A 43,508-nucleotide genomic window follows, 5' to 3' on the forward strand; every position below is an offset into this window, starting at 1 on the left:
CGCCCATACTAACAGGTCTTCATCCACGTTGTTGATGCTAGCGAACATGCTGGTTTGCAAGATGCTAAATTCGTTGGGATCAAGCAACTTTTGCATAAAGTTCGACCCGTAGCCAATCAACACGACAAGCCCGATCGCGAGTGCAATGCCAATAAGTTTTAAGGCGAAATATCCAACGATCGCACCGAGGATGCCGCCAACGATCGTTCCGGCCGTCGCGGTCGTGTAAACGATCCCACTCGACCACCCCTGGGCGACGGCAAACGAGTATGAGTATTCACCAGCAAAGAATGCAGCGATCAGAAACAACCCGGCGATCCAGCCGTTGTTGTCGTTCTCCGAATCTGAGGGCTTCTCCCCGCTTTTATGAATTAACCAAAGCGGTATCAAGTCCTTCATTGGGCGTCCTCTAGCGCCGGCGTCGCCGGCGCGCCCAATGTCTGACGACGATACTGCACATGCCGCATGAAGTGGCCGGTCTCGGTGTTCAATACCTTCGTATAGATCACCGTCGATTCAATATTCTTGTGGCCTAACCAGGCTTGCACAATATTGACCGGCACAAAGTGAAGGATCTGATTCACAGCAAAGGAATGTCGGAACGTATGGGGTGTCGGCCGAAAGGGAAGCTCCAGGTCGGCCGTCCATTTGTCGATACGGTTCTGCACGGTTTGTGGGGTGACTGGAAAAAGGCGATCTTTCTGCCCTGGCCGATGGGTGACGATGAAACGCTTAACGCGTTCGAGGAATTCAGGATCTGGTGTCGGGACAACTCGTTGCAGCGCCCGGGCGTTGACCTTTTTCGGTCGCCCTACTTTCTTCTGCTTCAACGTCTCAAGAGAGACTTCTTCGTATTGAAAATCGAAGTGTTCTGGCGTGAGCGCGAGCATTTCGCTTACGCGCGCACCGGTATGCCACAACACATCCAGCATTAAATAATGGCTGTCGTCGAGTGTTGCAGCGAGCACGCTTTCAATCTCCGGAAGCAACAGATACTTCGGTAATTCCGGATGCTGCTTGAGCGCAACCGGCCGTCGATCGATCAGCCGTTCCCAATTGATGTCAACGATCGCTTGCGCATCGAATAGGCGCGCAGCGTTCACCGGATGCAACACATCGGGTGAATTCACTGGCACAGTAGAATGCACTGGAACGACGGCGTTGCCGTCGACCAGGCTATTCATAGTATTGCTCGGCGTCGCGGTAATCGCCGCCACGAAGATTCGTATCGCTGTAGCGGGGACCGCCAGCGGAACGGAAGTAAGCGCCAAGTAGTCGCTTCGCGACGAGTCCGACCACGATCAGGCCAAGGCCGATGAGCGTATAGGTAACGAACTCGGTGAGATCCGCGTCGAAGCCAGGGAGCTTGCTGATCAGCAAGGCACCGACCAGGACGACGAGCATTGCAACATGCAATTTAATGATCAGTTTGAACATGAAGCACCTCCTTTGAGTCGGTTAGTAAAATCATCGTTATTCATTTGGCCTCCTAGCGTTGAATAACACATTCAACGGTTCAACCATCAATGGGTCCCGTTGAGTGTTACGAAACGCGGGTCATTTCAATTCCAAATACCCTTCCCTTTGCATCGTCTCCTGCATGTCCGCGTGGGTAGAGCACTCTACCCCGCCGACTGTCCATTCGTGGCGCGGCTCTGAACGCGCCTCGAGCATCAAAATACACAACTTCGTATCAGCAACATTGGCCGTCACGCGGTACTTGTTGCTGCTATCCAAATACTGAATATCGATGATTTGCGTTATCGACTCGCCGATGACTTGGAAAACAAAAGCGGGCCGTGGTTCATCGATCGGCACTGACCATTGCTGTTCAAGGGTATCGAGCGGCACGTCTCGATCGCCGCAGTCTTCGCCGGCGGCGAGCCAGGTGTGTTCACCGCTGGCTTGATCGGGAATCAGTGCAAAGGCGAATTTGCGATGGCCGACGTCTTCGATCGTCGCGAGCACTCGATAGCAATCACCGGCATCGCTGTCGGGCGCTTCGTCCACCAGCGCAACGCTCTGCCCGATGACTCGATAAATGAAATCGTAGTCCGGCTCGATCTCGTACCAAGCTGCTTCGGATACATATGGATTCCGAGCGGGTTGCTGTGCCTGTGCAAAGCAGGCAATCAACAACGTCGTCGAAAGCAGTAGCGATCGTGCAATCATGTCGGGTTTAGGCCATCGGCCTCCTCAAGCGTTTTTTCGGTTAATTCAGTCCAATATCGTCCAGTCCGCCAAAAATCTTAACATTATCTCTAGGATAATCCCAAATCAGGTGTCCAATAAATCCGCTCGAGCGGATCCCTGCAGGACGCCGGCGCCGGCGAGCTCGCGCGGATCCACCAGCTGACCCCGTGGCGAAGGCCTCCGTCACGAAACCCTGCAATTTACAGGGTAAAACGCAAATCCTGAACGCAGGATGACAAAGCTGGAAAATCCGAAAAGAGCGAGCAAAGTGGATTAGGGATTCTATAGAGTATTCCCTAAATGCGAGTAGAATAGGAAAAACGCGCCTACAGGAGACTTTCGATGAAATGGATCGCTCACCACGGAGCATCGCTCAAAGCATTTCACCAGACCCCGGCTCTGGTCGACGTCTACGTGTGCGAATCCGATTTGCACACCTACCTCGTCCTGGGTGAACGTTGGGACAATCCGGCCGCATCGATCACCAACAACTTCCAGCCCTACGCGACGCAGGTCATGGAATGGCTCGATATCGATCCTGGTCGAGTGATTCTACTCGAGCTGTATCGTCGGCCGGTCGATCATCCCCGTTACTTGAATCAGGACGAATACACACTCGATCTGTTCTGGCCTGATAACAAGCCCGTGTTCTCACAGCAGAAGTGGCGACCGCTTAATGACGAGCTGCGCGAGCGCATTTTGACGACGCTGTGTGAGCAACACCAGGTGACATTTTCATACGAGTACAAAGAACTCGATGTTGATCCCTGGGACATACCGGGAAACCAGTCGGGCCAATTCGACTGATTCGACGCGAATATCGCGCCGCACAGTGCTCTCAAATTAAAAAAGCAGCATCGTTCCCCCAACGAGAACACACCAGCGCTTCATTTGAAGCGTGTTTTACGCGTGAAATCGCGAATTCCGTCTCTAACGATTCTGAGTAAGATAGTCCACTGCGCCTACCAGGAAACAACATGCAAGAAACAATCGCGCTCAAGGATCGAATCGTCGCGGAGTACACAGCAAGACGCCAAGGTTGCCTATCGCCGTTTATGACAGTGAATGGCATTGGATGGGGAACAGGGTTCGGGATCGCCTATTCAGGCGAGGCCGATCGAGTCATGCACAACGCAGCAAAGTTGCTGCTGCACATGGCGAGGCTTCGCATCGAGTCAGAAAGCACAGCGGATGAATTCGAGGCCGCAATTGAGGCAATAGTCGATGGTGACGACAGCGACTTGAAAGCCGATGCGCGTGTGCTCGTCTCTTGCATTGCTGGATAGATCGTTCAGGCTAGTCCGATGAGCATTGCAATCGAAAACAACACGGGGTTTGCAGAAGCAAAGCCTGTTGTATACGCCCTACTCTTACCCATCACGTTGCTGGTCGTGGCATCGTTTATGCCCTTTATTTTCAACATCCATACCGGCGTCATCGTCGCCGGCTTGAGTTTCCTAGCAACGTTTTTTTGCTTGAACGCAGTTCAAGAGCGAATCGTATCGATGCCGCACGACGTGGGGCTTCGGTGGATTCGCACACCGCTTTTGATCTTCGTTGGGGTATGGTCGATCGCTCTTTTGGTGGCCGACAAGACGCAGAGTTTTATCGCGATCATGCCTGCATTTGCGCTATCCGTTATCCCAGGATTGTGGCCACTCTTAAACCGATCCGAAGAAGGTACGCCAAAGCCAAGACGCTTGAGCTACCTATCGACGTTCTGGATTGGTTTTCTGGCCTACATGATTTTGGTCGCGTCCGGCGTACCGTCCTGGTAGAGCCTCACCTATTCGCCGAATAGATCACCGATCGGGGGATTGTCCGGATCGTCGTAGCAAACGTGGCAATAGTAGTTATTGTCACGCTTCATGCGAGAAAACATCAGACCGTTTGGAAGCGTGGCCCACTGGCCGCTGCCTACAACGTTAGGATCGTTGGTGCAGACGTGGAGGATGCACCGAGGGTTAGAGCAGAATTTGGAGTCTTCATAAAACATGGTCGCCAGTCAGCTTGCATGTTTTTGAAGGCGACTGCGGCAACCGGCCGCACACTTCTCACTTAGCGGTTTCGATCCAGCGTTTGCGAAAAACGTGTTGAAAGTGATTTAGCTCCATGAAGACAGCAATCAGGAACGCGCCGATGTAGAGCGGTACGGCCCAACTGGTTGCACCGAACAGCGCGAGTAGCGACGCGACAAAGATAACGTCCATGCCAATCATGGCGGTTTTCTTCATTGGGCCAATGATTGCTTTGGTGCCCATGACTATGAACATCACTAACATTGCGAACACAAATAGAATCATGTCTCTTTATCCTCATCGTTTTCTGTATCGTCGGGTTCGCTCAGTTCTTCAAACACGCAGTCTGCTTCCTGCCCTTTCGGAGTGACTTTTGCACACTCGAAGTCACTTGCAGTGAAGCCGTCCATTCGCCGACCAATAAATAAAAGTATAGGCACGCCTCGCGCATCCAGCTTTTTGTATTCACGCTTTCCACGCGTCGAGGTTGTGATGTCGAGCACCTTATGGGCGATTCGAGCATCAACCAGGTGCGCAACAGCTTCGTCACACGGGGCACATAGCGGCCCCGTATACACCGTAACGATGCCCTTCTTCGCATAGAATGGCGGCCTGTAAATACTGTGCTGAACACTGTCCAGCACCGGCACCATGCCATTCTCAAGCGCACCCCGAACTTCGTTTCCCGCGTCTGTTACCTCTTTCAATCCTTCGTTAACTGCTTTGAGTGTATCGAGCAGCGTTCGTTTCTTTTCTTCTTGCGCAATCGCGAGCTCGTTGACACCGAACACGATGCTAATCACTACAAAGGCCATCGGCAGAATGCGGGAAATCCTTAGACCGATGCTCTTAAACACGGGCACGACGCAACGTAAGTATCCTTTGTGCAGTGCGTACCATGCGCCCGTTATGACCAGCGTCGCCAGCCACCAGGCCGGCGCGCCCGGGCGCAACCAGGTCAGCTCGAGACTCGAGAGCGACAGCGTTGAAATGCCAATCGCGGTGATGAAACCAAGCGCTGCGATTGACAACAAAGTTAAGGCGATCGTCCGAAAAGAATACGTCATTGCCGTGTCTCTACTGAGGCGCATTGGCAACAAGCGAATCGGTAGTCATACCGAAACGGCGTGATGTTGCGAAGCGAATAGCGATCGTTGCGATTGGAATCGACACAACGAAGGCAGCTAAGTTAAGCCAGCGTTGAGCGTAAAGCTCTATCAAAATCCGGTTGTCTTCGGCAACACCGGGGAACGCCAATGCCGCGTAGGTTTTGTCGATCGGAACCCAAGAGACAGCAAAGTACATCAATGCAACGATGCCCATAATGCCGAGTGCCCCGCCTAGGAACATGACGATTTGATGCACACCGCGAAGCGGTTGCTGAGTTGTGTAGACGAACCAGGCCAGCGAGCCAAGAGCAGCAGCGAGGATCACTGTACCGAGAAGGACGAAGATTGCTGACACCATGCGAACGCTCACTTGTAGGCGCAAGAGCAGTCAGTTTAAGAGCAATACCACAATATTGCAATTACGCAACGGAATAATCGGGAGTGGTTTGTCGGCGGGACCTGCGGTCCTCAAACCACGACATTTATTGCTGCCAAAAAGAAAGACAATCCGAGGATTGCCTTTCTGAAAAAACCTGGTGCTAAAAAGCGTTAGGTGTTTTCGGGGTGTTGATCGGCGAACTCATCGTCATCGTCTTTGTGAGACAGAGAAAAGAGATAGCCGATCAATCCAACAACGGCGCATAAGCCTAAGCCTAGTGCGATGTACGCTGGAATATTCACATAACTACCCTACCTTTTACTCTGTTTTGTCTTACGTGTTCTTCGTGGCCGAGTTAAACCAACGAACAACAAGACGATACCGACTAGCACAGGTATAACGCCGATCCAGTCTCCTTTTAGCATGATGGCTAAGAGTCCAGATCCGACGAGTACCAGGCCCAACTTTCGACTATCTTCCCGCAAGGTTTTTACGGAAATCAGTCGGCGCTTTCGCAACGCTACAAAGAGTCGACCAAGTTTAGAATCTAGCATGATGTTTCCGATCTTTTGCGTAGAACAGAAACCCATCCGAGAATGCCTGAAGGCATCCGTAAACGAATGGCCTTCAAGTCCTACTAGGTTCTTTGAGCACTATTGCTCACTGACCATTATACGCCCGATTTACGGGGTAGTCGAAGTGCTCTGAGGGGCCGGAACGGTCGCCACAGACGCCTCATAGACCGCGTATGCGCCCTCTGGCGTCAGACAGCCGTGTACGTGCCGATCGGCCGGTAGATCGCTCCAGGAGACGCTTACAGCGCCCTCCTCCCCGATCCGGCTTATGTCGACCAAACGCACCGGCCTCGCCCCTGGGAGCGTGCGTGCGTGCTCTCGGTTGATGAAGCCGAGCCAGCGGACAAAACGGCGCTCTCCATCGGGCAACAGGTATCCAACGGTCTCCGAGCGAGTCTCGTCGGTGAGCTGGATATTTCGCTTGTTCTGCTGTCGATTCAATACGAGGCCAATCATAGGCCGGGTACTGTATACGCATACAGCTTCAATCGTCCACGATTGCGAGCTAATGGCGGGCCTGGGTTCGAGGCTCACAGCGTCCTATCGACGGTGTGAACCTGGCCGTGGGTAGGCGGGATTTGATGCGATCCGTCTTTCACCATGCCGGACACATGCCAGTCTTACTTCGCCGTTTCGATACATCGCCGCGAGGTCATGCGGGTTCGCCGCGTGCCCCGTGGGGTTGAATAAATGGATGGGGATCAAAGAGCGACGTGCTTGCAGTCAATCAGGCCGTGTCCTCGCTACGCTGCGGGCCGCACCAACCTGGTGACAGCTTCGCTTATCCGGCGCTCTGCAAAAGACCCCACATTCAACCAACCACGGAGCAAGACTCATGGCTAACAAAAAACCAGACCTTTACGCTTACACGATCATCGAGACTGCCGGCGAAGAAACCAAAGACTTTTGGCAACGTGTCGGGTCAGCATGGAGAAACCAAGACGGTTCGATCAACGTTTCACTGAACGCCCTACCCGTCAACGGCCGGTTGCACATCCGCGAGCCGAAGGCGGACGATGAGAGCTAACCACTCTCACCAAGTGCCCCCCGCTCTTTAGCAATCGGGCACTTTGAATCGGATGGTCAGGGCATAGCCCTACCATTCGATTCCACGTATTCACACAGCTTCTTAAACACGCGCTTACCTTTTGGCGTGATCCGAATCGAGCGATCCCGCGCGTTACCATGTTTGGTCACTGTCTCGACCAGCCCAGGTCCCTTCGCTTCTTTGTCAGCGCGACCTTTACCAACGTGGAGCATGGCCTGAACCACGCGCGCGTATTCCTGGTTGCGCGAGCCTCCGGCAACTTCGGCCATTGTTTTACCTTCGTGCTCGACGAAAAACATAAAATCGCGCAACTGAGAAATTTTGATAATGCCTGACCGCTCTAGGCTATCGAGTAACTTGTGAAGGTCCGTGAATTCACGATTTCCATTCATTGCTTTTATTCCTTTTCCATGGAAGTCGTCGTTGGCTGATCCGGCCAAGGGCCTAACACTGCATCGATAACTTGGAGCCAGTTTAACCGCCTAAACGCGGGATTCGTATGTGTCGCGAGTGACCGCCAGAAAAGGAATATCAGTTGATCTTCTTGTTTCCGTCCTCTACACCATAGGTGCCACTCACCTTTCAGCGCCATGCGCTGTTGTGGCGCTAGAGGCGTCTGCGTCTCTAGCCACCACGTAATAACATTGCACCCGATCACGCGACCGCCTCAAATAAAGAGCCTTGCTCGCCCGTGCAATCTCTGTCGCGAAAATCAACACAAGCCAGCTCAACAACGGGCTTAACGCCCTTCCAAGACTCGGCGCAAAAGCTGGTATCAATTCCCATGCCAATGTCTAAGGCCAAACCTGTTTGCTCACAAAACGCCTTGTACTTATCCGACTCTCGCCGCTCAAAGCATTGGACACCGGAATATTGAAAACCGCTTGATTGCTGCGGGATGATAAAAACGCCTTCGTCTGCGATCTCGCTCGCAACGTCAATCACTTTGAATTCGGCTTCGCCGCCGTGATAACGCACGCCTTCACTGCCTCGAAAGGTTCTGACGCGTCCGAACGGTGGGTTACTGATCGCGCTATGAAACCGGCCTAGCTTGCGCAACGCCTCGACGTCCGTAACGTCCATGCAAATCCAGGTCGCTTCGGGAACCAGCTTCTTTCCAATCCGCACATACTCGGGATTGATCTCGACGCACGTCACGTCCGCGCCTCGATGCCTCAGCAGCGTTGTATAGGCCAGTACGCCAATACCCGCGCAAAGGTCGATGATCCGCCGCCCTGTGTTGTCTGGTGCCGTACCAAGCTCTAAAGCAGCTTCCCACGCCAAATCCAACGGCGTAAAAAACGCACCGGCGTCGCCGTTGATGGTGTTCGCACCTTCATGGTAATTCGCAAAAACAAACTCTTTCTCGTCGTCTGTCAGTACGTCCTTGTCCAGCAGTTCCATTGCCGCCTGATGATTCCGTGATTCTTGCTTAGTAAGTTTAGCCATTGCTGTTCCCCTCGGTTTCGTGTGTTGAGCGTGAGCGCCATGCGCCATCGCTCCTGCACGACTGGCGAAGTCTGGGGTAGCAAATGGAAAGGGAATGGTGCGGGATGGAGGCCGCTGGTGCGGCCCGCAGCGCAGCGAGGACACGGGCAACGACTGACCCGGTTGACCTTGAAATGCGCGAGTGGCGAAGCCCTTAGCAATTCTTGAGAGCGCGTGAATACGCGCGTAAAACAGGTAGGCGAAAACAACATCGCTTTCGCGTTGTTGGCCTAGCCCTATGGCTTTATTCCTTGACGGTAGACTGCTTAAAGCAGACTGCTTACCGCCGTTTGTAGGCGCGGGATCAAAGATCCCCAAACGGCTGTGCATGACACTCCTATTTGTTGTGGCGATCGCCGGGAGCCGCTCGCTGCTCTCGGTTCACGCGATCTCGAATTTCCTCTCGATCGACACGCATATCGCGTGGTGCTTTCGTTCCAAGTCGTACTTGGTTTCCTTTGACGCCGAGTACCGTGAGTTCTACTTCGTCACCTATGCAAATCGTCTCCCCGATTCGTCTGGTAAGAATGAGCATAAAGCCTCCATTAGAAGCTCGAACTGTCGATGGAGGCACGGGTATCGCTGTCGCGATAAATCATGCGGTAGTCGTCGACGTCTGAGCTGCGACATTCATAAAGTTCAGCCTCTACAGGAACGAATGGGCGCGACAACTGCGTTGTCGTGCATCCTGAGAAAGCGGCTCTGATGGTGTTATCGAAACCACGCCTGAACCGCGTGATCTCGTCTTTAGGCATGATGATGTTGACTAACACCGTGCCATTTTCAGTAAGTCGTGACTTGACCAACTGAAAATACTCGAGCGTGAGCAAGTGGGATGGAATCGAGGTTTCGTGGCTGAATGTGTCTAACACAATCAGGTCGTACGAAACGTCACTTGCAAGCAAGAACGCTCGCGCATCGGATACGGTCAGATCGAAGTCTGGCGAATCGATGCCAAGAAACTCTGCGCCAATCTCGTTGAGCGCAGAATCAACATCAACGAACTTTATCGTTGTGTCGGTAGTATCGCGGCCGCGGCCGAAGGTGAAACCGCCAGCTCCTAAAACCAGTACAGATTTTGGCTTGAGCGCATCGCGGCCTTTGAAGGCGCGATCTTCAAAATACTCGATGTACTGATGGCCTTGGTCATTCGCGTTAGTACGGCTTGCAGAACTATCGTTAATGTCTAACACAAGCGCCCCGTCAGCCATGTCGACGGTGCGGTAATTGGCGAACGGAGTCGTTCGCATAAATGTCGAATTCTCAAACGCAACGTTGAGAAAAACGACAATCGCACTGACACAAAGTGCGATGACAAACTTGTACTCGGTGCGCGTGCTTGGGATCAATAAGTAGGCGATCAACAAGAGCGCCGAATCAATGGCGATGGCCCAACCAACGCCGAGGTAATACATGATGACCAATGTCGTCAGCAGCCCACCGACGACGTTGCCCCAGGTGCTTAGATTCAGGGCATTACCGGCTTGCTCTGAGGCGTGCTCTCCCCGCGTGTAGTTAATCAAAATAACGACCGTCTCAGCCAGCAAGTAGACGATCGGCGCGAGGATGATAAGGACATAGAAAGCGACCGCGACCAGTTGCGGTAATACCTTCAAGGTGTATTCAAAAAAGAATCCAGCCGCGACATAGGAAAGCCCGACGCCGGCGAGCAGCGCGACCGCGCCCAGGTTGCGTTGCAGTCGAGCAGCGTGTCCGTCTTTCAGCAACCCACCACGCCAGTAGCCGGTTGCCAGCGCAGCAAGAAAACCCGTAACAACAAGGCTGGTGATAATAGTATTCGAGCCAACGAAGGGAACCAGTTGGCGCAATGCAATCATTTGCAGAGACACGCTCACGAAGCCTTCCACGATCAATATGCCGATCGTGAGTTCGCGAGTTAAGGCACGTTCGGTATTCATAAGAACGGCCAGTCCGGATGCAACGCTTTGAGGATTTGCGGATGAAGCGGGAACGTTTTTGGCGATCGATGCTCTTGGGATTTAGATCGGTTCTTATGCGAAAGGCGCTGAACAAAGAGATAGGTATCGTCACGCTTGACCAGCTCGCCCGATCGGATCTCGCCTAACGAAGAAAGCGCGGCGCGCTGCTTTGCCGCGTAGTCGTTGTAGATCGATTTATCGATGTCGGTAGGCACGGCCATGCTTACCAGCTTCACGACTTGTCCGTTTCTAATCGCGGCCCAATGTTGTCCTAAACTCTCATCGCTCAAGTAGTGCCTCCACGCTGAAAAATATGAGAAAGGATCACCCGAAGGTGATCCTTTCACAAAACGCCAAATCCACGGTCGCTCTAAAAAGAGTTCGGTGGAACGCCGTAATGGTTTCAGCCGGAGCCTAACCACAGTCCAAAACCTCGCCGCGCGAGGGCTAATGACTGTGTGCGCGATCATGCGACGTCTGTCTTGCGAACGGTTTGTTCGATCTCACCGCCATTCATAAGAAAGCGATGAGCAAGAGACGCAGCCGCAGCAGCACGAAAAAAATAACGCTCGTCGTTCTCGAGTGCGGACATCCAAGATTGCAGATAGGACGCGTGATCGTCGTACCGCCCTTGAATGCCAATCTCAGCACAGCCAAAGGCAGCACCGAGTTCCGCAACAAGTTCTTCAAACGCTATGGCTTTCTTATCGCTTTCAGCTCCGGTAATTCGCGGTCTCGCCAGTCGGCTTTTGTGACCAGTCGAATGTATCAATTCGTGGATTAGAACCCCTGCATACGCGGGGCCATCTACGAATTGCCGAACCAGGTGTACTTCGTCCGTCGAGGGCCTATAGAAACATCTATTCCCTCCGCGCACGATGCACAAGCCAGTGGCTTTGCAGTACACAGAAGCGATTTGGTCTACTGCGTTAACGATCTCCGTTTCTTCATACTCGCGAATCTCCGGCTGTTGAGGTAAGTCCTCGAGGCCGTCAATCTGCGCGATGTTGAAAACAGTGAAACGCTTCAACATTGGAAAGGATTGTTCTTCCGTTCCGCCGTTGGGTGTATCTACTTCACGCGTGAGCGTTTTGTAGTACACGCAGCCGACACCTTTTTCGCCTTTTCTAACTCGCCCACCGAGCGCTTGCGCTTGCTTGAAAGTAAGCCACGCGTTGTGCTCGTAGCCGAAATCATCCATCGCCATCCAGAGAATGACGATGTTGATGCCTGTATAGCCGTCTTTCGTCGACCAATTGAACGGCATCGTTGCTACGCCGGTATGCTCCCATTGTTTCCGCCAAGGCAGATCACCAGATTGCATACGTTCGAGCAGTTTGCGAGTTAAATCTCGCTGCACATTAGTAGTCATGTTGTCTTCTCCAACCCCTGAAAAGCCGAGGTGCGCGCGACGCCGGTAGGCATCTACAAATGAAGGGTACGATGCGCCCCTCAAGTGTTCAGTTGTCTAAACTGGTCACCTCCTGATCCGAGTCGTGTCGAAGAAGGCACGAAGTTCGAGTGCGTATCTCATCATCCGTTGGGCGTTCGTCAATAAATGCGTAGGTTCCGTTGTCATAAAACTGCAAAAATCCCCATTCAATTTCTGCATCGGTTTGGTTTAACTTCGGTGGATGTTTCCACCACACCAAACGTTCTGTGACAACAAGTTGATCCTGATCGCCCATTTATAAACTTCGTCGATAATATTAGTTCCAGATCGTTAGCAATCAGTGTTCATCAATTCGTCCGACAGGTATAAACTCGTCAGCAGCCCTTAGCTGTGCTCGCACAGCTTCGGGTTAGGAGGTCTCGACCCTGTAGGCGCAGGTAGAGGCCTCCGCCTTTCCCTGCCCAGGGGCGTTGTGGTGAGAAAGGACCCGGTTGAAATGGGCTTGCGCTTGCTCAAGCACCTGATTTCGGTCGGGTCCTGTGAAAGTAATTTCATCGCCACGTACAGTCCTGCTTACTGACCAAAGCCCATCTCTCGTAGGCTTTACATCATTGATTTTCAGACGAATCCCGACCATCAATTGTTGCCTGCTAGTACGTCCTCGCAAAGCTGCGGGTTGTCTTCACAGATCGGGTGAACGAAATCGGGCGCATCCCCTTCGTCCTCGTCCGAAGTATCGTCCTCGGCCAGCGCGTCATCGCACAATCCGGGGTTATCGGCGCAGATCGGCGGTAGATCGTCGTCAATGGGGCCTGGCTCAAGCTCTGAGCAGTCCGCTTCGGGGTTTTCAAGGCAAGCCTCTAGCTCGGCCTGGGCGAGCGCAGCGGCTTCCTCAGCGGCTTCATACGCCGCCTCGTCTTCCTCTGTGGGGCACAGATAGGGAGCGTCGATACAAATCTGAGGGGTCAAGCTGAATTCCGCTGGTTGAGGGCCAGCCGAGTACGCAACCGCCTCCGGCGAGTTTGCTTCGGCATAGGCCAAAGCGTCGTTCACAGCACCGTCGGACGTGTCCCAAGACGGCAGTCGTGTGCAGTAGGACCGAACATGGAAATGGCTTCGGTGACGCTTGAGGTAAATCAGCGGCGGTTGCCAGCATTTGACGAATACCGATGGGCACTCACCTAGAACGAATCCAGTTGTCGCGCACATCAAGAATGCGCTGGCCATGTCCTTCTTGTTGTCGTCGTCGAAGTCGTATGGCCCTGCAACAGCAGGCGGCGCAGAGAGGGCAAAACACAGTCCTAAGACTGTGAGTAGTCCGGCAAATCTACGTGCCGGTCGATGCGAGTTGAGGTTGTTCATACTCGGCCTCCTTATCAAAGTCGAATGGGGTTAGAGATAGAAGATAACGACCGTTGTGCTCACCGGTCACATAAACCAAAACGCCCTTGGGCGGCGCCAACGAATCACGATGGCTGCCCCATGAAGCGGTTTGATGAATTACAGTCTTATCGATGCCCTGGCCGATCATCCAGTTGGTGACGGCCTCGGCGCGTTGCTGTGCGAGTTTCGCCGTTCCGACAAAACTCTGTCCATGCGAGTGACCCATCACCACGTAGTGATTACCGTCTTTGTGGTGCTTCACGATGTCACGTAGCACCGGCAGTCGTTCACTCGGCAGCACGGACGATTCGTTGTAGAACGGAATGTAGAACGGGTCTGTGACGTGGGGTACTGACACAATGGCTGCTGGCTTCGCATCAGCTAAAGCAGGTTGCGCTTCGCTAACCTGGGTTTGAGTCGGGACGCGATCACCGGCGCGCATGTCGCGGGTAATGGCGGCAAGCTCTGCTTCTCGAGACGAAGGCGCTGCAGACGATTGCGCACCGGACTTCGGCACGGTCAAATCGCGATAAATGATTCGCTCATTTTGCTGCGACTTATAGTCTCGGGATTTGTAGTCAATCGGATCTCGCTCAACGTTCGTGGCACACGACGCAAGCAAAAAAGTGGTAAGAACAAGAGCAAAATATTTCACTGTGCGCCTCCTAGGAAAAGCTCAAAAGAGACGAGCTTGTGTTCGTTGTCGATTACTACTGCTTGATCGTCCAGCGTAATAGCGAGAAGTGCATCTTCAATAGTCATTACGCGGCCGTTCGGAAGTGCAGCGGGTAGCGATTGCAAAGCGATCGCACTGGCCTCGCGCGGCGCATTACCGCCTAACGCAAGTCGGTAGCCATGTGGTTCTAAGAACCAGTCCGCGGCCTGGGCGACAGTGGTGATATGGCTTGGCAGCTCAAAGCGCACTTGAGCTTTTAATCCAGCGGAAGACGCGAACGCACTCGATGAGATAAGCCAAGTTGACGCTAGAGCGATAATCAGAAAATTCTTCATTACGACAATACTCCAGCAATAATTAGGGTTAGATAGACACCAGTCGCGATAACTGCGCTGGTCACGTATTCCATTCGACGCTTGATGATTTCGTTCTCGCGGGATTTGCGAAAGATCGGCCAAAGGCCGGTCAGCATGGCAAGCAAATAACCGGGCAGAATTTTTCCGATGCTAGTGAGGTCATCGAACGTAACTAAAGCGATTAGCCAGGTAAGGGTAAGCGCCGTGAACGGGAAACTCACACAAACCTGTGCGGGTCCGTATGGCATTTCCTCGATGTTCTGTTGAACACGATTTAGGAAAAAGAAAGTTGCGGCGCAAGCGAGCACCGCAACAGGTACGCCAGTGTGGATACCCCACACTGTTGGGAGGAATGAAGCAAGCACAAACAACGTCATCGGTGGCAGTGCCGCGAGGACAACAGGCCGTGCGATGTCGAAGTAAGATTTCACCTCAGCGGTTGCTAGCATAATCCTGTCCCACGGTTGCCCAAGGCGTGATGTATAGTTCCTCGGCTATGTAGACGCGGATGGGTGTACCAGGTCGCAACGTAATCGTTGGCACCAGACGCAAATACTTTTGCGCAAGCGGGGCAAACTCACGTCGCGCCGACTCGCCTATATCACCGGCAAACGTATCATCGCTATTGAAACCAGTACCGGAACGGCTGGTTTCTGAGCTCAAGACAGCGTAAGCAGCAACACCCAGGAATTGCGCAAGGAAATGTCGGTTAACCTTGTCCTTGACGGCCGCAACGCCTTCTCGATCCAAAGCGTATTGACGTGAAAAGTTCAACTTGTGGCCGTTGGGCAGTACCACCCAATTCACGGTCAAAGCCATACGCGCCTGGATCGGCTCGTTGACGTTACTGATTCGCAGCGATCGACCATCGATCGTCGAACCTTTCGGAATCAGAATATAACGATTGCTCACGTCGTAAACGTCTTCAATGATGCGAGCACGAAATGGACCCACGTAATCACTAATGATTTTCTGGTCGAGAACACCTCGAATGACCGTCGTTACCGGCAAAAGTTTCTGGCCTTCTTGTGGCAGACCGTCAACGGAGTTGGAACGGGTATGGCCTAGCTCAAGTGGTATTTGCGGTGCAGCCGCAGTCGAGCCAGCAGCAGGAATAGCGCGAGCGCCGCCCTGCTCTATCTGCGCCTTGTAAGCGTTCGCGCGAGCGATTTCACGACGGACATTGGCAATCGTGTCGTTGACACTGGCCTGCCGGTTCGGGGTCAAATCGGCCGTTGAAGCCGTCTGTATTTGCGGTCGTGTCGAAGGGGACTCGAAGCCTAAATCAAGATCGTAGTCATCGTATCTAGCGAGCCGGACGCGCTCTAATTCCTTTTGCTGCCACTCGTCAACTTGCGGCTGTGCAACCGGTGCGGGGTTGTTTTGCTCGTCGCGCTGACCGCGCAGGCTTTCAATCAAACTCTCGCGGGGATCTTCATCGCGGGTTTGCTGATTGCGTTCCGCTCGATTAAGGCGATTAAGAAAGTCCTCATCTTCTTGTTCTGGCGACTGGCGAGTATCAACGGGTCCTCGCTCTGTTTGTTGCGTCGTTACCTGTGTGCCGCCGCCGACCAAACGCATGATCGTGCCAATACACAACACAATCAGGAGCGCAGCAAGGATGAAAATACCAGTTCGTTGAGCCTTACGATTGTACGTTGAGGGTTCTTCCTCAATCGTTTCGTCTCTGTCATTGATAGCCATAGTTGCGCCTCAAATTAGTAAGCGCCGCTAGTAGCGGAATCTTCGCGAGTGACAGTGATCTTCGCTTTGTTGTAGCGAAGGACGAATTCAGGGTAAAGGCCAGCGAGTTGATAAACGAGTTGATCTGAATCGTAGTCGTACTCGATCAGTTCTTCCTTGTCCTGAACGATCGCGGTGATCTGCATCAGACCTTTGTTATCGGTGTTAATCCGAACATAGGTCCAGCGACCGTCGTCCCATACGTCTGTGACATTCGATTCGTTGAAGAAAGATTTGCCGCCCTTCCAACTGTATCGGGTATAGATTTGCGTGCGATAGGCGTGTAGCGCGTCGAGCGTCGCTTGCTCGCCGGCTTGCCGAGCTGCTTGCACTTGCTTTCGTTGAAATGAGAGCTGGTTGCGGAGCTGCCCGTTCTCACGTTCAACCTTCGATTCCCAACCCATCAGTTCGCCGCCGTCGATACCCTGTTCAGCGACAATGCGGACGCAAATATCTGCGCCGGATTTCACGCGCTTAACGAGGAAGTCATAGGACGTATTGGATTTGCTAACGGCCGTGACGGTTGTTGTCCCACCTTCGTTGTTGCCGAAATTCTTGGGCTTGATAAACAGGTGAATGTTCTCCCCGTCTACGTCCCAAAGCTGCGGACTACCAGGCACAGGTTTGCCCTGAATAGGCTCGGGCAAAATGATGTGCGTGCGTTGATGCAACGAAGCGGTCACCGTATAGAGCTGGTACGGTTGCCACTGAATTTCACGACAAGGCTGAACGTCAGCCGCATGTGCGCTACCTACTACCAACAAGGTTAACGCGCCGAACAACCCCTGTAAGGCCGAGGTGCGCGAGGTTAATTGAGCGAGTCTACGTTTCATGTATGGGCCTCCCATTACTGATTGTCCGAAAAGTCTTCGTTCTCTTGATAACTCACGATCTCAAGACCGATAGGGTTTTCTCGCAACCATGCAATGCCCCCATCTTTGTTTGTTATCAGGTTGATTTCGCGATCGGTCATCAATCGCCATTCGATAGTGATGAATTTCTTATCTGGTGCGCCCCGCTCTGCGCCGGTTGGCAAGAACTCTTTGCGTTGCACATAGATATTCGTTCGGTAAACAGTCGACTGAATGCCGCCAGCGAAAAGGGCGTTGTTGTCCTGGTCGAAGTGGTCGATCACACCGACCTCATAAATGACGGAACCGTGTGAACGGTTGCTACGAATATCAGCGGCGCGCTGCGCCGCGTTAAAGCCTGTCTCGCTAGTGAAGTCCGCCTTTAGGCGTGGCGACAAGAATTCCATTACATAGCCAAAATCGGAGCGGATCGTTTCTGGCTGTTCGGAGAATCTACGACGCACCCATTTGCTAAGGATCGATTCGACAGTCGCACCAAGATAGGTGCGCTTTTCCTGGGTCTCAGAGAGGTCGATATTCCACGTACCGGAAGGGTCCATCTTCACCCAAGCGACTTTGTAGTTAGAAGCGAGGTCAGAAGACATCTGCGTGAGCTTGAACGCCATGACGAGTACAACAACGATCAGGCCAAGGCAAATGAGAAACCAACGATTCCGATCGGCCGACAACTCGGCCGCTCGAAGAACGTCCTTGGCTCTGCCAACATCTTTGGCAGTACGAGGCTTTACGGAATTCTCGTAAGCCTCGTCTTGGTCTACTTGTGGATTCAATTTAGTCACGGTTGCCCTTTGTTGTGTTGCCACTTTGATTCACCTCTTAGCGGGATGTCGCAGCAGCTCGCCTCGCTGCACCGCCAAAGCCTAGGGCTGCGGTACGCGCAATAGTTCCAACGGCCTGACCAAAGCCACCCACCCCACCAGCTAACGCGGTTGCGAAGCGGCCAGTAGAAATCAGGGAGAGGATTGCAATAATCAGGAGCGATAAAAGACCGCCGATTTCATCGACGTTAGGAATCGGGAAAGCCCGATCCGGTCCAACTGGCGAATCTAACGGAAGTCCGAAATAACTCGCGAAAAGCACCAGAACCAGAACAAGATTCACACGCGCTATCACGGCATAAAGTAAAAAGCCGACCATGAAACGAAGCCAGCCATCGAACAAGAAAGCAGTTCGCTCAAAGAGCAAAAACGGAATGAACATCCAGCCGATGAGTTTCGATAGTGCGAAACCCCATACCGCCCAGGCGACCGCGAAAAACGCCAAAATGCTAAGAATCAGCAGCGTTCCAGAAAGCAACATCGTCGCGAACGCAATCTTAATGCCGTCCCAAATACTGGTGTCTTCGTGGGTAATCGCAGCAATGATATTTTGAATGTACTCGGTGACAAAAAAGACATCACCAGTCCCAACGATAGGCTCTTGAATGGCGGACGCAAAGTCCCCCGACCAACTGAATAGAGCCGATGTAACCGGCCCGTAGAAATCAAGTAAGGCACGGACAATGGCGATCAGAATGATCGCCTGGAAAACATCGATCAGTTCACCGGCAAGTAACATGTACTTGGCGATGACGGTAACAAGTTTGTAGATAACCCCGAATAGAAAGAACGCCTCGATGAAGGCAGCAGCATTAGAGCCAGGTGCAAGAACGGCATCCAGTAAATCCTCAACAGAGTCCAAGAACGTACCGAATGCTGTGTGCGCATCGCCGTAGTCTGAGTAGTCACCAGCAAACGCAGTCGGAATGAAGAACACCAAGTACGTGATGACGGCGGCCGAAATAACCGCGAAGCGGTTTATGCGCAGTTCGATGGCGCGTTGCTGTATAGGGTTCAAGGGAGTTTGCATCGTGAATGCCCCTCCCCGAATATTTCTTCGCAAGCGGATACCAACTCACGTTTGTTGGTTATAGCGATGATGTTCTTAACTTCTATGATCTCTACGTTTAAGCCCTGACGCGAAATGACACCAGCCGGTTTGTCACCGGCAAAGTAGTCGCGTGACGCTTTGTACGCGCTCTCTAGCTCAGTCAATAAAGCGGTCAGCGCTTTACGGTCGAGTGGCAGGTAGTTGAGTCGCACGAAGTCAATCGTTCCACGCAACCGACCAGCTCTTGTGAATTGCTTGCTAACGTCTCCTACACATTCCGTTTTCTTGAAAAAGTTTTTGACCTCACCACATACAGCGTCAATCACCGCTTGCTTGGCGTCTTCTTCTTGTTTGAAATTGGGATCAAAAGGCTCTCCATCGTCATTTCGCTCGAGACTGTAAGAGACAGTCGAGGCTAGATTGAACTCGCCTAGCATAAGCGGCTCGTCGTTAGCTTTCGGATCGTCGCCGGTATCCGCGAATGCGGATACCGACATCAGAAAAGCGATTAAATAGAGAGCGGGTTTCATTACAGGCCGTACTCGTCTGCAAAATTGTCGTAGCCAACGCCATCATTGGCTTGGCCGATGGCACCTTGTACACGCAATCGCTCTCGTTCGACCGACCGGGCGCGTTGTTGGTTTATCAACAAGCTCGTTGGCTCATAAAGTTGCAGCTCTTGGTTTCTCTGTTGCATCGCAAGGCTCTGTTGCTTCATCTGTAGCAACTGAATCTGTGCGATCATTTGCAACGTGGCCAAGTCAGATTGTTCGCCTAGTGAAGCGGCAGCCGCTTGGACAGACGTAATCTGATCGTCTAGCTCGACCATGCGAGTAGTGTTTCTTGCAACGTTTTCGTGTTGTGCTGCGTAACGACGATATTCGAGGTCCATACGCTCCAAACGCTGGTTCATTGCATCCAACTCACCAGCGGGAACGTTAAGATCATCCTCGTAAAAATCCGTGACGTCGGCGGGTATAGGTGAAGCTAACCCTTGGTTTTCGAGAATTTCACGTAGGTCAGCCTCGTAGTCGCCATCGTCGGGATCGAGAATTTGAGTTAGAGAAATATCGGACACCTCCGCCAACTCGCGTTCAACTGTAGCGATCAACTCGTTCCAATCGTCACCGGAAATAACGTCTTGCAATTGCCGTATCTGATCCAGGTAATGCTCGTACTCCTGCAGAACCTGGGTGTAGTCAGTAATCATCTGCGTTAGCTGGCTGGTCGAAAGCGCGGTCTGTTGTATAGCCTCAACATAGTCCGCAAGTTCTTGAACGTAGCCGACAATGCTTTGAGCAATGTGGGCGATGTCGACGACCGGAAAGCCGGACGCCTGTGCTCTTTGAACCGGGATGACTGGCGTGATAACCATCATCGCAATCATCATCGTGCATATAAATTTGCGCATGGTTAGGCAACCTCCTCAATGTCGTCGTCAGTGGGTTTAACGTAGTCTTCGTCCTCAAGTCCGAGATCGATAATCGTTCGGTGAATACCTTCCTCGAAGCCGTAAGCATCGATGTTCTGGCGTCTGATAACTGCATCAGACGGTTTGGAAGTCGAGATCACGTATTGCTGTGGTTCGACTTCGAGAATCACTTTCTTTGCGATACCGAGATCGCGCTGAATGATGAACGCTTCGCGTTTAGGCGTAAGCGTTCTTATAGCGTCGCACTCACCATCGGTGAGCTGGAATGTTTCTTTGTATAGCTCGACGTCCATTTGTGGATCGGCCATGAAGAAAAATGTCGAAGCGGCCGAACGAACGGCAGGCCAGTGCTTGAGGTCTTTGAACTCCTGGGGACTCTGACTCCAAAGACCAACGCCGGCGAGGTATTTACCCCACGTCCGAACCGCGTTGCGAATGATGTATTCCTGCACATACGGGATCTGCAACAACACATGCGCTTCGTCGACATCAAGGTACTTCGCCAAATGGCGATACTTCGGATTTTCAAATAGGCGAGTTACGCGGAAGAAAATCTCGGCCATAACCAGCGGCAACAAAATTGGATCGTCTTTGATTGCTTTGAGGTTGTAGGCAACGGCCCGCTGGTTGATGCTGCCTATAGTGTCGCGAGGCGAATCGAAGTATTGAGCGTACATGCCGTGGTGTTCGTCGCTCTCGCCGTGAATCCAGCGCGACAACTTCATGCGCAAAGATTCAGGGCAATGCTGAACAACAGTTGAGAGGCGACGGTAATGCGGCTCAAGATTGATGACCGCGCGAATCGCGCGGTCCAGCGACTTTTGTTCTTCGGGCGTGACCCGCTTCATTTCATCGTTATCGTTAGTCGCGAGCATCATCATAATTTGCGACTTGTAGTGCTGAATAAACCCGGTGTCGCCCTCCCCTCTGCACACAGCAAAAGAGTTAAAGCCCACGCCATCGCCCTGCTCGAGCTCGAATACGCTGCCGTCCTGACCGAAGGACTGCGCGACTGGCGTCATGCCTTCGTCAACATCGATGCCGTGTATTGACCCACCGTACTTTGTGAAGTGTGAGCCAACAGTATTTTTCAGGAATGACTTTCCGCTTCGGATCGGACCGATCCCGATCACGACAGCGCGACCGTTCACAAAAGGTGAGTAATAGAATGGCGTGCCATCGTCACCGACAAAGATATAAAGCGCTTCTTCTGGTTTATCCGGCGATCCCAAATCGGGGACGGCCTGTTGGCCGTCGCAAGGCTTGTAGAACAGCGAAGATGCTGCGTATTGCGTCGTTGTAAATACAACGTCTCGCAAAGAATGTTCTCGGCCCGCCGGTTGCAGGGTTTTGAATGCGCGCGATAACCCGGCATTCTCCCAACAGGTATTTAGCGAAGCGCGATCGGCGCTTCGCTTGAGCGTCACTGACATATCGGAAAGGGTCTTGGCATCGTCGGACCAGGTGACGATGTACGAATGCACATTCGCCCATCCGTCATCGATCATTTCCGCTTCGCCCAGGTCTTCGAGTGCCTTCTTGATCGCGGGCTTCATAAGCTCGCGGCGTTCCAACTCTGTTGGCGTCTCACCTTTCATCAACGAACGAAAATCAAGCGCGCGTCGATTAAGTTCCCGTTCTCGCGCACCGAACATCATTGACGCTTGCAGTCGGCTCATGCCGTGCATTCGCGTCATCAACAAGTAGTTACCCTGTAAGCGCACAGGTGCGCCTTTACGGTCGGCCCAAAAGCCCCAGGGCACGTTATTCGCACCAAACCGATTCACCGCTAAGAAGCGTGCATAGGTCGGCGTTGTGTTGTGCAACTTGACGGTATCCATGTTGCGTACCGTCATAAGACTTATGTCGCCGTCTGGTAACGCGACATCCCAACTGCCTTCTGGTGCCTCAGCCTTGTATTCGTCGCTGAGATAATAGGGTTCAAGATTAGAGACAAATTTCATGTGCGCCCAAATCTCGTCTTTCGACATGATTCGCGGCGACAGTGTTGTATCCCAACGCTTTTGAACGTCGGAAAGAATGTTAGTTAGCACTTGTGTTTGTCGTTCCAACTCCTCGAAGTAGCAAACGACGCTTTCGACATTAGAAAAATGTCGTTTCACGATGTCCCGAGAATCCGCCGAGACGATGGCCTTTGCCAAGTGCATAAACAAAGACCCTTTGTCGAGCTGCGACAAAGACTCGTCCGGCAACACCTCGAAGTAGTGAACAAGGGAGCTTGAAGACAAGCTCTGCTTGTTCACGAAGGCTTCGCGGCTTTTAGACAGGCGGTGGGAAATCGTGTGGTCGCGATCTCTGAGGGCGACAGTCGCGCCGTCATAGTGCGCGTAATACTGAGTCGCAATGACCCCTTCATCTAGCTCTTGATAAAGAGCGCGGCCGATGTAAGCAAGCCCCTGTAGATCTTCCGCAATCAAACCGTCAGGGTCACGACCCTGTAGTTCGATTGCACCGATCAGCGATCCCTTCTTGGTGAGCACGAAATCGCCGTACACGGCGAGTTCGTTATGCACCTCAGAAATTGCACCAATTTCTTTCGCTTGAAGGGGCTTCTTACTTCTAGCCACTACACACCACCACTAAATGCCCTGGATTGCGATAATCATTGCCGGAATGTTGACGATGATTAGCGCGCCGATCACAACGCGGCCGATCCAGCCAAGAGATTCGCCGCCGCGTGTACCGAGCATCCAGACGCCGACAGCCAGTGCGAGACCGATGATGGGTACGACCAGGCCGAACGGACCTTCAAGGAAGTCTACGAACTGTTGCAGGAACGTACCGATAAACGCGAACAGACCATCGTCCGGTGCGCCAATATCAGTTGCGAAGGCAGATGGAGCAGCGACCAACAAGGCCAGCGTTGCCATCACGCCCATTCTTCGATTTTGAGTATTCACTTGTATTACTCCTCCACGATTTAAGGTTGTAGTGCTGGCTCCCACCATCACCGTTGCTTCTCCCGAACGACAATGTGAATGGGTTTGCGCCGCGCGCTCTCCCATAGGTTCACGTTGTCATTCCAGACGGATAACCAAATCTTGAGACCGCGCACGTCATCCTTGTGGATGGCGTACATCGGTATGAAATAAGCAGGGGCGAGAATTAGAATTGCGAAGAAGGTTCGCGTCGCGGCATACATGCCAACACACAAAACGACACCTAACAGGAACAAGCCGGTCGGCATACCTGCCATCGTCGAGACGTCGTTAAAGACAGCTCGATTCTTAGTAGCGCTATCTACTTGGTGTTGGTCATTCTGTTGTTGTTGGTCCACGACATAAAGTCCCCTCAAACATTTACAGCGCACGTTCCAAACTGTGCGTTGTTGTCTGATGCTCTATGCGTGTTTCTAGCGCGTTGAAACGATCAAGTTAGGCGCAGGGTGCATAGAACACCTCTGATCGATCGCGTATCAAGCAAGATAGTAATATTGTTATTTTGTTCTGACAAGCATTTTCGTAGCTTGTGCTTAACCTTGCCGTCAGTTCGTTCTACCCCGATCAAATATTAGTCACGATTTATCACAGAGTTATCACGGTTTGCCGGCCAATATTTTATTTCCGTTTTTTTAGCTTCCTCGATCAAATCCATAACGCTTTGCAAGTCCTAAGACTAAAGAACCCTCAAAGCTATCGGGGTTTTTCGTGTGAACGCCTTGCACGTAATCAAAGCCCCACAACTCAAACGTCTCATTACCCCGAACTTCTGTAATCGAAACAATCACGCGTCCGACGTTTGGAACCTTCTCAGCTTGAATTAGCAAATGCAAGTTGCTTCTAACCTGCGATTCAACATAAGAAACCTCGAGTCCTGTAGCGCCTAGAAAGTTTTGCAAACGCAGTAACGCATCGAAGCAACTGTTTGCGTGAAGCGTCGAGGCACAACCGTTATGTCCAGTGTTGATCGCTTGTAAAAAAGCAGACGCCGCGTTCATGTCTCGAATCTCACCGACAATAATCCGATCAGGATTTTGTCTCAGCGCAGTCTTGATGAATGCGGGCATCGACGTGTCCTGGGCATCGCCCTCGTCTTTCTTCCGATTGGCAGAAACTAACTGCACACAGTTAGGCACGCCGATTTTCAATTCCTCGGTATCTTCGACGGTCACTACGCGCTCTTCTTCTGGAATGAAGCTGCTTAACACGTTAAGCAGCGTCGTCTTACCGGAGCCGGTTGAGCCGGATACCAAAATGTTCGAGCGAACTTTTACGGCGAGTTTTAGAAACTCGAACATCTCGTCAGTAAACGAGCCGCCCTGTCGAAGATCGCTCGCAGTCAGAACGCTTTTCGGGAAAATGCGTATGCTCAATGAGCTTCCGCCTGCCGACCAAGGCTTGAGAACACCGCAAACCCTCGACCCATCTGGAAGCCGTGCATCAACAATCGGGTGATTGAGCGGATCGCTCGATTGACCCGTGTTAGTCGCGATCATATGAATCAGCGTTTGCACGGCTTCTTCATTTTTGAAGGTCGCATCGACCTTCTCTATCTGCCCTCGCCGCTCGATGTAGATCTGGTCGAATGAGTTGACCATGATTTCTGTCACCTGCGGGTCAGAGAAATATTCAAAGACCGGCGCCAGATACATTTCGACCAGCGACGCGGACGATGTGCTCATAACGTCGGTTTCACCGCCGATATGCTCGATGTCCTTCGGATTGAATTTGTCGTTGCTCATGGGTTTAGCGCCTCAAGGTAGTCAAAGCGGAACCGCGAGCGGATAGCTTCGCTATCCGCCTTCGCCATGACCTGGCTATCGCCATCCATCTGCGCGCGAATCTTTCCGTACTTATCGCGAAAGTGTACGGGCCATTGGGGTTGATCGAAGCGACGCTTATACCCATCACAGAGGGATTGCGTCGGAAAGACGTATAAGACGCGCTCGTAGAGCTGCGCCTTCATGTTCTCGATGTGATCCATGAAGCCGAGATAAATCCGACTACGGCTTTTCTGAGTGAGTTCGACTTCCAGTGCCAGTACGTCCTGATCGTCCGTCACAAGCGCGTCAGGCCGTTTCTGCTGTTCGATAGTGGTAATCATGCGTTCCGACTGGAAGTCGAACGGAAGCGCGATCCCTGCCCCCTTGATGTCGATAATGGCTCGCTGAACGCTCAAGGTGTGGACGGTCGTGGAATTCACGACGCGCGATGGCGTGGCGTGATAACGCTCTGCCTTCTCAGACAATCGAGCCGCGTATTGCTTGCCTTGGAAGTTCAGCATCCAAAGTTGCTCTTTGAGCAACGGATGCCGGACGATTTCAAACAGGCCGGATTTCTTTAACGATAGGAAAAAGCTGTTCTGATTTTTACTGTTGATGCCAAGGGCACCACACAAAATGCTGCGGGTCGCCACATGAAATTCGAGCATCCAGTGAATGACAAAATCACGCTTTTCGTCGAATCGTGCTCGCTTATTCATGCCGCCCCGCCCATCCAAAATTGACCAGTTGTAGAACTACAACTTGGGTCAATTGAAGCGCCGTAGGCGCGAATTTTTTCGGCGGTTGTAGAACTACAACGCGAGCGTGGAACATTCCTGAAAATCCAAATTCGTGAAACATGAGCGGCCAGTTGTAGTTCTACAACCGCAGCCCGAACGATTGTTCGGGCGCCCGCTTGTGTGCTTTCGATGAACCCCGATTCAGCAAAATGCCGAGTCCATTTTGCAGGGTTCATGCTCTGCTGAAAAATCCGCGAAGCGAGATTTTTGCACGCGGCGTCGAGACCACTTTGGGGCGGTAGACAGCTACGACGAGCCGCGCGTGAGCACGTCCAGTGCGAGCGAAAGGAGCCGCGTCCAGCGGCGGGGCCAATCCTCAAATTGGCCCTCTCGGGCAAGATCGAGCGGCTTCGCCGCCGAAGGAAATGGAGTCGCCCCAGCGACGGAATGACCGGTCTTGTCTGCGCCTCCTGGCGCAGATGCGAGGCCCTAGCCGAGCACCCAGGAGTACGTGAGCGCCCTAGCGCGAACGAGTGATCGGAGGCCCCCCGGCCGGAGAGAGCGGTGCTCCGCACCCGCGTCAGATGGGAGCGCCAGCGAGCAGCCTGACCACCCGTTTTGAGGGTCGACCGTCCAGGGAGATCGCGAAGCGACAAGGCGCAAAAACCAAGGAGGAACGACGCGGTGCGCCGCAGCCCGCAAAGCGGGTGGTCAGGGTGCGAGCATCCCTGACGCGGGTGCGGGTGAATTTTTCGTGAGTGAGGCGTCCAGCCGAGGGGTAGAAAAAGAGGGTATGCCAGGAGCCCTAGCGACGGAAATACCCTTGAGACGTAGTGGCGTCCAGCAAACGCAGTCTCTTGAAACGATATTTTTCGCGCCGAAAAATTCGTTTGTGAGCATTGTCGATAAGGCAATGTGAATGCTTTCATATGGCAGATTATATGGGAGATCGCATAGCAGTTTCAATGCAAACCCAAAAAGGCATATAATCTCCCATATGAAATGCCATGTCGTTGAGCAGTTGTAGAACTACAACCGCCCTGCTCTACGACAAAGTTGTAGAACTACAACCGAGGCCAAACCTCGGAAAGTTGTAGAACTACAACCGCGAGCGGAGACGATATCAGCGCTGAGGTAGAACGCAAAATGAGGCTTGAACAACGGGTAAACGAGAAGGAGGATAGCTAGGTATGCAAGAGCTAGCTTTGCAATTTCTGGACTGGTTTTATGACTGGGTAAACCCGTGGTACTACCTCTGCGTCGCGCTGATTTTTTTCGGCTTCGCGTTGCTTGGCACACGCCCATTTGTCGTGAACCAACTCGACAAATATTCCCTCGGCGAATTGATCGTGATCCGAATTCGGCAGGTGTGTGGCTATGGCGCAATCTTCATATTTTTCATACTGCCAGCTTTCGTGTTCTACGTTGGGTGGGCCATCACCCAAGAACCGACTGCGCTGTATCTCGAAAAATTTGCGCGTTTCATGTGGAACGAATATCTCGATATTTGGACACTGCCGATCATTGGTTGGCTCGCCGGATTTCTGTTGTCGCTGCTTCACGCACGCGTAATTGTTCCACGCTGGTCATCGCTGAAAAGGCGATGGTCCGTGAAACAATCCGGCGACGAGCTGAGTGATATTCGTGCCATGAAGGGCAAGATTGAGACCAACCAATACGACCCGACGAAGCACTACAAGAAGGGGCATATTTTTTACGGATTGGATAAATCCGGAAAACCAATTTACGACACGGACGAAGATTGGCGCGAGCGACATCAACGGTATGTCGGGCCGACACAAGTCGGTAAGGGTATCGAGTTCGGGGTGCAATTAGACCAGGCGATTCGCAAGGGATATTGCGTGATTTTTGTGGACCCCAAACCGGATAAACACGCTCGAGCGATCATGGCAAAAGCCTGTGAAGCGACAGGGCGTAGGTTAGTCACTTTGGATTTGCGCGACGCGGGCAAAGGCAAATACGCGCCATTCGCCGGAGGCGATGCGCGAGACCGTAGGGCACGACTGCTGCATGTGATCGGTCTCGCCGACACCGGCGGTGACGCGGATTACTACAAAGCGAATGAGCGTGAGGTCATCGACGCTTTGTTCGGTAAATGGGATGGCACAGTAGGCCATCTACGCAAGCTGCTCAACGATCCTAAAGTGCGTGATTCGGTGAGCCGAAGCCGTAGTTACATCAACGAGATTATGGCGATTTCGACGTTCCAGACGACGCCAGCGCGTCCTGGCTTCTCGGTTGAACGTAGCTTGCTTGAGGACGCGGTTGTTTACATTCGCGGCGACCTGGACGACACCGTTGTTAACAGCATCACGACCAGTCTGCTCATGGAGATTGTGCAAGAGCTGAAGCGGCTGCACACGCAACGCAAGACGCATTGCTTCGTAGCGATCGATGAGGTTGCGTTCTTGATCTCTGAGAAAGTCGCAGACGCACTAGCGACGATTGCGGGATTCAACGCAAACATGGCGCTTGCTTATCAATCCGAAGGGGATCTGTTGAACCTCAAGGACAAAACGATGAACGCGCGAGCGATTTCGCAGCGCGTGAAAGTCAATTGCAAGACCTCGCTGTATTACATGGCGAAGGATGCGGAAACCGCAGAAGTGATGGCCGAAGAATCCGGCACCATTCAAAAGTCCGTCACGTTCAGTCAAGGCGTCGATGTGGGTCGCCACCAGGAAGAAACGTGGGAGAACAAACGCTCAGTACGCAAGGCCGAAGAAAACCTAATCACGCCGAATGAGGCGATGATGTTGCCGAAGCAAGTAGGGATTCTGTATCGGCCGAACGAACTGGCAACCCACGTGTTCACGTCCTGGGTCAGCGTCGATCTGGATCGATACGGCGAACAGGCTTCGCCGGTGCCGCAAAAGGACGCCTCAGACGGAGCAGGGCGCGCGGAGAGCGATTTGAAGGACGAGAGCGAGCCGGTAGAGGCAGAAACCGCCTCAGACGCGCATACAGAGGCAGCAGAGGATACAGACGAGCCTATGGACCTTGGCGACGGCTTAGACCTGCCAACAGGCCACAGGCGCAAACACGCGCCTTCTGCGCCTCGAACGAAGTCGATTGATATTGATGATTTTGGACCGAAAGGATCGTAGATGCGCCCACTGCCATCCGTGGCTTGAGGCGATTAGGGAAGCCTCGAATCAAGAGGTTTCAATACGGTACTGTCGCGACGAATGAAATTGTCGCACCCATTTTGAAAATATTTTTCACAAGCGCCGTTGTAGTTCTACAACTGGCGGTAAAACACAGGCAAAAAAAAGGAACCCGAAGGTTCCTTTTTGTGTATTTGCTATGAAAGCAAACAGATGAGCTCGCTATGAAGCGGTGCCATCCATGTCTACGTGGTGTTCGTAGACACTGTTAGCCAGACAGACTCGGTAGTAGTCAAACATGCGTTTAACAAATACCGTGTCAGGCGAATGCGAAATTTCGCAATACTTATCTCGCTTACCTTTGTGGTAGTACAAGATGAGCATCGTTTCGCACTTACTCAAAGCCATCACGTAATCTTCTGCTACGAGAGCTTCTTTAGAATCGATCGGAATCGACGCTTCAGAAGTTCGGCCAAAGCCACGCGTAACCGGACTTGTTTCATATTCACCGTGAAACGGAGAACAATGAAGACGAAAGCCATTTTCGAGCAAGTAGTTACACTGCTCGCGAAAACCCAATGATTTGCCAAAGCCAACCTTAGGTGACCGACGAAAATCGTCGACGTGTCGTGTGAGAAGCATAAAAGCCTCCTTACAATTATCACATGTGATTATTGATGCCACTTTTCAACTAGCCGAGAGTGACGGTTGCTAGTGCTTGCAAATGTAGCAAAAAACGCTTGATTTTTCACTCGGGATTCGCGTGGGGTAGCGCGAATTGAGATAGGCATCAGTTGATCGAAACGGTTTTTAGAATCTCGATTGCTTTGTCTCTCACTGCAACGACACGATCAATCGTTGAGACATCAAGATTCGATTTCAGCGCTGCGGCCGCTAGTGAATCGATCTGTAAGAACAGTTCGCGAAGGGTGGCCTGGTCGATCGGCGATGATTGACTATCGTCAATTTCACGACGCAAATCTGCGAGTGCTGCGCGAGCACTCTGCAAGATTATTTGACCGTGATGTAGCCGTTCCAAACCAAGTTAGTTCGCTTGTTTGGCGAGTGAGAAAACCGATTCAATGATCGATCGTAGGGGCGTGAGCAATTGCTTTGAAAGTTTCGCGTACTGCTTGTGCTCTATGGCGTTGTGATCTTTCAAACAGACCAGCTTGCCTCGAGCGGCATCGAAGTCTTGAAGGATCTGCAACACGGCAAGGAACATCTTATTGTTCCAGGTCACGTCGAAACTCAACCCCGAACCTGGCCGTGACGGTAGTCGTTTTTCCGCCGGTAGATCGTTAAACGCTTCTTCAATGGCCGCTACAGTATCGTCAAACCGTGTTTGGTTTGAACCAATCAGTTTGACTAACTCCTGCAGGGCGTCAGTCGCGGCCGCATCGTCCTGTGCGGACTTGCGATAAAGAATGCCGATGATGCTGCCGCATTTGATGAGGTCTTTGTCTCGCAGCCCCGTATTGAAATCGGTGGCACGGCGATCAAAGATCGTCGCCGCCAGCGGGTCATTGAACGTTACCGTTCCGTAGACGTGTGCTTTAGTTTTCCGTTTTGGTGGCTGCGTCATTGGCTGGTTCGTAGCGTTGTCCAGACTCGACCACTTTAAGTAGCTCAACCACAACAGCCTTAAAGCCAGTGTCTAGCGCATCATCCGACTCGCAGGGTTCGCGATCAGGATGAAAGAAGGTGATGAGTGCTTGGGCTTCCTCGCGTGTCATGGCGAGGTCGGGTGGAAGCGGGGTATTTTTCTTGGTTTTGTTTTTCGGTTTCTTGTCGCCGGCGTTCTTGGCGTCTTTCTGAGCGGCAAGCACTTCACCAACCGTCGCGTCTCCGGACGCGAGGTTTTCCAATATCGCCGGACGATTGTCTTCATCGATCTTAGCCAGCGAATGCAAACGCGCCGGATCACGCACGGTTCCAGTTTCCGCAAACTCCTGCACATCGAGGGGCAGTTCTAACAGTCCCAACATGCGGCTTAACCAGGCTTTATCTTTGCCGGTACTCGCCATAATTTCTTCGCGTGTAATGCCGCCATCGATGCGGCGTTTCAACGCGCGCGCGAGCTCCATCGGAGCGAGGCCAAGCCGTGAGAAGTTTTCGGTGAGCATATCCATCGAACGTTGTTTTTCATCGGTGTTCAATCTCAGCAACGCAGGGATCGTTTCTTTCTCGGCCGCGATGGATCCGCGATACCGAACTTCACCGGCGATAATCATGTACCGACCAGGTACGTGCTCGTAGACTTCAATCGGTCGGCGAACGCCGTTCGCTTTGATGCTCTCAGTCATCGACGCTACGTGCGCTTTTGTTTCTTCGCTGTCCCAACTGTGTCGATCCTGATCGGGATCGGGGTCGACGTCGGTCAGCAGCAATTCAACGAGTCGGTCAGTTTCTTCTTGCTCGAGGAAATCTGAGATACCCGACATCATTGTGCTTTTGTCATTCATGCGTGAGCCTCCGCGACGTCTTCAAACTTGAATCCGGCGCGCCCTAACAACTCGTTAGCGAACGCTTCAATTTCATTGCGAGCAACCTGCGATCCGCGGCCGCGAGCATCTTGAACCGATTGACCATCCTCGGCGGCGCCGATGGCGTCACGCAATCCGAACATGCCCAGGATCATGCCCGGGCCAATGGATTGCAGTTCCTCAAACACAGCGCGTTGCTTCGTGCTGTTCGGTTCTGGCTGACCGGCAGCATTCGTGCGAATGCCTCGAATTCGATTCGGCAAAAAACCCTCGAATTTCAGTCCCGCATTGATCGAACCGCGCACGCTCTTAATCAGGTCCATCACTTCCTTAAACGCGCGTACAGAATACTTCTGTAGTTCGATCGGCGAGTAGACGTGGTTGGATGCGCCAAGCGCGGAAGCAAGCACGGTGCTTGTTGATCCTGGGGTATCAATCAACACCAGGTCGTAGCGATCGGGGAATTGTTCACCGATGCGTTCCTTGAGACACATCATCACTTTCAAATCCTTCGATTCGGACAGACGCGATAAATACGCATCGGCCGGTAGGATGCTCAGATTATCGCGAATAGGAATCGGAGTAATCGGCCCATCCTCGACCATCAACTGATAGGTCGTGTCGTGATTTTCGATTTCATCGATGTCATCGAAAAATGAGACCGTGAGACTCGCCTGTACGTCGGCATCGATCAACAGGGTTCGGAGTCCATGTTCAGCCGCGTAGTGGCCCAACATGGCGATGGTCGTAGTTTTGCCTACGCCACCCTTGACTGATGCAACGCTGATTACTTTCATAGGATTTGTCTCTCAGGTAGTTTGCAATATTGCAATATTATCATATTGCAAGAACGCATCAAGCAAAACTATGATCCAGCTCGACACCGGTCATGCCGGTGGACTCCGCCCAGGTCATTGCTCGGTGCGGATCACGCATCATTCGGATGCCGCCGCGAAATGTGTGAATCTCGAATTTTTTTCGTGCGCCCTTCGCATGGAGCGCGTACTGGTTGATCGTTGGGTCGTACTCAAGAATGAGTTTGAATTTTTCGCCGTCCTTGATTCTCTGCTTGAGTTCGCCTTCAAGAATTGTCAGTTCGGATGTTTCAGACATGGACTCTCATCTAGTCATTGGTTAGTCGGAAGGTTCTCGTAGGCGCAGGCAAAACAACAATATTGCCATATGATAACTCTGTACGAGTTGTAGTTCTACAACTTCGTGAGCGAAGCGAGCGCTTTAACCAGGCCGATAGGCCGAGCAAGTTGTGTAGTGCCGTAGGCTGAAGTTGGCGTGGCTTGCCACGACATTAATTCTGCGCGAAGCGCCATTTTCTTCGAGGCTGTGTAGTGAACGCTGAAACTTATCCACCGTTTTCGGTCGCTAATATCAGGCCAGTAACCTATAGGAAGAATTTATATAGGATATATAGGATTGTGCCCCAAACTGGTCTCTGGTTTCGCCCCAAAGTAGTCTCTGAAAACGCGACCATAGCGCCCCAAAGTAGTCTCAGAAGCGCCCCAAAGTAGTCGTGGATAACTTCGGTTCTCCACCGACTTACACACAACAGCGGGCCGTGAAAATAGTCGTTTATTTTCAATAGGATAGGGCAAAAGCGCCCCAAAGTAGTCTCTACTGCTATCGAGCGTCAGGCTTGAGCGATAGGAGCCGCTTTTTCGCGACTGGCGGCTTGCTGTGGGCAAGGAACATGCCTCGGTGATCGATCTTGAAACGCGCTTCCGGATAGACCACGTAGACTTGCTTCAAGGTGTCTTTGAACACCTCTCTGAACTTCCTCAGACGCTTGTAGTTCTGTCCGAATTGCTCATGCAATCTTGGCCAAGGGATGAACTGATTACGCTCAGGCTTTACCCTGTGAAGCCTCTGCGCGAGCCAGGTGTAGATGTCTAAGCCCATCGCACTGTGCGAGAGCCGAGCGACGGCCGTTTCATTCAGCGGAACCGCGTGTTCGAGCAAGCTATCGAAGTAGTCTTGGCTGAACGTCACAATGCTAGGCCACAATACGCGTTGGTTTTCGTGGCTGGATTCCCATAGCTCGAAACCCTTAACGATGTCGGCCTTCACGGTACGCGGTCGGCCGTTAACCATCATGCCGAACGTCAATCGACACGCTGAGAGGCGTGAGAGCTGTTCCTTGACGATTTTGACGTTCTGGCCCTTGTGAGCCAAGCCAAGCCGCTTAACGAAAGCGGTGAGGCTGTCACCTACCTCGACGTGTCGCGACTGATTGAGGACCGCAAGCGTGTTGAGGTGATACAGGGCTAACCGGGCCTTCGGTCCAAAGGGGAGCGGTACGCGAACCATTTTATCGCCGTCGAACGCTTCACCGGCTGTCAAAGACAGGTGTGCGTCACCTTGCACCCGTGACCAGGTGTCGAGGCCCTTCGGGTCTCGATACGGCAAGACGGTCTGACACAAGACGGAGTGTTGATAAACAATCTCGTCGGGTTCTTCATAGGCCAGTAGATCGCCCTGTAAGACGCGTGGCGTCTTCCTGGGCTTCTGTTCAACCGGAACGTTGGGTGTCGCCTCCGGCTCTGGTACGGGGCCTAAGAGGTCTTCTGTGTCCGGAGCGGGGATCGTCGCTTTGACGCGCAGCGTCGGCGATGGCTTGGCGAGTTTCTTCATGCTCGGCGTATTGAGTAAATCGCCGATGGCCTGGGGGCCGTTGTTCTGAGATTGTCTGCGTCGGGATGGCGGGGTCGCGGCGTCCTGCTCGATTTGAGAGTCTAGCTCGCGCTTCAACTCATCAAGCATACGCTGTGGATCGTCCCGCTTCTCGTCAGTCATACATTTTGTGCTTCTGTAGGCGCAGAATTTCCGCTACTATACACTTCATCCAAGTTGGTGCAAATAGAACCAAGTGAAAAAAATTGCCGAAGAATCAACGCAAGTAAGCGCAACAGTTCCCACGAATTATGCGGAACTCCTAGACGAGATGGGTGAGGAAGATCAAACCAACCGCGCTAGGCATGTGCGATTAGCGATTCAGGATTACCTCGAAAAGCACGGGAAGCTCAATACCCTATTTGACGCGCAACCGCGCAAGGCCAGTTAAGCCGCGTCTAGTCCATAGAGTTTATTCACCGTCCGTCGAACGTAGTCTTCGACGTGGCCGGACTTGCGAGAATTGAGCGAAGGACTCGCTTCAAGAATCGCAATCATTACCTGCTCTGCAACGTAGCCTTTCTCGCGCATGTTCTTGCCGATTGTCCAATCGGCCAACGACAAATCGAGCTTCTTGCCGAAGCGTCCCATCAAGCCATGCAGTTCAGAGCGGTAGAATTCGGTAGGGTCTTTGAGGTCGTAGTAGGGCGTTTGATTGTCGTTGCGCGCGGCCTTTAGTCGCTCGATCTCCGCGAGCTGCGCGGCGCGTTCTTCTTCCAGAAGCACCTTACCGGCTTTAACCAGCTCAACGATGGCGTCGCTATCGATGTGCTCACCGGCGCGTGTCGTGCTCTCTGAGAGCTTCACAAACGGGAAGTGACCACTGTCGTTCACATACTGAGGCTTTCGATTCGTAAAGCCGACCAGACGTCCGAAGTGTCGCCAATCGGTGCTATTAGGATCGCCGCGAAAGCGACGCGCCAAGGTGCGGCCGATGGCGCTTGCGAGATCCGCATCGATCGGTTCATTGCTCACACGCACCCAGGCTTGAAAGTTCAACGGACTGGATTCAACGACAGCGGCAGGTTTGATACCTGCCCGCTCAATCTCCATTAAGCTGCTGACGTTCAAATCGTCCATAAAGATAAGGCCCTGGCTGCCGTTTGGACGAATGAAAATGTGGTTGCCAGAAGCATTCTGGCCTTTTAGCCACCCCAACGACTTGAGTAGGGTGTCTCGATCCCATTCGCGCAGCATCATTTTCGCGTCTTCTTCGCCCTGTTCAGGGACTAAAACGCCAATCTCAAAATCCTCGACGCCCATCGCGTCAAGCTGACGAATGACGTTGCGACGCGTGAGATCAGTCGCCATCTTGCATCCAGTTATCGACAACCAGGTTCGGCACACGTCCGAATTCTCGGTCGTTGTTCGTCACAATGGGTAGATCGAGTGCCAGCGCGTGCGCAGCAATCCAAAGATCGTTAGGGCCAATGATGTTGCTCTTGATAGTCATGCGAAGCTCGGCATACGCCTTTGCCTCGGCTTCGCCAATGACGGCAATGGCAATGTTGCCCAAGAACAGTTCTAGCTTTGCACGATTCTCGACAATGCGTTGACTGTTCAAACAACCGTATTCAAGTTCGCCCAGCACGACGCTGGAAATGCAGCACTTGTGTAGCGGTTCGTGAGCGACCATTCTCGGATGCCGATTCATCAGGTAGATGCAGGTATCCGAGTCGAGCATTGCGTTCATCCGTCAAAACTCGCTCGTCGTGAATCTTCGCCGAGGTCTTCTTGTTTCGCGGCCAAAACCGCGTCAACGAAATCATCGTCCACCGGCTCCATGTTGGCGAATAACTCGTCCCAGGTTTTGTAGCGCGGTGTGAGGATCAGCGCCCCGCCGATTTGTCGAATCGTGACCTCATCGCAACCGTCCGGAAAGCGAAATTTTTTCGGTAAACGCACGGCCTGGGACTTCCCGGCCATGAAGACTTTTGCGCTGTCTGTGGGTTCTGTAGCTGCCATAAAAACCTCCGTTTTTCAGGCAACCAGTATAGCGCAAAAAAGATGTCTTAAAAAGATATATCGACCGAAAAAGGGTTGTAGAACTACAACTTGCTAGGGATATAGCCCGTATTCCAGCTCCCTAAGTGTGCGCATGTAGTCGCCACATATGGGAGGTTCGTCTTCTTTCTGAACGGGCTTTGGGTCGGGGACCAGCGCCAAGGGCGCGCGGTTATTGGCTTCGTCTTGCATGATGTAGGCGCATCGGTTTTCTTGAGCATAGAACATAGTCGATGCCTGCGAAATTTGTTATTAGAGAAATGTGAGCAAGATGTTTTAGCGTCAAGACATTGACGCCTGCGCCGATAATTCATAAGCCCATGACTGATAAATTCACAATTTACGCAGCGCCGCGATGCGAAAACGGTGGCTACTGGATACGCGATAGCGTTCCTCTCTACATGAAAGAATTTGCATCGCTCGATGCGATGGAAGCCTATTGGTTAAAGACCATTAAACCGGCTTCCTCAACTCGCAAAGGATTAGCTTTCGAGTTGGCGATGGTCATCACCGAAAATAGTAACTGGTCTTTTCACCGGCAACGCCGCTACGCGGATAAGCCGATTCTGCAACCGAAAGTTACGCAAGCGAACGTCGCGCAGTGCTAAAAAAAGGGCGGCTTTCGCCGCCCAAGTCATAGGTGGAAGGAGTACGTTGCACCTATGAACGCGAGGAACCTTTGTCGTTGTTCCAAGCCACCAGGACGTGTCCGATGGCTTGTTCGATCTCTGTCATTAACTCCCAAATATCGCCTATGTCGGTGTGCTGCTTGTCCTCGCACTCCAAACGAAAATCCGCAATCTCAGTGCTAATCGCACTGAGACCGCGAACCGACTCGTCAAGCCTCACGCTTCATCCTCCTGCTGAAACGTTGAGGGCAACCAAGTCTCTCGAATCGCCTTTTCCTCGTCGGTAATGTCGCTCGGCATCCGTCCGTTAAAGAACGTATCGAACGTGGCAACCAACCCGCCTTTCTTCGCTGAACCGTGCTGGCTCGTCCAGTCTTCACCGAACAAGTCACCGCCGAGGGTCAACAACGTGTCGCGTGTAACCCGCTTGAAAAAGCCTTCGCCCGTAGGACGCCATGAGGCGGCGTAGTCGGGCGATAGATCGTCCAGTACCGCTTCAACCAGTGTGTTGCTTTCGTCGTATGCCCCGGCTGTGAAAAGCGCTGACACGCAGTAGGTCAACAAGGTCTGCTTGCGCTTGGGCGTGAGCTTGCGCAACGCCGCAAATCGCTCGCCGCTGTCCTCAATGTCCATCCATTCGGTGAACAACTGATTCCGCGCCTTGCTGAGTGCTTGACCGGCAACCGTTTCTTGATGGGCTTCGTCTGTGGGTTCCACCACATCGAACCGCGCATCGATAGTCCGAGACTCATACGAGTACGGGTTCAATACCTGACTGCAAAGGGTGTAGAGCAGAATGTCACTGGCTAACGCCGGATCACCGATCAACGCCGCTTTCGCAATTTGGCGACGATGTACGCCAAGGTCTTGCACCAGTGCATTCGGCATCCCTGTGCTGACTTCGGCCTTGCCCTCGCCGCTGGCTTTGGACTGTTTACGCGCTTGTGCGCGTGTCACGTAGCCTCGCGCGATTTCCAGCTTGCCGCCATGTGTGACATAGAGAAAACACGTTGCACGTTCTTTGTCGCTGTCGCTGTATTCGCGAAACCCATCGATTTCCGATTCAAGCTCGCCAATCGTTTCGGTCAACGCGTCGAACTCGGCTTCGCTTTCGTCCGTCCAGTCACCATCGGATTCTTCCAGAGCGTTTTGATCTGCAATAGCCTTCTCTAAACGCTTGGTGAGGTCTTCCGGTACGCCAACCGGCTCCGGTTCGATCCTGTGATATTCGTGCGACGGAAAGTAGCTGTCAGAGAGGATTGTGGTGTTCGCCCAACCTTCTTTCTTCTTCAATCGTTCGGCTGATGCGTCCAGCTTGGCTTGTGCTAACGCCTCCAACAACTCGCGATCTGGCAAGTGGTCATAGTCGGAAAACATATCGTTGATGACTGTGCCACCGGCTTTCTGATACGCCGCTACGCCGACGAACTTCGCCAGCCGACCATCGGAACGCTCGGCCTCGCCGGTTAATGCGCGCTTAACCATGTGCGCGTGACAGTGATTGCCCAACTCCTTGAACACTTCGACTTGCCGCTTCTTTGAATCAGCCAACGTAAACGCCATGACCGTTTGCAAATCAACGTCGCCCTTGCGGTATGCCTTCAAGATGCACGGTGCAACCTGAGCCAGCTTGAGACGTTGGGCTACGCGCTGCTTCGGTAGTCCGAAATGCAACGCTATCGCCTCCTGATCCATGCCCTCCTTGAGCATGTCCTGCATAGCTGAACATTCGTCAATCGGGTGCATCGCCGCTTGCAAATTCTCAGCCAGCGAAACGGCTGTAAGGCTTCCGCTTTCCTGCACTCGGCACGGCACTGGAAAGGTCTCGTCAAGTACGCCGCTTTTGACGTTTGCGCCTATCGCACTCCAACGCCGACCACCGGCATGAACGCCGTATGTACCGTCTTCGTTTGGGGTCACGATCAGGTTTTCCAGAATAACGCCGGTCTCGCCAATGTTGGCGATCAGGGCTGCGTCGTCTGCTTTCTCCGGCGATACAACGCGGACGTTAGCTGCGCCTTTGCGCAACAGATTCCACGGAATCTCGACGGTATCAGACAGTTGTATGGCATTGCTTTGTTGTGTACTCATTTCAATATCCTCGCTAATGGATTTAGGTTTTTACTCGCGCCAGCGGTGCTTGCGCCCCGCCATGCACCCGCGCCGCGTCGCAAGTAAGACCGGGGTAGCAATCTGCAATTGAGCGCAACCAAAGCCGCACGCGACTCGCAGCGCAGCGAGAATCGAACGGGTGTAGGGGCGACGAAGTGAACTCGGTTGCAGAGCGCGAGGGCAGCGCCCTTAGCGATGCGTCAGGGATCAAAGTGGCTGTGCAACAGTCCTGCAGGGATGAGCGTTTAGCGAACCACGTCGAGCGCGACGATTGCACTGCAATCGTGACGCCCTGTTGCTTATATAAATCAGCGCGATAAAGTGAAGATCGCGCCTACATAAAACGTCCTGAATCTAATGCTCCAAAACATTCTCAAACCGCTTCTCGAAGATAAATTGCTCGTTAACCTGGTCATTGCATTTGCAGTGCTCGGAATGATTGATACGTTTTGGTACAAGCCAAAAGTAGCCGAAGAAGAACGACTGGAAGCAGAACATCGAGAACGTTGCACGGAGATCGCTCGAGAGCTTATTCAAAGCGGTGGCACTAATTACTATCGAGAATTTGAAGTAGGCGGTGCATTGTTTAGCTGCAAAGGAAAAGTCCCGAATTTCGGATAACTATTTCCGCTTTTGTGTCGTGTTGTTGACATACAGGAAATTAGTTTTCGATTAGTCTCCGGCCACCTGCGCCTAGGACGATTGAGATTTTAGAATTACTGTTTGCCCTACTCGTTGGGCACGCACTTTGCGATTTTGCTTTGCAACCCGAAAGCATGGCGATCGGAAAACATCGCAACAGACCTGCCACCTTCCAAGTGTCGAATGGATTTCCGCCTTGGTACGCCTGGCTAATTGCTCACGCATTTATTCATGGCGGCGCGGTTTATCTCATTACAGGACAGTGGATCGTTGGCTTGGTCGAGACCACTTTGCACGCAACAATCGATTTCGCGAAGACAGAAAATCGGTTCAATTTTCTAGTCGATCAGGCATTACATATCGCCTGCAAATTTGCGTATGTGGCTGTCTTGTACTGATCGCGGTTTGTCGGCGGGATCTTCGATCCTCAAACCGCTGAAACGAGAGGAATGCTCTCGAGGCGCGCGTGAGCACGACCCGAGAGCATCCCGTATTCGCGTTGGTTTCGTGTGAGCGACGTACATTTGACACGCCACCTGGCGAATACCCCAATGCACTCAGCAGGTCGCTCCTGGATCAGCCTCCCCGCGTCCGGATTTCCAACCCTCGCGCGTTTAGTTTCAAAGAACGCTCTCAAGTGAGGATGCCAGCAAGATCATGCGTTGGTGCTTGGAGTGTATCAGCCACTGCAAAAAAATGACCAAATCCAGCAAATTCATTGGGTTTTCGGTATGGTGGCAGCGTACTGGCTATGACCCAACGCTATTCAATATTTGCAGCGCCACGCACAAAGGAAGGCGTCTACCGCTTCACTGAATCCAAGCCGCTGTACCGAAAAGATTTCGCGTCCCTCGACGCGATGATGGAATTCTGGCGCACAGATATTCGACCCCACACTACTCAGCGCGTCGGCGCTGAGTTCGAGCTAGCGATGCTTATCTGGCGCACGGGCACTGATTGGGTATTCCATGAGCAGCCGCGTTACGCATCCGAGCCGCTGCTGACCAAAGAACATTTGGTCTACAAACCTTAGCGCGGCCAGCGCTATGCAGCGAGTCATTTCATTTGAATGAGTTGGATGAGATTACCGCAAGTGTCATCGAGCACTGCCATGTGAACGGTGCCGGCGTCCATAGGCTCTTGAGTGAAGTTAACGCCAAGACCAGCGAGGCGTCCATGCTCCGCCGCCAAGTCATCAACTTGGAACGATGCCGCGGGAATGCCGTCTGCTACGAGCGCCGTTTTGTATGGGCCAACGGCAGGATGCCCAGCGGGTTCAAGTAGCAGTTCGGTACCGTCTTGATCTTCTGGCGAAACGACAGTGAGCCAACGCGCGTCGCCAACTGGCACGTCGTTCTTAACGACAAAACCAAGTTTGTTGGTGTAGAAGTCTTCGGCGTGAGCCTGGTCATCTACAAAGACTGTTGTTACATAGATTCTCATGGTTATATCTCCTTTAAGAAAAATCGTCGGTTAAAGCTCCGATCGCCTCACGCAATGGGCCTTCGTTAATCGAATGTTTTTTTGTGCGCCCTTCCCACGTCACCTCAATCAGTGAGGCTCGTTCCAGCATGTCTAAGTGCTGTGAAACGGTCTGACGCGAAAGCGTCTTACCGTCTCTCGCGAACGATCCCGCACAGATCTCAAAAAGCGATTGGTTAGCCTTCTGTTGTAGTGAAACCAAGATGCGTCGCCGTTCTACGTGGGCGAGCGCCTTGAACACCAGGTCAAGCTCGCCGTCATCCATGCCGGATATTATGCAGTATTTCTACTGCATATCAATACTCGCTCGCTAGCATGATGGTCAACACGCGTCGCGTGATGGTCGGGTCGGCTGGATTCTCGCTGCCGTATTCGTAGTTATTGTCGTAGTAATCGATCTTCCAGAAGAAGCGATTGCCGGCATAATCAAATGCCCCGAAATCGTGCTCGTTGTACGGGTCGTTGCCGTCTTCGCCGGCATCGAAATCCGCGAATTCGCGGACCTGTTTAGTGATGGCTTTAATCGCCTCGGGTCCAAGGTTGGCAACGCCGGCCGTCAAGACCGCTTTGCCACCGAAGGTGAGCGTTGAACGAAACATATCGTTCAGCTTGGCAATACGTTCGGTTGTTTCCATAGTGGCACCTCCAAAAAAAGGGCGGCCCGAAGGCCGCCGTAACCGCGAGCTGGTTAAGACTCGGCTTCGTCCTGCTTCGGAGCACGAATGTGCAACTTGCCGTTCACAGGGAACGCGTTAAGGACGATGTTTATGGAGCCGTCTTGGTTTTCCCAGGCGGAACCTACACGCTGCCAGAAGTCTTTTTTGTCTTCGCCGGTTTCGACGATGGTGTAGGCGTAGAGGGTTGGTTTTGAATTTGACATGGTTCTTACTCCGGTCGTTAAGTTGAATTGCGGACCCATTCAAAAGCGCCGAGCGAGAGAGCAAGTCACCAGGTTGGTGCGGCCCACAGCGTAGCGAGGACTCGGCCTGATTGACTTGCGATCGCGGTGCTTAGGGTTTTCGCACTACTGATTCAACACGTCCGGAAAGAACGTCAAACGTCAGTACCCTCTCCTACACTCGAGACCGTGATAAAGACTCAGCGTGTACCGCCGCCAGAATGTCGGCGCAATGCACACAACGCGGCTCGCACGGCAAGCCGGTTAAAGCAGAAAGAAAGAAACCAGGAACAGCGGTTTGCGGCCGAAGATGAGCATCTTCAAATCTTGGTACTACTGCCGATAACAACAACTAACGTTGACAGGCTTGTTAGTCATAATCGGACAACGATTGTATACTTCAATCAGTTGGCTAGTGAGCTGCGCGACCGCGCGCCACGGATGTTAACCAACGACTTCCGATTAACCCCAAGCGTGAATCGAAACGGCACGGTGCTGTCGCTCTCCACGCTTGGCCACAACAGACGGACCGACTTATGAAGGGGATACTATTTGGGGCAATAATTGCAGTAACGCTGCTTGGCTGTGCAACGCATCAGGCATTCATCGAACCGACGCCGGCGAGCACTGACGAGCTCGCGACCTGGCACTTCTCGACAACGGAGGACAATAAGCTAACTGATTGCGGCGCGAGCAACGTGTACGAAATCAACGTCACCATGACACCGCAAGGTGAATGGGATTCCACCATCAAGATTAGGGCCGTCGATCCTCATCGATATCGGGCCTATTGGCGAAACAAGATAACGGCGACTCTGCACCTCGAGGACGGTAACGCCCTTGCATTTGTATTGATGTCCGACTCAATGAAAGCGCACACCAGAAAGACGTTCACGACGTCGGGGCAGCAGCCCGCGGCCGTCGACGTCTTTGACCAGGTGAAGCGAGCGCAGTTGTCAGTAGAGCATGAGTGTGAGGGGCTTAAAATAGCGCCTTAACACCAGTTCTCGCGCCGGCCGCGCCAGACGCGGCCGTGCCCTTCCACGACAATCAAATCATTCAGACTTACACCGTCGACCAGGACGGTCGCGATCCATCGTCCGTAACGATCCTCGTTCGGATCGATGTTCACCAAGCTCACCGTTTGCGCTCGACGCAATTGTTCAACAGTGAATTCTTTTGCGGCGCGTGCCAGCTCCTTTTCTCGCTCGCATTTCGGTTCACTCAATTCAGGAGTATCGATGCCACGCAATCGAACCCGCTGAAGCTCGCCGTTGTGTAGGATAGTCATTGTGTCACCGTCATAGATGTTCGCTACCTTTTCGACAACGTAAGGCACGTCGCTGTGAAAGGTATGCGAAGCAAACGCCGTTTGCACCAGACTTAATAGACCGTAGCCAATCAACACGACAAGCCCGATCGCGAGTGCAATGCCAATAAGTTTTAAGGCGAAATATCCAACGATCGCACCGAGGATGCCGCCAACGATCGTTCCGGCCGTCGCG

Annotated in this window: 55 protein-coding genes; 10 read left to right on the top strand and 45 right to left on the bottom strand. The window is 52.6% G+C overall.

Features of this window, described 5'->3' with window-relative positions; genetic code table 11:
• From AAF465_13445 to AAF465_13460, 4 genes are all read right to left on the bottom strand, one after another.
• On the bottom strand, nucleotides 1–399 hold a 399-nt coding region (locus AAF465_13445), incomplete at its 3' end, for a hypothetical protein (GenBank protein ID MEM7083729.1).
• The gene (locus AAF465_13450; protein ID MEM7083730.1) at nucleotides 396–1,184 is read right to left on the bottom strand and encodes a tyrosine-type recombinase/integrase; all 789 of its coding nucleotides are present in this window, start codon (nucleotides 1,182–1,184) and stop codon (nucleotides 396–398) included. The genes AAF465_13450 and AAF465_13445, both read right to left, overlap by 4 nt.
• Entirely contained in the window at nucleotides 1,177–1,437 is a 261-nt protein-coding gene (locus AAF465_13455) for a hypothetical protein (GenBank protein ID MEM7083731.1), read from the bottom strand. The genes AAF465_13450 and AAF465_13455 overlap by 8 nt, the downstream gene beginning before the upstream one ends.
• A gap of 120 nt (nucleotides 1,438–1,557) precedes the next feature.
• Complete coding sequence (locus AAF465_13460; protein MEM7083732.1) at nucleotides 1,558–2,172, bottom strand: hypothetical protein; 615 nt, start codon at nucleotides 2,170–2,172, stop codon at nucleotides 1,558–1,560.
• Between the two features lie 363 nt (nucleotides 2,173–2,535).
• On the opposite strand from AAF465_13460, the gene AAF465_13465 reads away from it, so the two are divergent.
• The 3 genes from AAF465_13465 to AAF465_13475 all read left to right on the top strand — a co-directional run bounded on the left by AAF465_13465 (nucleotide 2,536) and on the right by AAF465_13475 (nucleotide 3,971).
• Entirely contained in the window at nucleotides 2,536–3,000 is a 465-nt protein-coding gene (locus tag AAF465_13465) for a hypothetical protein (GenBank protein ID MEM7083733.1), read from the top strand.
• Nucleotides 3,001–3,170: 170 nt separating this feature from the next.
• Nucleotides 3,171–3,479: a hypothetical protein gene (locus AAF465_13470; protein MEM7083734.1), complete on the top strand. Its 309-nt coding sequence runs from the start codon at nucleotides 3,171–3,173 to the stop codon at nucleotides 3,477–3,479.
• A gap of 18 nt (nucleotides 3,480–3,497) precedes the next feature.
• The gene (locus tag AAF465_13475; GenBank protein MEM7083735.1) at nucleotides 3,498–3,971 is read left to right on the top strand and encodes a hypothetical protein; all 474 of its coding nucleotides are present in this window, start codon (nucleotides 3,498–3,500) and stop codon (nucleotides 3,969–3,971) included.
• Nucleotides 3,972–4,247: 276 nt separating this feature from the next.
• Here AAF465_13475 and AAF465_13480 read toward each other — a convergent pair whose 3' ends face one another.
• The 3 genes from AAF465_13480 to AAF465_13490 are packed head-to-tail and all read right to left on the bottom strand — an operon-like array spanning nucleotide 4,248 to nucleotide 5,690.
• Nucleotides 4,248–4,496: a hypothetical protein gene (locus tag AAF465_13480; protein ID MEM7083736.1), complete on the bottom strand. Its 249-nt coding sequence runs from the start codon at nucleotides 4,494–4,496 to the stop codon at nucleotides 4,248–4,250.
• On the bottom strand, nucleotides 4,493–5,278 hold the full coding sequence (locus AAF465_13485) for a hypothetical protein (protein ID MEM7083737.1): 786 nt from the start codon (nucleotides 5,276–5,278) through the stop codon (nucleotides 4,493–4,495). Before AAF465_13485 ends, AAF465_13480 begins: the two co-directional genes overlap by 4 nt.
• 10 nt (nucleotides 5,279–5,288) lie before the next feature.
• Entirely contained in the window at nucleotides 5,289–5,690 is a 402-nt protein-coding gene (locus tag AAF465_13490) for a hypothetical protein (protein ID MEM7083738.1), read from the bottom strand.
• 1,419 nt (nucleotides 5,691–7,109) lie between these two features.
• Between AAF465_13490 and AAF465_13495 the strand changes: the two genes are divergently transcribed.
• Nucleotides 7,110–7,301 (top strand): hypothetical protein, encoded by a 192-nt coding sequence (locus AAF465_13495; GenBank protein ID MEM7083739.1) that lies wholly within the window; start codon nucleotides 7,110–7,112, stop codon nucleotides 7,299–7,301.
• A gap of 56 nt (nucleotides 7,302–7,357) precedes the next feature.
• Here AAF465_13495 and AAF465_13500 read toward each other — a convergent pair whose 3' ends face one another.
• The 21 genes from AAF465_13500 to AAF465_13600 form a co-directional block, all read right to left on the bottom strand.
• Nucleotides 7,358–7,714, bottom strand: coding sequence for a hypothetical protein (locus tag AAF465_13500; GenBank protein ID MEM7083740.1), 357 nt, complete (start codon nucleotides 7,712–7,714; stop codon nucleotides 7,358–7,360).
• Nucleotides 7,715–7,976: 262 nt separating this feature from the next.
• Nucleotides 7,977–8,915 (bottom strand): methyltransferase, encoded by a 939-nt coding sequence (locus tag AAF465_13505; GenBank protein MEM7083741.1) that lies wholly within the window; start codon nucleotides 8,913–8,915, stop codon nucleotides 7,977–7,979.
• A gap of 232 nt (nucleotides 8,916–9,147) precedes the next feature.
• Entirely contained in the window at nucleotides 9,148–9,345 is a 198-nt protein-coding gene (gene csrA, locus AAF465_13510) for a carbon storage regulator CsrA (protein ID MEM7083742.1), read from the bottom strand.
• 10 nt (nucleotides 9,346–9,355) lie between these two features.
• Nucleotides 9,356–10,729, bottom strand: coding sequence for a fused MFS/spermidine synthase (locus AAF465_13515; protein ID MEM7083743.1), 1,374 nt, complete (start codon nucleotides 10,727–10,729; stop codon nucleotides 9,356–9,358).
• Nucleotides 10,726–10,986, bottom strand: a complete 261-nt coding sequence (locus AAF465_13520) for a hypothetical protein (protein MEM7083744.1) — start codon at nucleotides 10,984–10,986, stop codon at nucleotides 10,726–10,728. Before AAF465_13520 ends, AAF465_13515 begins: the two co-directional genes overlap by 4 nt.
• Nucleotides 10,987–11,216: 230 nt before the next feature.
• Nucleotides 11,217–12,122 (bottom strand): ArdC-like ssDNA-binding domain-containing protein, encoded by a 906-nt coding sequence (locus AAF465_13525; protein MEM7083745.1) that lies wholly within the window; start codon nucleotides 12,120–12,122, stop codon nucleotides 11,217–11,219.
• Nucleotides 12,123–12,779: 657 nt separating this feature from the next.
• Nucleotides 12,780–13,505 carry a hypothetical protein gene (locus AAF465_13530; GenBank protein MEM7083746.1) on the bottom strand — a complete coding sequence of 242 codons (726 nt, stop codon included), beginning with the start codon at nucleotides 13,503–13,505 and terminating at the stop codon, nucleotides 12,780–12,782.
• Nucleotides 13,471–14,181: a hypothetical protein gene (locus AAF465_13535; protein MEM7083747.1), complete on the bottom strand. Its 711-nt coding sequence runs from the start codon at nucleotides 14,179–14,181 to the stop codon at nucleotides 13,471–13,473. The genes AAF465_13530 and AAF465_13535 overlap by 35 nt, the downstream gene beginning before the upstream one ends.
• Nucleotides 14,178–14,537: a hypothetical protein gene (locus tag AAF465_13540; GenBank protein MEM7083748.1), complete on the bottom strand. Its 360-nt coding sequence runs from the start codon at nucleotides 14,535–14,537 to the stop codon at nucleotides 14,178–14,180. Before AAF465_13540 ends, AAF465_13535 begins: the two co-directional genes overlap by 4 nt.
• Nucleotides 14,537–15,007, bottom strand: a complete 471-nt coding sequence (locus AAF465_13545; protein ID MEM7083749.1) for a hypothetical protein — start codon at nucleotides 15,005–15,007, stop codon at nucleotides 14,537–14,539. The genes AAF465_13540 and AAF465_13545 overlap by 1 nt, the downstream gene beginning before the upstream one ends.
• A complete protein-coding gene (locus tag AAF465_13550) occupies nucleotides 14,991–16,262 on the bottom strand; it encodes a TrbI/VirB10 family protein (GenBank protein ID MEM7083750.1) in 1,272 nt (423 codons plus the stop codon). The genes AAF465_13545 and AAF465_13550 overlap by 17 nt, the downstream gene beginning before the upstream one ends.
• A 14-nt stretch (nucleotides 16,263–16,276) precedes the next feature.
• Nucleotides 16,277–17,134 carry a TrbG/VirB9 family P-type conjugative transfer protein gene (locus AAF465_13555; protein MEM7083751.1) on the bottom strand — a complete coding sequence of 286 codons (858 nt, stop codon included), beginning with the start codon at nucleotides 17,132–17,134 and terminating at the stop codon, nucleotides 16,277–16,279.
• A gap of 14 nt (nucleotides 17,135–17,148) precedes the next feature.
• Nucleotides 17,149–17,976, bottom strand: coding sequence for a VirB8/TrbF family protein (locus AAF465_13560; GenBank protein MEM7083752.1), 828 nt, complete (start codon nucleotides 17,974–17,976; stop codon nucleotides 17,149–17,151).
• Nucleotides 17,977–17,989: 13 nt separating this feature from the next.
• Nucleotides 17,990–19,021, bottom strand: coding sequence for a type IV secretion system protein (locus tag AAF465_13565; protein ID MEM7083753.1), 1,032 nt, complete (start codon nucleotides 19,019–19,021; stop codon nucleotides 17,990–17,992).
• Entirely contained in the window at nucleotides 19,006–19,572 is a 567-nt protein-coding gene (locus AAF465_13570; protein MEM7083754.1) for a hypothetical protein, read from the bottom strand. Before AAF465_13570 ends, AAF465_13565 begins: the two co-directional genes overlap by 16 nt.
• Nucleotides 19,572–20,453 (bottom strand): hypothetical protein, encoded by an 882-nt coding sequence (locus AAF465_13575; GenBank protein MEM7083755.1) that lies wholly within the window; start codon nucleotides 20,451–20,453, stop codon nucleotides 19,572–19,574. Before AAF465_13575 ends, AAF465_13570 begins: the two co-directional genes overlap by 1 nt.
• A 2-nt stretch (nucleotides 20,454–20,455) precedes the next feature.
• Nucleotides 20,456–23,062: a hypothetical protein gene (locus tag AAF465_13580; GenBank protein MEM7083756.1), complete on the bottom strand. Its 2,607-nt coding sequence runs from the start codon at nucleotides 23,060–23,062 to the stop codon at nucleotides 20,456–20,458.
• A 12-nt stretch (nucleotides 23,063–23,074) separates the two neighbouring features.
• On the bottom strand, nucleotides 23,075–23,395 hold the full coding sequence (locus AAF465_13585) for a TrbC/VirB2 family protein (GenBank protein MEM7083757.1): 321 nt from the start codon (nucleotides 23,393–23,395) through the stop codon (nucleotides 23,075–23,077).
• Between the two features lie 47 nt (nucleotides 23,396–23,442).
• Entirely contained in the window at nucleotides 23,443–23,772 is a 330-nt protein-coding gene (locus tag AAF465_13590; GenBank protein MEM7083758.1) for a hypothetical protein, read from the bottom strand.
• 294 nt (nucleotides 23,773–24,066) lie between these two features.
• On the bottom strand, nucleotides 24,067–25,086 hold the full coding sequence (locus tag AAF465_13595; protein ID MEM7083759.1) for an ATPase, T2SS/T4P/T4SS family: 1,020 nt from the start codon (nucleotides 25,084–25,086) through the stop codon (nucleotides 24,067–24,069).
• A gap of 86 nt (nucleotides 25,087–25,172) precedes the next feature.
• On the bottom strand, nucleotides 25,173–25,916 hold the full coding sequence (locus AAF465_13600; protein ID MEM7083760.1) for a hypothetical protein: 744 nt from the start codon (nucleotides 25,914–25,916) through the stop codon (nucleotides 25,173–25,175).
• A gap of 1,211 nt (nucleotides 25,917–27,127) precedes the next feature.
• On the opposite strand from AAF465_13600, the gene AAF465_13605 reads away from it, so the two are divergent.
• On the top strand, nucleotides 27,128–29,065 hold the full coding sequence (locus AAF465_13605; GenBank protein MEM7083761.1) for a type IV secretory system conjugative DNA transfer family protein: 1,938 nt from the start codon (nucleotides 27,128–27,130) through the stop codon (nucleotides 29,063–29,065).
• Nucleotides 29,066–29,287: 222 nt separating this feature from the next.
• On the opposite strand, the gene AAF465_13610 is transcribed toward AAF465_13605, so the two are convergent.
• From AAF465_13610 to AAF465_13635, 6 genes are all read right to left on the bottom strand, one after another.
• Nucleotides 29,288–29,707: a hypothetical protein gene (locus AAF465_13610; GenBank protein MEM7083762.1), complete on the bottom strand. Its 420-nt coding sequence runs from the start codon at nucleotides 29,705–29,707 to the stop codon at nucleotides 29,288–29,290.
• A 403-nt stretch (nucleotides 29,708–30,110) separates the two neighbouring features.
• Nucleotides 30,111–30,650 (bottom strand): hypothetical protein, encoded by a 540-nt coding sequence (locus AAF465_13615; protein MEM7083763.1) that lies wholly within the window; start codon nucleotides 30,648–30,650, stop codon nucleotides 30,111–30,113.
• A complete protein-coding gene (locus AAF465_13620; protein ID MEM7083764.1) occupies nucleotides 30,622–31,530 on the bottom strand; it encodes a ParB/RepB/Spo0J family partition protein in 909 nt (302 codons plus the stop codon). The genes AAF465_13615 and AAF465_13620 overlap by 29 nt, the downstream gene beginning before the upstream one ends.
• Complete coding sequence (locus AAF465_13625) at nucleotides 31,527–32,348, bottom strand: ParA family protein (GenBank protein MEM7083765.1); 822 nt, start codon at nucleotides 32,346–32,348, stop codon at nucleotides 31,527–31,529. The genes AAF465_13620 and AAF465_13625 overlap by 4 nt, the downstream gene beginning before the upstream one ends.
• A 58-nt stretch (nucleotides 32,349–32,406) precedes the next feature.
• On the bottom strand, nucleotides 32,407–32,664 hold the full coding sequence (locus AAF465_13630; protein MEM7083766.1) for a hypothetical protein: 258 nt from the start codon (nucleotides 32,662–32,664) through the stop codon (nucleotides 32,407–32,409).
• Between the two features lie 522 nt (nucleotides 32,665–33,186).
• Entirely contained in the window at nucleotides 33,187–34,359 is a 1,173-nt protein-coding gene (locus AAF465_13635) for a replication protein RepA (protein ID MEM7083767.1), read from the bottom strand.
• Between the two features lie 73 nt (nucleotides 34,360–34,432).
• Between AAF465_13635 and AAF465_13640 the strand changes: the two genes are divergently transcribed.
• Entirely contained in the window at nucleotides 34,433–34,627 is a 195-nt protein-coding gene (locus tag AAF465_13640) for a ribbon-helix-helix protein, CopG family (GenBank protein ID MEM7083768.1), read from the top strand.
• Here AAF465_13640 and AAF465_13645 read toward each other — a convergent pair.
• The 4 genes from AAF465_13645 to AAF465_13660 all read right to left on the bottom strand — a co-directional run bounded on the left by AAF465_13645 (nucleotide 34,624) and on the right by AAF465_13660 (nucleotide 36,468).
• Nucleotides 34,624–35,547, bottom strand: a complete 924-nt coding sequence (locus tag AAF465_13645; GenBank protein ID MEM7083769.1) for a DNA-primase RepB domain-containing protein — start codon at nucleotides 35,545–35,547, stop codon at nucleotides 34,624–34,626. The two genes, AAF465_13640 and AAF465_13645, sit on opposite strands and share 4 nt — an antisense overlap.
• The gene (locus AAF465_13650) at nucleotides 35,537–35,929 is read right to left on the bottom strand and encodes a type II toxin-antitoxin system VapC family toxin (protein MEM7083770.1); all 393 of its coding nucleotides are present in this window, start codon (nucleotides 35,927–35,929) and stop codon (nucleotides 35,537–35,539) included. Before AAF465_13650 ends, AAF465_13645 begins: the two co-directional genes overlap by 11 nt.
• On the bottom strand, nucleotides 35,926–36,201 hold the full coding sequence (gene vapB, locus AAF465_13655) for a type II toxin-antitoxin system VapB family antitoxin (GenBank protein MEM7083771.1): 276 nt from the start codon (nucleotides 36,199–36,201) through the stop codon (nucleotides 35,926–35,928). The genes AAF465_13650 and vapB overlap by 4 nt, the downstream gene beginning before the upstream one ends.
• A 93-nt stretch (nucleotides 36,202–36,294) precedes the next feature.
• Complete coding sequence (locus tag AAF465_13660; GenBank protein ID MEM7083772.1) at nucleotides 36,295–36,468, bottom strand: hypothetical protein; 174 nt, start codon at nucleotides 36,466–36,468, stop codon at nucleotides 36,295–36,297.
• 92 nt (nucleotides 36,469–36,560) lie between these two features.
• Between AAF465_13660 and AAF465_13665 the strand changes: the two genes are divergently transcribed.
• The gene (locus AAF465_13665; GenBank protein MEM7083773.1) at nucleotides 36,561–36,848 is read left to right on the top strand and encodes a hypothetical protein; all 288 of its coding nucleotides are present in this window, start codon (nucleotides 36,561–36,563) and stop codon (nucleotides 36,846–36,848) included.
• Between the two features lie 52 nt (nucleotides 36,849–36,900).
• On the opposite strand, the gene AAF465_13670 is transcribed toward AAF465_13665, so the two are convergent.
• A complete protein-coding gene (locus tag AAF465_13670) occupies nucleotides 36,901–37,089 on the bottom strand; it encodes a hypothetical protein (protein MEM7083774.1) in 189 nt (62 codons plus the stop codon).
• A complete protein-coding gene (locus AAF465_13675) occupies nucleotides 37,086–38,960 on the bottom strand; it encodes a ParB N-terminal domain-containing protein (protein ID MEM7083775.1) in 1,875 nt (624 codons plus the stop codon). The genes AAF465_13670 and AAF465_13675 overlap by 4 nt, the downstream gene beginning before the upstream one ends.
• 378 nt (nucleotides 38,961–39,338) lie before the next feature.
• On the opposite strand from AAF465_13675, the gene AAF465_13680 reads away from it, so the two are divergent.
• Complete coding sequence (locus AAF465_13680; protein MEM7083776.1) at nucleotides 39,339–39,602, top strand: hypothetical protein; 264 nt, start codon at nucleotides 39,339–39,341, stop codon at nucleotides 39,600–39,602.
• 772 nt (nucleotides 39,603–40,374) lie between these two features.
• Complete coding sequence (locus AAF465_13685; GenBank protein ID MEM7083777.1) at nucleotides 40,375–40,656, top strand: hypothetical protein; 282 nt, start codon at nucleotides 40,375–40,377, stop codon at nucleotides 40,654–40,656.
• 23 nt (nucleotides 40,657–40,679) lie between these two features.
• On the opposite strand, the gene AAF465_13690 is transcribed toward AAF465_13685, so the two are convergent.
• The 4 genes from AAF465_13690 to AAF465_13705 are packed head-to-tail and all read right to left on the bottom strand — an operon-like array spanning nucleotide 40,680 to nucleotide 41,985.
• On the bottom strand, nucleotides 40,680–41,066 hold the full coding sequence (locus AAF465_13690; protein ID MEM7083778.1) for a VOC family protein: 387 nt from the start codon (nucleotides 41,064–41,066) through the stop codon (nucleotides 40,680–40,682).
• A gap of 13 nt (nucleotides 41,067–41,079) precedes the next feature.
• The gene (locus tag AAF465_13695) at nucleotides 41,080–41,370 is read right to left on the bottom strand and encodes a helix-turn-helix transcriptional regulator (protein ID MEM7083779.1); all 291 of its coding nucleotides are present in this window, start codon (nucleotides 41,368–41,370) and stop codon (nucleotides 41,080–41,082) included.
• 31 nt (nucleotides 41,371–41,401) lie between these two features.
• Nucleotides 41,402–41,740 carry a DUF3768 domain-containing protein gene (locus tag AAF465_13700; GenBank protein ID MEM7083780.1) on the bottom strand — a complete coding sequence of 113 codons (339 nt, stop codon included), beginning with the start codon at nucleotides 41,738–41,740 and terminating at the stop codon, nucleotides 41,402–41,404.
• Between the two features lie 53 nt (nucleotides 41,741–41,793).
• Nucleotides 41,794–41,985 carry a hypothetical protein gene (locus AAF465_13705; protein MEM7083781.1) on the bottom strand — a complete coding sequence of 64 codons (192 nt, stop codon included), beginning with the start codon at nucleotides 41,983–41,985 and terminating at the stop codon, nucleotides 41,794–41,796.
• 554 nt (nucleotides 41,986–42,539) lie between these two features.
• Between AAF465_13705 and AAF465_13710 the strand changes: the two genes are divergently transcribed.
• Nucleotides 42,540–43,001: a hypothetical protein gene (locus AAF465_13710; GenBank protein MEM7083782.1), complete on the top strand. Its 462-nt coding sequence runs from the start codon at nucleotides 42,540–42,542 to the stop codon at nucleotides 42,999–43,001.
• Here the strand turns inward: AAF465_13710 and AAF465_13715 are convergent.
• On the bottom strand, nucleotides 42,998–43,508 hold a 511-nt coding region (locus tag AAF465_13715; protein MEM7083783.1), incomplete at its 5' end, for a thermonuclease family protein. The two genes, AAF465_13710 and AAF465_13715, sit on opposite strands and share 4 nt — an antisense overlap.

It is taken from the genome of Pseudomonadota bacterium (assembly GCA_039028935.1).
Lineage (GTDB): Bacteria > Pseudomonadota > Gammaproteobacteria > Steroidobacterales > SZUA-146 > SZUA-146.

Excerpts from the sequence above, each read along its gene's own strand:
- AAF465_13600 (MEM7083760.1), bottom strand. The coding sequence starts at position 25,916 with ATGAATAAGCGAGCACGATTCGACGAAAAGCGTGATTTTGTCATTCAC.
- AAF465_13610 (MEM7083762.1), bottom strand. The coding sequence starts at position 29,707 with ATGCTTCTCACACGACACGTCGACGATTTTCGTCGGTCACCTAAGGTT.
- AAF465_13480 (MEM7083736.1), bottom strand. The coding sequence starts at position 4,496 with ATGATTCTATTTGTGTTCGCAATGTTAGTGATGTTCATAGTCATGGGC.
- csrA (MEM7083742.1), bottom strand. The coding sequence starts at position 9,345 with ATGCTCATTCTTACCAGACGAATCGGGGAGACGATTTGCATAGGTGAC.
- AAF465_13645 (MEM7083769.1), bottom strand. The coding sequence starts at position 35,547 with ATGGCGACTGATCTCACGCGTCGCAACGTCATTCGTCAGCTTGACGCG.
- AAF465_13565 (MEM7083753.1), bottom strand. The coding sequence starts at position 19,021 with ATGCAAACTCCCTTGAACCCTATACAGCAACGCGCCATCGAACTGCGC.
- AAF465_13680 (MEM7083776.1), top strand. The coding sequence starts at position 39,339 with ATGCTCCAAAACATTCTCAAACCGCTTCTCGAAGATAAATTGCTCGTT.
- AAF465_13575 (MEM7083755.1), bottom strand. The coding sequence starts at position 20,453 with ATGCGCAAATTTATATGCACGATGATGATTGCGATGATGGTTATCACG.
- AAF465_13515 (MEM7083743.1), bottom strand. The coding sequence starts at position 10,729 with ATGAATACCGAACGTGCCTTAACTCGCGAACTCACGATCGGCATATTG.
- AAF465_13685 (MEM7083777.1), top strand. The coding sequence starts at position 40,375 with ATGACCCAACGCTATTCAATATTTGCAGCGCCACGCACAAAGGAAGGC.
- AAF465_13595 (MEM7083759.1), bottom strand. The coding sequence starts at position 25,086 with ATGTATCTGGCGCCGGTCTTTGAATATTTCTCTGACCCGCAGGTGACA.
- AAF465_13625 (MEM7083765.1), bottom strand. The coding sequence starts at position 32,348 with ATGAAAGTAATCAGCGTTGCATCAGTCAAGGGTGGCGTAGGCAAAACT.
- AAF465_13660 (MEM7083772.1), bottom strand. The coding sequence starts at position 36,468 with ATGTTCTATGCTCAAGAAAACCGATGCGCCTACATCATGCAAGACGAA.
- AAF465_13675 (MEM7083775.1), bottom strand. The coding sequence starts at position 38,960 with ATGAGTACACAACAAAGCAATGCCATACAACTGTCTGATACCGTCGAG.
- AAF465_13635 (MEM7083767.1), bottom strand. The coding sequence starts at position 34,359 with ATGACTGACGAGAAGCGGGACGATCCACAGCGTATGCTTGATGAGTTG.
- AAF465_13570 (MEM7083754.1), bottom strand. The coding sequence starts at position 19,572 with ATGAAACCCGCTCTCTATTTAATCGCTTTTCTGATGTCGGTATCCGCA.
- AAF465_13455 (MEM7083731.1), bottom strand. The coding sequence starts at position 1,437 with ATGTTCAAACTGATCATTAAATTGCATGTTGCAATGCTCGTCGTCCTG.
- AAF465_13460 (MEM7083732.1), bottom strand. The coding sequence starts at position 2,172 with ATGATTGCACGATCGCTACTGCTTTCGACGACGTTGTTGATTGCCTGC.
- vapB (MEM7083771.1), bottom strand. The coding sequence starts at position 36,201 with ATGGCAGCTACAGAACCCACAGACAGCGCAAAAGTCTTCATGGCCGGG.
- AAF465_13495 (MEM7083739.1), top strand. The coding sequence starts at position 7,110 with ATGGCTAACAAAAAACCAGACCTTTACGCTTACACGATCATCGAGACT.
- AAF465_13500 (MEM7083740.1), bottom strand. The coding sequence starts at position 7,714 with ATGAATGGAAATCGTGAATTCACGGACCTTCACAAGTTACTCGATAGC.
- AAF465_13465 (MEM7083733.1), top strand. The coding sequence starts at position 2,536 with ATGAAATGGATCGCTCACCACGGAGCATCGCTCAAAGCATTTCACCAG.
- AAF465_13620 (MEM7083764.1), bottom strand. The coding sequence starts at position 31,530 with ATGAATGACAAAAGCACAATGATGTCGGGTATCTCAGATTTCCTCGAG.
- AAF465_13615 (MEM7083763.1), bottom strand. The coding sequence starts at position 30,650 with ATGACGCAGCCACCAAAACGGAAAACTAAAGCACACGTCTACGGAACG.
- AAF465_13710 (MEM7083782.1), top strand. The coding sequence starts at position 42,540 with ATGAAGGGGATACTATTTGGGGCAATAATTGCAGTAACGCTGCTTGGC.
- AAF465_13700 (MEM7083780.1), bottom strand. The coding sequence starts at position 41,740 with ATGGAAACAACCGAACGTATTGCCAAGCTGAACGATATGTTTCGTTCA.
- AAF465_13470 (MEM7083734.1), top strand. The coding sequence starts at position 3,171 with ATGCAAGAAACAATCGCGCTCAAGGATCGAATCGTCGCGGAGTACACA.
- AAF465_13525 (MEM7083745.1), bottom strand. The coding sequence starts at position 12,122 with ATGACTACTAATGTGCAGCGAGATTTAACTCGCAAACTGCTCGAACGT.
- AAF465_13475 (MEM7083735.1), top strand. The coding sequence starts at position 3,498 with ATGAGCATTGCAATCGAAAACAACACGGGGTTTGCAGAAGCAAAGCCT.
- AAF465_13450 (MEM7083730.1), bottom strand. The coding sequence starts at position 1,184 with ATGAATAGCCTGGTCGACGGCAACGCCGTCGTTCCAGTGCATTCTACT.
- AAF465_13605 (MEM7083761.1), top strand. The coding sequence starts at position 27,128 with ATGCAAGAGCTAGCTTTGCAATTTCTGGACTGGTTTTATGACTGGGTA.
- AAF465_13630 (MEM7083766.1), bottom strand. The coding sequence starts at position 32,664 with ATGTCTGAAACATCCGAACTGACAATTCTTGAAGGCGAACTCAAGCAG.
- AAF465_13485 (MEM7083737.1), bottom strand. The coding sequence starts at position 5,278 with ATGACGTATTCTTTTCGGACGATCGCCTTAACTTTGTTGTCAATCGCA.
- AAF465_13650 (MEM7083770.1), bottom strand. The coding sequence starts at position 35,929 with ATGAACGCAATGCTCGACTCGGATACCTGCATCTACCTGATGAATCGG.
- AAF465_13530 (MEM7083746.1), bottom strand. The coding sequence starts at position 13,505 with ATGAACAACCTCAACTCGCATCGACCGGCACGTAGATTTGCCGGACTA.
- AAF465_13545 (MEM7083749.1), bottom strand. The coding sequence starts at position 15,007 with ATGCTAGCAACCGCTGAGGTGAAATCTTACTTCGACATCGCACGGCCT.
- AAF465_13665 (MEM7083773.1), top strand. The coding sequence starts at position 36,561 with ATGACTGATAAATTCACAATTTACGCAGCGCCGCGATGCGAAAACGGT.
- AAF465_13690 (MEM7083778.1), bottom strand. The coding sequence starts at position 41,066 with ATGAGAATCTATGTAACAACAGTCTTTGTAGATGACCAGGCTCACGCC.
- AAF465_13550 (MEM7083750.1), bottom strand. The coding sequence starts at position 16,262 with ATGGCTATCAATGACAGAGACGAAACGATTGAGGAAGAACCCTCAACG.
- AAF465_13540 (MEM7083748.1), bottom strand. The coding sequence starts at position 14,537 with ATGAAGAATTTTCTGATTATCGCTCTAGCGTCAACTTGGCTTATCTCA.
- AAF465_13555 (MEM7083751.1), bottom strand. The coding sequence starts at position 17,134 with ATGAAACGTAGACTCGCTCAATTAACCTCGCGCACCTCGGCCTTACAG.
- AAF465_13705 (MEM7083781.1), bottom strand. The coding sequence starts at position 41,985 with ATGTCAAATTCAAAACCAACCCTCTACGCCTACACCATCGTCGAAACC.
- AAF465_13695 (MEM7083779.1), bottom strand. The coding sequence starts at position 41,370 with ATGGATGACGGCGAGCTTGACCTGGTGTTCAAGGCGCTCGCCCACGTA.